This window comes from Longimicrobium sp., assembly GCF_036388275.1.
GTDB lineage: Bacteria > Gemmatimonadota > Gemmatimonadetes > Longimicrobiales > Longimicrobiaceae > Longimicrobium.
Window position 1 is genome coordinate 168,382 of sequence record NZ_DASVSF010000100.1, and the last position, 55,657, is coordinate 224,038.

The 55,657-nt window shown below is 68.8% G+C and carries 56 protein-coding genes (2 of these 56 running past the window's edge); 25 read left to right on the forward strand and 31 right to left on the reverse strand.

The features are described 5' to 3' along the window. The 4 genes in view from VF632_RS21830 to VF632_RS21845 are tightly spaced (at most 59 nt apart) and all read left to right on the forward strand, a layout consistent with a single transcriptional unit that may run on beyond the window. A protein-coding gene (locus tag VF632_RS21830) for a hypothetical protein (RefSeq protein WP_331025043.1) crosses the window boundary here: on the forward strand, window positions 1–68 show its 3' end. The gene continues 772 nt to the left of window position 1, outside the view; the window shows 68 of its 840 coding nt (coding positions 773–840); its start codon lies beyond the left edge, outside the window; its stop codon occupies window positions 66–68. Then, window positions 68–3,685, forward strand: coding sequence for a hypothetical protein (locus VF632_RS21835; RefSeq protein WP_331025044.1), 3,618 nt, complete (start codon window positions 68–70; stop codon window positions 3,683–3,685). The genes VF632_RS21830 and VF632_RS21835 overlap by 1 nt, the downstream gene beginning before the upstream one ends. Window positions 3,686–3,744: 59 nt before the next feature. Further along, window positions 3,745–3,930, forward strand: coding sequence for a hypothetical protein (locus VF632_RS21840; RefSeq protein ID WP_331025045.1), 186 nt, complete (start codon window positions 3,745–3,747; stop codon window positions 3,928–3,930). Between the two features lie 4 nt (window positions 3,931–3,934). Next, a complete protein-coding gene (locus tag VF632_RS21845) occupies window positions 3,935–7,105 on the forward strand; it encodes a hypothetical protein (protein ID WP_331025046.1) in 3,171 nt (1,056 codons plus the stop codon). Here the strand turns inward: VF632_RS21845 and VF632_RS21850 are convergent. From VF632_RS21850 to mdh, 6 genes are all read right to left on the reverse strand, one after another. Further along, window positions 7,029–8,105, reverse strand: coding sequence for a hypothetical protein (locus VF632_RS21850; protein ID WP_331025047.1), 1,077 nt, complete (start codon window positions 8,103–8,105; stop codon window positions 7,029–7,031). The genes VF632_RS21845 and VF632_RS21850 overlap by 77 nt on opposite strands. Window positions 8,106–8,692: 587 nt before the next feature. After that, complete coding sequence (locus VF632_RS21855; RefSeq protein WP_331025048.1) at window positions 8,693–9,505, reverse strand: succinate dehydrogenase iron-sulfur subunit; 813 nt, start codon at window positions 9,503–9,505, stop codon at window positions 8,693–8,695. Beyond that, window positions 9,505–11,247 carry a succinate dehydrogenase flavoprotein subunit gene (sdhA, locus tag VF632_RS21860; protein WP_331025049.1) on the reverse strand — a complete coding sequence of 581 codons (1,743 nt, stop codon included), beginning with the start codon at window positions 11,245–11,247 and terminating at the stop codon, window positions 9,505–9,507. The genes VF632_RS21855 and sdhA overlap by 1 nt, the downstream gene beginning before the upstream one ends. Beyond that, complete coding sequence (locus tag VF632_RS21865; protein WP_331025050.1) at window positions 11,244–11,693, reverse strand: hypothetical protein; 450 nt, start codon at window positions 11,691–11,693, stop codon at window positions 11,244–11,246. Before VF632_RS21865 ends, sdhA begins: the two co-directional genes overlap by 4 nt. Beyond that, complete coding sequence (gene sdhC, locus VF632_RS21870; RefSeq protein WP_331025051.1) at window positions 11,690–12,202, reverse strand: succinate dehydrogenase, cytochrome b556 subunit; 513 nt, start codon at window positions 12,200–12,202, stop codon at window positions 11,690–11,692. Before sdhC ends, VF632_RS21865 begins: the two co-directional genes overlap by 4 nt. Before the next feature lie 80 nt (window positions 12,203–12,282). Beyond that, window positions 12,283–13,218 (reverse strand): malate dehydrogenase, encoded by a 936-nt coding sequence (gene mdh / locus VF632_RS21875; protein ID WP_331025052.1) that lies wholly within the window; start codon window positions 13,216–13,218, stop codon window positions 12,283–12,285. A gap of 371 nt (window positions 13,219–13,589) precedes the next feature. Here mdh and VF632_RS21880 point away from each other — a divergent pair, with 371 nt between their 5' ends. From VF632_RS21880 to VF632_RS21890, 3 genes are all read left to right on the forward strand, one after another. Beyond that, a complete protein-coding gene (locus VF632_RS21880) occupies window positions 13,590–15,518 on the forward strand; it encodes an ATP-dependent metallopeptidase FtsH/Yme1/Tma family protein (RefSeq protein WP_331025053.1) in 1,929 nt (642 codons plus the stop codon). Window positions 15,519–15,676: 158 nt separating this feature from the next. Continuing rightward, window positions 15,677–16,093 carry a surface-adhesin E family protein gene (locus tag VF632_RS21885; RefSeq protein ID WP_331025054.1) on the forward strand — a complete coding sequence of 139 codons (417 nt, stop codon included), beginning with the start codon at window positions 15,677–15,679 and terminating at the stop codon, window positions 16,091–16,093. A 173-nt stretch (window positions 16,094–16,266) separates the two neighbouring features. Then, window positions 16,267–17,025 carry a hypothetical protein gene (locus tag VF632_RS21890; RefSeq protein WP_331025055.1) on the forward strand — a complete coding sequence of 253 codons (759 nt, stop codon included), beginning with the start codon at window positions 16,267–16,269 and terminating at the stop codon, window positions 17,023–17,025. 24 nt (window positions 17,026–17,049) lie between these two features. Here the strand turns inward: VF632_RS21890 and VF632_RS21895 are convergent, their stop codons facing one another. Together VF632_RS21895 and VF632_RS21900 are read right to left on the reverse strand one after the other, a co-directional pair. After that, entirely contained in the window at window positions 17,050–17,445 is a 396-nt protein-coding gene (locus VF632_RS21895; RefSeq protein ID WP_331025056.1) for a hypothetical protein, read from the reverse strand. A 158-nt stretch (window positions 17,446–17,603) separates the two neighbouring features. Then, window positions 17,604–18,098 (reverse strand): LURP-one-related/scramblase family protein, encoded by a 495-nt coding sequence (locus VF632_RS21900; protein ID WP_331025057.1) that lies wholly within the window; start codon window positions 18,096–18,098, stop codon window positions 17,604–17,606. 127 nt (window positions 18,099–18,225) lie between these two features. Between VF632_RS21900 and VF632_RS21905 the strand changes: the two genes are divergently transcribed. The 9 genes from VF632_RS21905 (at window position 18,226) to VF632_RS21945 (ending at window position 24,964) form a co-directional block, all read left to right on the forward strand. Further along, entirely contained in the window at window positions 18,226–18,405 is a 180-nt protein-coding gene (locus VF632_RS21905; RefSeq protein WP_331025058.1) for a type II toxin-antitoxin system HicB family antitoxin, read from the forward strand. Window positions 18,406–18,831: 426 nt separating this feature from the next. Beyond that, window positions 18,832–20,043 (forward strand): YbjQ family protein, encoded by a 1,212-nt coding sequence (locus VF632_RS21910; protein WP_331025059.1) that lies wholly within the window; start codon window positions 18,832–18,834, stop codon window positions 20,041–20,043. 81 nt (window positions 20,044–20,124) lie between these two features. Continuing rightward, window positions 20,125–21,216 carry a quinone-dependent dihydroorotate dehydrogenase gene (locus tag VF632_RS21915; RefSeq protein WP_349264030.1) on the forward strand — a complete coding sequence of 364 codons (1,092 nt, stop codon included), beginning with the start codon at window positions 20,125–20,127 and terminating at the stop codon, window positions 21,214–21,216. Beyond that, window positions 21,213–22,313, forward strand: coding sequence for a hypothetical protein (locus VF632_RS21920; protein WP_331025061.1), 1,101 nt, complete (start codon window positions 21,213–21,215; stop codon window positions 22,311–22,313). The genes VF632_RS21915 and VF632_RS21920 overlap by 4 nt, the downstream gene beginning before the upstream one ends. Before the next feature lie 178 nt (window positions 22,314–22,491). Next, window positions 22,492–23,064, forward strand: a complete 573-nt coding sequence (locus tag VF632_RS21925) for a putative glycolipid-binding domain-containing protein (RefSeq protein ID WP_331025062.1) — start codon at window positions 22,492–22,494, stop codon at window positions 23,062–23,064. Beyond that, window positions 23,061–23,234 carry a hypothetical protein gene (locus tag VF632_RS21930; protein ID WP_331025063.1) on the forward strand — a complete coding sequence of 58 codons (174 nt, stop codon included), beginning with the start codon at window positions 23,061–23,063 and terminating at the stop codon, window positions 23,232–23,234. The genes VF632_RS21925 and VF632_RS21930 overlap by 4 nt, the downstream gene beginning before the upstream one ends. Before the next feature lie 63 nt (window positions 23,235–23,297). Beyond that, window positions 23,298–23,516 (forward strand): ribbon-helix-helix domain-containing protein, encoded by a 219-nt coding sequence (locus tag VF632_RS21935; RefSeq protein WP_331025064.1) that lies wholly within the window; start codon window positions 23,298–23,300, stop codon window positions 23,514–23,516. Beyond that, window positions 23,513–23,920: a putative toxin-antitoxin system toxin component, PIN family gene (locus VF632_RS21940; RefSeq protein ID WP_331025065.1), complete on the forward strand. Its 408-nt coding sequence runs from the start codon at window positions 23,513–23,515 to the stop codon at window positions 23,918–23,920. The genes VF632_RS21935 and VF632_RS21940 overlap by 4 nt, the downstream gene beginning before the upstream one ends. 117 nt (window positions 23,921–24,037) lie before the next feature. Next, window positions 24,038–24,964 (forward strand): aldo/keto reductase, encoded by a 927-nt coding sequence (locus tag VF632_RS21945; protein WP_331025066.1) that lies wholly within the window; start codon window positions 24,038–24,040, stop codon window positions 24,962–24,964. 113 nt (window positions 24,965–25,077) lie between these two features. On the opposite strand, the gene VF632_RS21950 is transcribed toward VF632_RS21945, so the two are convergent. The 4 genes from VF632_RS21950 to hisZ all read right to left on the reverse strand — a co-directional run bounded on the left by VF632_RS21950 (window position 25,078) and on the right by hisZ (window position 28,599). Beyond that, a complete protein-coding gene (locus VF632_RS21950; RefSeq protein WP_331025067.1) occupies window positions 25,078–25,482 on the reverse strand; it encodes a DUF6941 family protein in 405 nt (134 codons plus the stop codon). A gap of 114 nt (window positions 25,483–25,596) precedes the next feature. Further along, complete coding sequence (hisD, locus tag VF632_RS21955; protein WP_414682911.1) at window positions 25,597–26,844, reverse strand: histidinol dehydrogenase; 1,248 nt, start codon at window positions 26,842–26,844, stop codon at window positions 25,597–25,599. A gap of 133 nt (window positions 26,845–26,977) precedes the next feature. Then, on the reverse strand, window positions 26,978–27,625 hold the full coding sequence (gene hisG / locus VF632_RS21960; protein WP_331025069.1) for an ATP phosphoribosyltransferase: 648 nt from the start codon (window positions 27,623–27,625) through the stop codon (window positions 26,978–26,980). After that, window positions 27,622–28,599, reverse strand: coding sequence for an ATP phosphoribosyltransferase regulatory subunit (gene hisZ / locus VF632_RS21965; RefSeq protein ID WP_331025070.1), 978 nt, complete (start codon window positions 28,597–28,599; stop codon window positions 27,622–27,624). The genes hisG and hisZ overlap by 4 nt, the downstream gene beginning before the upstream one ends. A 159-nt stretch (window positions 28,600–28,758) precedes the next feature. Between hisZ and VF632_RS21970 the strand changes: the two genes are divergently transcribed. Next, entirely contained in the window at window positions 28,759–28,917 is a 159-nt protein-coding gene (locus VF632_RS21970) for a hypothetical protein (RefSeq protein WP_331025071.1), read from the forward strand. A 416-nt stretch (window positions 28,918–29,333) separates the two neighbouring features. On the opposite strand, the gene VF632_RS21975 is transcribed toward VF632_RS21970, so the two are convergent. The 13 genes from VF632_RS21975 to VF632_RS22035 all read right to left on the reverse strand — a co-directional run bounded on the left by VF632_RS21975 (window position 29,334) and on the right by VF632_RS22035 (window position 42,406). Continuing rightward, complete coding sequence (locus VF632_RS21975; RefSeq protein WP_331025072.1) at window positions 29,334–29,825, reverse strand: hypothetical protein; 492 nt, start codon at window positions 29,823–29,825, stop codon at window positions 29,334–29,336. Between the two features lie 31 nt (window positions 29,826–29,856). Beyond that, window positions 29,857–30,645: a type III pantothenate kinase gene (locus VF632_RS21980; RefSeq protein ID WP_331025073.1), complete on the reverse strand. Its 789-nt coding sequence runs from the start codon at window positions 30,643–30,645 to the stop codon at window positions 29,857–29,859. A 57-nt stretch (window positions 30,646–30,702) separates the two neighbouring features. Beyond that, the gene (locus VF632_RS21985; protein WP_331025074.1) at window positions 30,703–31,518 is read right to left on the reverse strand and encodes a biotin--[acetyl-CoA-carboxylase] ligase; all 816 of its coding nucleotides are present in this window, start codon (window positions 31,516–31,518) and stop codon (window positions 30,703–30,705) included. Then, window positions 31,515–32,363, reverse strand: coding sequence for a carboxylating nicotinate-nucleotide diphosphorylase (gene nadC / locus VF632_RS21990; RefSeq protein WP_331025075.1), 849 nt, complete (start codon window positions 32,361–32,363; stop codon window positions 31,515–31,517). The genes VF632_RS21985 and nadC overlap by 4 nt, the downstream gene beginning before the upstream one ends. Then, window positions 32,364–33,533 carry an N-acetyl-alpha-D-glucosaminyl L-malate synthase BshA gene (gene bshA / locus VF632_RS21995; RefSeq protein WP_331025076.1) on the reverse strand — a complete coding sequence of 390 codons (1,170 nt, stop codon included), beginning with the start codon at window positions 33,531–33,533 and terminating at the stop codon, window positions 32,364–32,366. Window positions 33,534–33,630: 97 nt separating this feature from the next. After that, window positions 33,631–34,569 (reverse strand): tRNA (adenosine(37)-N6)-dimethylallyltransferase MiaA, encoded by a 939-nt coding sequence (miaA, locus tag VF632_RS22000; RefSeq protein WP_331025077.1) that lies wholly within the window; start codon window positions 34,567–34,569, stop codon window positions 33,631–33,633. 1,474 nt (window positions 34,570–36,043) lie between these two features. Next, entirely contained in the window at window positions 36,044–37,885 is a 1,842-nt protein-coding gene (gene mutL / locus VF632_RS22005) for a DNA mismatch repair endonuclease MutL (protein WP_331025078.1), read from the reverse strand. A gap of 468 nt (window positions 37,886–38,353) precedes the next feature. Then, entirely contained in the window at window positions 38,354–39,118 is a 765-nt protein-coding gene (locus tag VF632_RS22010) for a TatD family hydrolase (RefSeq protein ID WP_331025079.1), read from the reverse strand. Window positions 39,119–39,641: 523 nt separating this feature from the next. Next, complete coding sequence (locus tag VF632_RS22015; RefSeq protein WP_331025080.1) at window positions 39,642–40,262, reverse strand: nucleoside triphosphate pyrophosphatase; 621 nt, start codon at window positions 40,260–40,262, stop codon at window positions 39,642–39,644. 12 nt (window positions 40,263–40,274) lie between these two features. Further along, the gene (locus VF632_RS22020; protein ID WP_331025081.1) at window positions 40,275–40,583 is read right to left on the reverse strand and encodes a hypothetical protein; all 309 of its coding nucleotides are present in this window, start codon (window positions 40,581–40,583) and stop codon (window positions 40,275–40,277) included. A gap of 2 nt (window positions 40,584–40,585) precedes the next feature. Beyond that, window positions 40,586–41,023, reverse strand: a complete 438-nt coding sequence (dtd, locus tag VF632_RS22025) for a D-aminoacyl-tRNA deacylase (RefSeq protein WP_331025082.1) — start codon at window positions 41,021–41,023, stop codon at window positions 40,586–40,588. Between the two features lies 1 nt (window position 41,024). Beyond that, window positions 41,025–41,840 (reverse strand): methyltransferase domain-containing protein, encoded by an 816-nt coding sequence (locus VF632_RS22030; protein ID WP_331025083.1) that lies wholly within the window; start codon window positions 41,838–41,840, stop codon window positions 41,025–41,027. Window positions 41,841–41,974: 134 nt separating this feature from the next. Further along, entirely contained in the window at window positions 41,975–42,406 is a 432-nt protein-coding gene (locus VF632_RS22035) for a DUF4186 domain-containing protein (RefSeq protein ID WP_331025084.1), read from the reverse strand. 128 nt (window positions 42,407–42,534) lie between these two features. Between VF632_RS22035 and VF632_RS22040 the strand changes: the two genes are divergently transcribed. After that, complete coding sequence (locus VF632_RS22040; RefSeq protein WP_331025085.1) at window positions 42,535–42,714, forward strand: hypothetical protein; 180 nt, start codon at window positions 42,535–42,537, stop codon at window positions 42,712–42,714. Window positions 42,715–42,776: 62 nt separating this feature from the next. Here the strand turns inward: VF632_RS22040 and VF632_RS22045 are convergent, their stop codons facing one another. Beyond that, the gene (locus tag VF632_RS22045) at window positions 42,777–43,727 is read right to left on the reverse strand and encodes an SMP-30/gluconolactonase/LRE family protein (RefSeq protein WP_331025086.1); all 951 of its coding nucleotides are present in this window, start codon (window positions 43,725–43,727) and stop codon (window positions 42,777–42,779) included. Window positions 43,728–43,921: 194 nt separating this feature from the next. On the opposite strand from VF632_RS22045, the gene VF632_RS22050 reads away from it, so the two are divergent. The 3 genes from VF632_RS22050 to VF632_RS22060 are packed head-to-tail and all read left to right on the forward strand — an operon-like array spanning window position 43,922 to window position 47,190. After that, a complete protein-coding gene (locus VF632_RS22050) occupies window positions 43,922–45,283 on the forward strand; it encodes a dipeptidase (protein ID WP_331025087.1) in 1,362 nt (453 codons plus the stop codon). Continuing rightward, complete coding sequence (locus VF632_RS22055) at window positions 45,280–46,887, forward strand: M2 family metallopeptidase (RefSeq protein WP_331025088.1); 1,608 nt, start codon at window positions 45,280–45,282, stop codon at window positions 46,885–46,887. Before VF632_RS22050 ends, VF632_RS22055 begins: the two co-directional genes overlap by 4 nt. 18 nt (window positions 46,888–46,905) lie before the next feature. Beyond that, window positions 46,906–47,190 (forward strand): hypothetical protein, encoded by a 285-nt coding sequence (locus tag VF632_RS22060; RefSeq protein ID WP_331025089.1) that lies wholly within the window; start codon window positions 46,906–46,908, stop codon window positions 47,188–47,190. A 41-nt stretch (window positions 47,191–47,231) separates the two neighbouring features. Here the strand turns inward: VF632_RS22060 and VF632_RS22065 are convergent, their stop codons facing one another. Continuing rightward, window positions 47,232–47,585, reverse strand: coding sequence for a DUF86 domain-containing protein (locus VF632_RS22065; protein ID WP_331025090.1), 354 nt, complete (start codon window positions 47,583–47,585; stop codon window positions 47,232–47,234). A gap of 188 nt (window positions 47,586–47,773) precedes the next feature. After that, window positions 47,774–48,727: an archaetidylserine decarboxylase gene (gene asd / locus VF632_RS22070; RefSeq protein ID WP_331025091.1), complete on the reverse strand. Its 954-nt coding sequence runs from the start codon at window positions 48,725–48,727 to the stop codon at window positions 47,774–47,776. A gap of 84 nt (window positions 48,728–48,811) precedes the next feature. Between asd and VF632_RS22075 the strand changes: the two genes are divergently transcribed. Next, window positions 48,812–50,128, forward strand: coding sequence for a pitrilysin family protein (locus VF632_RS22075; RefSeq protein WP_331025092.1), 1,317 nt, complete (start codon window positions 48,812–48,814; stop codon window positions 50,126–50,128). After that, on the forward strand, window positions 50,118–51,449 hold the full coding sequence (locus tag VF632_RS22080; RefSeq protein ID WP_331025093.1) for a pitrilysin family protein: 1,332 nt from the start codon (window positions 50,118–50,120) through the stop codon (window positions 51,447–51,449). The genes VF632_RS22075 and VF632_RS22080 overlap by 11 nt, the downstream gene beginning before the upstream one ends. 70 nt (window positions 51,450–51,519) lie before the next feature. Here the strand turns inward: VF632_RS22080 and VF632_RS22085 are convergent, their stop codons facing one another. Next, entirely contained in the window at window positions 51,520–51,834 is a 315-nt protein-coding gene (locus VF632_RS22085; RefSeq protein WP_331025094.1) for a hypothetical protein, read from the reverse strand. A 189-nt stretch (window positions 51,835–52,023) separates the two neighbouring features. Between VF632_RS22085 and VF632_RS22090 the strand changes: the two genes are divergently transcribed. Both VF632_RS22090 and VF632_RS22095 read left to right on the forward strand, forming a co-directional pair. Beyond that, entirely contained in the window at window positions 52,024–53,022 is a 999-nt protein-coding gene (locus VF632_RS22090) for an L-threonylcarbamoyladenylate synthase (protein ID WP_331025095.1), read from the forward strand. 234 nt (window positions 53,023–53,256) lie between these two features. Further along, window positions 53,257–54,234: a hypothetical protein gene (locus VF632_RS22095; RefSeq protein WP_331025096.1), complete on the forward strand. Its 978-nt coding sequence runs from the start codon at window positions 53,257–53,259 to the stop codon at window positions 54,232–54,234. 758 nt (window positions 54,235–54,992) lie between these two features. Here VF632_RS22095 and VF632_RS22100 read toward each other — a convergent pair. Both VF632_RS22100 and VF632_RS22105 read right to left on the reverse strand, forming a co-directional pair. Then, on the reverse strand, window positions 54,993–55,289 hold the full coding sequence (locus VF632_RS22100) for a hypothetical protein (RefSeq protein WP_331025097.1): 297 nt from the start codon (window positions 55,287–55,289) through the stop codon (window positions 54,993–54,995). A 149-nt stretch (window positions 55,290–55,438) separates the two neighbouring features. Beyond that, window positions 55,439–55,657, reverse strand: partial view of a GGDEF domain-containing protein gene (locus VF632_RS22105; protein ID WP_331025098.1) — the final stretch only. It continues 765 nt past the right edge of the window; 219 of the gene's 984 nt are visible here — the last part of the coding sequence; its start codon lies off the right edge, out of view; the stop codon is at window positions 55,439–55,441.

Here is a 55,657-nt window from a genome sequence, read left to right on the forward strand (position 1 = left end):
AACAGGAGGGCTGGTCAGAGCGCCAGGCCATCCTGTCGTGGATCGAGCATGAGCCTCAGGTGAGCTGATGCGCAGAGGCTGGAACACCGAACTCGAGCGCCTCCTCCGGCGGGCGGACCCGCTCGCGCGCATCATCCCTGAAATCGCAGGCGTTGCGGCTGAGGACGTCCGCGATCGTCCCGACGAATGGCTGTCTGCCGACTCTCTCGTCGGTCTGGCCACGCTTCCTGAGGGCGGAGTCCAGCTCGCCGCCGAAACGAGTACCGTCGTCGAGGCAACGAGCTCAGGGAGCGGATGGCTCTCACGGCTCGGAGAACTGCCGCGAGATGCGGCGATCATCGAGTGGCCGCCAAATCAACGTGATTTCGTCCTGCGAGCCTTGACGCTCCACCTGGTGGCCCAGCGCGACCCGGCGCAGCCGCGGGAGGTGGATCGGTGGGCGGTGCAGGTCCTGTGGCTCACCGAGCACAACCTGCTCACGAGCCGCACCCCGATCGCGGCGTACACGGCCGTCCCTCTGCACGAGACCGTGTACGTCCCTGCAGCCGGCGGTTCAAATGGAGGCGATGTCGAGGTGCCGTTCGCGGCGCTGGGCCTTCGCGTCGTGGTCCCGATGATCTCCCCTCGATTCATCGGCACCGAGGCCCAGAAGGCCGCGCAGCCTTTGCCCCCTACGACCTTCGTCGTGGTGAGGGGCCTTAAGGCTGATGGTAAGCCGGCTGGGAATGTCGGCTGGGGCTACGGGCCGGTCGAGGCGAACGTCCATGGAGTGCGGCTCAGAAGCTTTTTGATGCAGGCGATACCTGGCGCCGCCCGTGCCCGAGGCATTCAAGGAGACTTTGGCGGGGTCAAGGCAGCCGGGGCGCCTCGCATGGCCATGTACAGCGGAACGTTCGTAGCCGCGACTGCTGGCTTCACGACCGCGCTGAATCAACTCGATCTCGGAGCGCAACCGCAGTTGGACGTCGAACTCGTCGGCCAGGGTGAGCAGGCCGCGGACAGCCGCGTCATCTACGAGATCGCCGCGGACGATGGCACGTGGCGCCCGTTTGCCGACGGCGACCTGGTGGGGATCGACAACTCCTCCAGCGGGGGCACCGACCTCTCACCCACCGCGCCCCACCCGATCTCCATCCGGCAGACGTACCGCATGCGCGCGCGCCTGGAGCCATCCTCGCTCGGTCTCGACACGCCGATCGTCCGGGCGCTGGGGTGCCGCGTGGTGGAGCGCACGCTGATCGACGGTGGTGAGGCCACGTTTAACCCCTCTGGCGCCTGGGCGATCGACCCGGTCACTCTGAAGGGCGAGGTTATGGAAGGCGAGCTGCTGATCGCGCGCACCGGCGAGCGCGACTTCCGGGATCTCGGCTCCGAGCTGCTCACCCGGTACCCCCTCGCCGGTCTCTCGGTGCGCCTGTGGCTGGGCCACTCCTCATTGCCACGACGCGACTGGATGCTGGTCGATGAGCTGCTGGTGGAGGATTACGTCTCCACGCCGGCGGCGATTCGGATCACGTGCATCTCGCCCCTCGCTCTGACGCGGGTCCGCGTGCCCCGGCCGATCAGCGTGTCGAACGCCGTGACCGTGAGAGAGCCGATTCACTTTCAGAACCGCACGCTGGCCGAGGCATACGCCGATCTGCTTGATGCCGTCGTCGCTCTTCCCGAGCGATATCGCGGTCCAATGATCCCGTCGGCTCACACCAGCACGGTCAGCAAGCTGATCAGCGACGGTGACGGCAAGGACGAGCTCGACGCGGTGGCCAGGATGGCGGGAGGGGCGGTGCTTTGCTCTCAGGGCCGGGTCCGGTGGGTGGACGTGCTCGGCGAGAAGGCGCTGGTAGCGACGTTCCCGGAGGAGGAGATCCGCGTGAACCACGTCGGGCCCGGGTACCGGCACCGAGTGCCGGAGTTCTTCGTCCCGTTCCTCTGGGTGGAGTCGGAGAGCCGGTACGCCGAGGAGATCCGCTCGTTTCATGCGGACGCTCTCGAGCAGCTCGGAACGGTGACGCTGGATGCTCCGCAGGTGCTGGACGACGTCGTGGCCCGCTGGATCGACACGGTGGGCTTGGCCGAGCGCGTCGCGCGAGGCGTCACTGAGTCGATCGGCCCCGGGCTTCTGCTCTGGAGCTTTGAGGCGGCGTATCCTCACCCGGAATTGGAGCCCGGAGACCTTATCGCGGTGCAGGTGAGCGCCTTCGTCGCCAGGGATCCCGTCGGCGGCCGCGAGCTCCGCGGCCGCCTATGGGCAACAGGAGTCGTCCAGTCCGTCGGCGACCCACTCGGTCACGAGATCTCGGTCTGGGTCCGGCGCTGGACGGACATCCACGCCGCGGTGGAACCGATCGAACGGCGTACCACGAACCTCGCAGGGTTGTTCGTCAGCTTGACCGACGCCGGCAGCACCGAAGCCACCAGGAGCTTCCACTACGCCGCCGGGCCAAGCGTCGCGCACTTGTGGCTTCGGACGCTCCTGCTCGAGCAGCCTCACGATGTCGACGTCGCCGCCGCTCTCGCGGCAAAGGGCCCGGACCAGGTGCTCTCCGGGTCAGGGCTCATCACTGCAGCCGTGCCCCCCAGAAACCACCTACTCTATGGCGCGGTTACTCCGTTTTCGACTGCGTTCGGCTACGAGGGCCGGACGGAATACTTCCAGGTTGATCCGGTGGATTCCGAGCCGCCTGTGTGGGAGGTAGTGAAAACGGTCGAGCGCGTGGTGGCCGGCCAAGCCATCGGCATCGCACGCTGGCGCGGGCGGCTCCGCGGTATTGAGGTCACCTCAATGCTGGTTATTACCCGGGTGGGGAAGGAGCCGTGGTCGGCGCCCCGGGCCCCCGTGCGCGGTCCAGGCGCCAACTCCATCACCATTCCCGGCGACGTACTCGGGCCCAACGAGTACGAGGACGACGTGTTGCTGGTCGACGACAACCTCTCCGAGATCCGCCCCACTGCAAGCCTTGCCACGGGTGAGCCCCAGACCATCGCGGTGCCTCAGTTCGACAAGAACAGCCTTCCGAGGATCGTCAGCATCGATATCGACGGGAAAAAGGCCCGGTGCACCGGCGACTCCGACGTAAAGAGCTGGACTGCTGCCGCGGGTGGGGCCTGGACGCAAGAGAGGGATGGGAGCACCGTCACCTTCCTCAACATTCCCGTGCCCGCCGCGGGGCAGTGGGAGGTGCTTTTCACCGCCCGCAACGTGCCGCTGGTGTCGAAGAGCGAACCCGGTGTCGTGGAGGTGTCGGCTACGCGCATCGTGCGCAGTGCCGACGCGGCCGACGATCCGAACCGGCCCGTGTGGGCGGAGGAGCCGATCGTCGAGGCGCCGGAACCGGGGGGCGCGGGCGTAGCCACTATCAGCCTCCTCGCACGCCCGCAGCCGGTCGGCGCTGCGCCTCTGTGGGGCTTCGGGGTGCGTCTGATGGAGTGCCACACGACCGGCGGCGGGTGGACGAACTGGGAGGACATCACCGCCGCCGTTGAACCCGTCCCCGATCATCCGCGGGAAGAGGGATCTTTCCACACCTTTCAGACGGGCCAGAACTACCTGGCTGAGGGCGCGGTGCTGTACACGATGAAGGTACGCGCGGAACTGCTGGATGGCGCCGCGGTGATCGATGCGCGGGAGGGGACGGGGTCGTGGAACGTGGCGGACCATTCGGGCGTGGGGCTGGTGCCGCTATGAGCCTCGGGAAGGTAGCCAAGGTGAGGCGGGGCACCGGGCCGATGCCGGAGAGGTCAAGCGTGACGCTCAGCTACCTCCAGGAGGTGTCGCCGGGAAGGTACCGGCCGGTCGCGACGCGTTCCGGCGCGACGCACCGGCACGTGCGCACGGCGCGGGGCATCCAGGTCGCCCCTCTGTCGACGGATGCGGGTGGCATCATAGAGGTGGTGATGGGCGACAAATTGCGAATCCTGGGAGAGTTGTGAACTAATGCCGATTGAGCTGATCTACGACTCCATCACCCCCGACACCGCCGGCGGCGTGAGTCTCCCGGCCCTGAACAGGGGCGGTGCCGGCATGTACGACGTCGCCGCCTTCAGGGCCGACCTCGGCTTCGTGCTGGACGGCACGGCAGACGACGGTCCGCGGCTCGCGCTGCTGGCCGCGCGTGTCGCGGACGAGGGCGGGCGGATTCGGCTTGCCGACCCGCTCCGCATCAACGCCAGCATGACCCTGGGCGTGGGACTGGAGGTGCGCCCCGGTGCGCTGGTCAGGCCTGCCGCCGGTGTGACCCTCACGCTCGCGGGCCCGGTCGACGCGGGGCACGTCCACTGGATTGACGAGTCGCTGGGGGGGAAGGTGCGCTTCGCTCCCGGCAGCATCGAGGCGCTGAACCCCGTTCACTGGGGGGCACCGGTGAACGGGGTTGACAACGACGGTCCGGCGGTCCGCGCCGCCGGGCTGAACGCCATGGCCACGGGCATCCGCGTTCAGCTGATCTCCGGATACTGGGTGATCGGCTCTCCAAACACGAGCGAGCTCGTCTGGATGGACGGGGCCACGCACAGCGTCACCATCCAGGGTGCCGGGGTGGGGATCACCAACATCAAGCGACCCGATAACTCCATCCCCGATCCGGGGCTGGACGAGAACGGAGTCCAGCGCAGGAGCCTCGCGCTTCGGCTGTTCTACGTGCGAAACGCCGCGGGGCACAAAATCACCGTGAACATTTCGGGGCTGACGATCGACGACAACCACCGCGGTAATCCATTCTTCGCAGCCGATCCGGAAGGGCTGAAGCGGCAGCAAACACACTGTATCGAGATGGTGGCGAACGGCGACGAAGGTATCGCGGAACTGCGCGTGAGGGACGTCGCCGTACACGACTGCAACACGGATGGGTTGAAGCTGGGCACCATGGCGAACTCCGCGTTCGGCGACATCTTCGTCGACGGATTTCGCGAGACCGGCCGCGCGCGCAAGCTTCGCTCGGGCCTGTGCGCCACGGGTGGGTTCAAGTCGTGGCACATCAGCAACACATCCGTGGATAATCTGGAGTTCGAGTTTAACCAGACGAACCTTGCCCCCAGCCGCGTATTCCTGAGCAACGTCCTGTGCCGCTACAAGTTCGACGCGAACGTCAAGAAAACGATCGACACCGGCGTGATTCCCGAGTTGTACGCTAGCAATCTGCGCGTGACCGGTAAGATGAATACGGGTCAGATGCGCGGGAAGTTCAAAAATTGCCGCTTTGTCTTGAACGAGCCGTGGCGCGTACAGGAGTACGAGTGGCGGTTCGAGGGGAACTGCGAAGTGGTGGTCCGTCACGACTTCACCATCCCGGCCGGTACGAGCACGGGCGGGGTGCTGTACGCGCTCGGCAACGCCGGGCCTGACGTCCTCGACCTGGGAGGCGTCGAGTTCAGCCACGACAAGTACAGGGAGGCGGATCTTACGATCCGGGCGCAGATCGTAAACCCGCTGCCGCTGCTGCCGGACCTGCCGGTCGGTACGGTGTCACTGCCAGTCCCCGCACTTGCCGCGGCGATTCCCGCGGAAACGGACCTTTTCGCGGTCTCCGCCAACACCTGGGTGCGCACCCGCGGTCACACGCCCGCTGGCGCCACCAGAGTCCTTGTCTACCGCACCACGGCGCCGATACTGCCCGGCGACGCGATCCAGCAGGACGGATTGGCCGTTGCGACAATCTCGAACCCGCTCCCGGCTCCTGCCTCTGTGGCGATCGGGGCTACGGCTTTGCCCGTCGCGCCTCTCCTGGCCGAGATCCCGGCTGGCAAGATCCTGAAGTGGGGCACCGGCGTCTACGCAGAAACTACGGGCACCGCCCCCGTGAACGCCACGTCGATCCCGGTGGGGCCGGTCACCCAGCCGATCTTCCCGTCGGATACCGCCATTGAGGTGACGCTGTTCGACCCGGCCGCCGCAGGCGTCACGTGCTATGTCGAAACATCCGTCAGTAGCAACAGCCCGCGTCGTGAGGTGAAGGTCGAGGGCTGCCGCTTCCGCGGGAATGTGCAGGCGCTCCGCTGGCGGGGGGGTGTTCTGTCGCTGGATGACAACGACTTCGAGTCGGTGAGCAACCCGGCGGTCTACGTCCTCGGCGGACTGCCGGCGGACTTCGCCAATAGGGTGCACATCACCAACAACCGCATGCACGCCAGCCAGGACATGGTGCTGTTCCCGGTCAACCTCACGGACGTGGCCGACATATGGATGAAGGGCAACGTCAACACCGTTGCGCCGCTGCGCCTCGCGAACCTGCGTGAGACGAACGTGCTCGTTCGGGGCACCAGCGCCGCCGGAGGGCTCACGTTCCACGAGCTGGATGTGATCGTGTTCGGGGCGAGGCCGACGACGGGTCGCTGGCTGATTGGGCAGATCATCTTGTACCCCGCACCGACCGGAAGCCACGCGCTGGGTGAGGTGTGCATCACGCCCGGGCCGTCGTCCAACAACACCGCGAAATGGGACGTGATCGGGAGCCCTGCGCTCTCCACGTCCACGGTCACGCGGCGGATGGCGACGGCAGGGACAACCGCGGAGCAGTACCTGTTGGCCGGCGCGACGCAGCCAACGTTCCAACGTAGGCAGGACGGGCAGCAGAAGTTCGGTGCGGGCGGCTCCACTGCTCCCGACGTTACGATCGACCGGATGGGACCAGGCACAATCCGCCAGACAGGTGCGTCGAAGGGCAGCGCCGCATACGAGCTCCGGGCGGAAAACGATGCCGGTGACCCTGTTGCAGGGGACATTGAGTTCAGGGGCACCGACCGAGGCTCGATCGTGTTCCGCCTGCTGGCGGCCGTTGCAGGGGCAATCCGCTTCGTCGCGCTACGAATGGGTACGGACCGGGACGGGAACCGTCTGGGATTCGGGATCGAAGTGACTTCCTCCGTGACGGGAGCCAACACGCGCGTTCTGTCGCTCCCTGCGGGTTATGAGACGGGTTCGGTTATCCCGCAGGAGTTGGCGCTGGCGACAGACGCCACGGCGGGGTTCCAGTACGTTCGCACCTGTGCTGGCGCGCCAACTGGGGTCCCTGTGGCACACATGGGATGCGTGCCTATGTTGGTCGACTCTGCGAGCAGCCGCGTCTACTTCTACGTGAACGGCGCTTGGCGGTACACGCAACTGGCGTGATTTTGCGAATCGAGCAGCTTATCGCAGAATGGAGGGGGCGAGTTATCGCACGCGGCAACATGATCAGGCCCGGTTTGTCGATCGCATCCGCACGTACTACCTTGAGTTGGAACTGCTCCATCGCCGGCTCTACCAGTGACCCGAGGAGCAAGTCAGAGTGCTTTCGCAGTTCGCTGCTCTCTTCGCCAATCGGCGCGACATAGAAGCACGTGGTTTCGTACTGAGCTTGCGTCGCAGTGATCAGCGCGGCCGAAGTCGACCGAGGCTGGGCCACATGACTCGACGGGCTCGTCGCGGGAGTCGAGGGCAGCGTGTCGAGGAGATGGTCAATCGTGACGATCCGTTCCGCTCCCGATAACGTTTGTAGTAGCCCGAGGAATCGCAGGTTCACGATGAACGTATCCACCGCCTCCTCAGCCTGACCTTCAGGCACACCGAACTCTTGGATCGCGTCCACCATTGCGTTTCGGGCAGGTAACTTGTTACCGACGAAGCGCTCGTACAGCTGCCTAAACGGATCGATATTCTCGATCGCGAGCTGCACCCGGACGCGCACCCGCTCTCTGGCAGGTACATCCTCGCTCACTGCCCTAATCCCGTCGGCGGTGAGCTCGAGCTGGTCGGCTTGGTACCCGCCTTTGATTAAGCCGTATTTGTTCGCGTTGGTGACCCATTGCCGACTCGGGCCGGACTCGGGCGACTTTCCGAGATGATCAAATAGGCTCAAGCGCCTGACGGGTTTGCCGCTCCCGTATTCGAAAGCGGCTTCTGCGAGCCCGAGTGCCTCCTCGAAAGAACTTGCTGGGAAAGCACGGGCTGCTCGCTTGGCTGCCGTGGACGGGGAATCAGCGGCTCGCTGGATGCGCAGTGATTCCGCCACATTCGGCTGTGCCTTCGCTGGTTGCTTCAAGGCGCGCTTTGCCTCGCTACGTTTGCGCACACCCTTGGAAACGTCGGCCGATTCGGCCACGCGTTCTTCATTAGAAGTTTCGTCAGCCATACCGTCTCGGGTTGAGAGATGATGTGCCGCTTAATTTGTTGTTCGGCAGACGGAATTCCAGCCAACAGCACCGTTTGAGTACATCGGCCGATCCCGCTCCGATCCAGATAATACTCGCAGCTGCGAACGTCAAGCGCCTGTAAATTGCTTGGGCGCATCCTCATGCGTGGCGCGCTCGCCTTGGCTTGAGGGGACATGTTACCTGGGGGAGTGGCGACATCGCGCTCTTGTCGCGGTGGTTATCGCAGATCAGCGTGCACGCCCATGTGCGTCCACCATCTTTCTCGCGAGGAGATTCCGAGTGCGCGCGCCGGAGCTCTTGGGTCAGCGCCCGGCGGCCAGCCCGGCTGAAGCCCTTCTACCTGCGCACGCAGCGCGCTTACGCAGTGGGAGTACCAATTCGTAGTGCATTACGGCAAGCGGCACCCGCGCGAGGTGGGCCCCGTGACAATTAGGCCTTTGTCCCTTGGCTCATCAAAGAGCGGAACGTAGTCGCGACCACGCCGAACCAAGCCCCGGTACGCCAACCGGCCCCGCGGCAGCATCGCCACGGGACCGGTCGTGTTCTGTCGGGGCAAACGCCCGCCTCAGCCGTGCGACGTCGCGGGCTGGCGGATGGGGATGTCGCGGCTGCCCTTGAGGATCGCCTTCTTCACCTCGCCGATCGCCTTGGTGATGCGGATCTCTCGGGGGCAGGCCTCGGTGCAGTTGAAGATGGTGCGGCAGCGCCACACCCCTTCGCGGTCGTTCAGAATGTCCAGCCGCTCGTTCGCGTTCGTGTCGCGCGAGTCGAAGATGAAGCGGTGCGCGTTCACGATGGCCGCCGGGCCCACGAAGTTCTCGTCGGCCCAGAAGCTGGGGCAGCTGGTGGTGCAGGCCGCGCACAGGATGCACTTGGTGGTGTCGTCGAACTTTTCGCGGTCGTGCACCGATTGCAGCCGCTCGCGCCCGTTGTCCGGCACGGGCGAGTCGTTGATCAGGAACGGCAGCACGGAGCGGTACTGGGCGAAGAACGGCTCCATGTCCACCACCAAGTCCTTGATCACGCGAAAGCCCATCAGCGGCTCGATGGTCACGTGCTCGCCCACGTCGCGGATCAGCACCTTGCAGGCAAGGCGGTTCACGCCGTTGATGCGCATGGCGTCGGACCCGCAGATGCCGTGGGCGCAGCTGCGCCGGTAGGTCAGCGAGCCGTCCTCGTACCACTTCACCTGGTTCAGCGCGTCGAGCACGCGGTCCGTGGGGTCGGCCGTCACCGTGTACTCGCGGTACACCGGCTTTTCGTCGACATCGGGGTTGAAGCGGTACAGGCGCAGCGTGATCCGCTTGCCCGTGGCCAGCTTCGCCGCCGCCTTGCCGCCCCCGCCGGCACTCGGCTTGATCGTCTTCGGCGCCGCCATCAGTACACCCTCTCCTTGGGCTGGAACTGGGTGATGGTCACCGGCTTGTAGGTGATGTCCATCTGCCCGTCGCGCTGCGTGACGAACGTGTGCTTCAGCCAGTTGGCGTCGTCGCGCGACTGGAAGTCCTCGCGCATGTGCGCGCCGCGGCTCTCGGTGCGGTTCACGGCGCTCAGCGCCGTCACCTCGGCCAGGTCCAGCAGGTTGGCCAGCTCCCACGCCTCGAGCAGGTCGGTGTTGAAGCGCGTACCCTTGTCGCTCACCGACACGCCCTTGAAGCGCTCCTTGAGCTCGCGGACCTTGGCCAGCGCGTTCGCCATCCCCTCGCCGGTGCGGTAGATGCCCACGTCGTCCTGCATCACGTCCTGCATCTCGTCGCGGATGCGGGCCGCCGGCTCGCCCCCGCCCTTGACGCCCAGCAGCCGGTCCAGCTGCTCGCGCGCGAACGCCTCGGGGTTCTTCGGCAGCGGCGGCAGATCGGCCGTCGTGCAGAACTCGGCCATGGCCAGCCCCCCGCGGCGCCCGAACACCACCAAGTCCAGCAGCGAGTTGGTGCCCAGCCGGTTGGCGCCGTGCACCGACACGCACGCCGTCTCCCCCGCCGCGTACATCCCGGGGAGCACGGTGTTGTTCACGTCGCGCACCACCCGGCAGTTGGCATCCGTGGGAATGCCGCCCATGGCGTAGTGCGCCGTGGGCTGAATGGGCATGGGCTCCTTCACCGGGTCGATGCCCAGGTAGGTGCGGCAGAAGTCGGCGATGTCGGGAAGCTTGTTCTCGATCACGTCGGCGCCCAGGTGCGTGGCGTCGAGGTATACCATCTTCTTGCCGTTGATTCCCCGCCCTTCGCGGATTTCCATGCTGATGGCGCGCGACACCACGTCGCGCGACGCCAGGTCCTTCATGGTGGGCGCGTAGCGCTCCATGAAGCGCTCGCCGTGGTCGTTGCGCAGGATGCCCCCCTCGCCGCGCACGCCCTCGGTGATCAGGATTCCCAGGCGGTAGATGCCCGTGGGGTGGAACTGGTAGAACTCCATGTCCTCCAGCGGAATCCCCCGCCGGAGGGCGATGGCCACGCCGTCACCCGTATTGGCGTGCGCGTTGGAGGTGATGGACCACACCCGCCCGAATCCGCCCGTGGCGAACTCCACGGCCTTGGCGTGAAAAATGTGCAGGTCGCCCGTCGCCACCTCGTACGCGACGCACCCGCAGCAGCGCCCGTCGTCGGCCAGGATCACGTCCATCACCTGGAACTCGTCGAAGAACTCTACGCCGCCCTTGATGCAGTTCTGGTAGAGCGTCTGCAGGATCATGTGCCCCGTGCGGTCGGCCGCGTAGCAGCTGCGGCGCACCGGGCCCTGTCCGAAGTGGTGCGTGTGCCCGCCAAAGGGGCGCTGGGCGATCTTGCCGTCCGGCGTGCGGCTGAACGGGAGCCCCATGTGCTCCAGCTCGATGATTACCGGGATGGCCTCCTCGCACATCGCGGCGATGGCGTCCTGGTCGCCCAGGTAGTCGGAGCCCTTCACGGTATCGAAGGCGTGCCACTCCGGGTGGTCTTCTTCCAGGTTGGCAAGCGCGGCGCACACCCCGCCCTGCGCGGCGCCCGTGTGGGACCTCGTCGGATACAGCTTGCTGATGACGGCCGTGCGCAGCCCGGGGGTGCGCGACAGGTAGATGGCCGACATCATTCCCGCGCCGCCGCCTCCCACCACCAGCGCGTCGTACGTATGAGTGTGGATCATCGGCGCGCCGCGGCGGAAAAGTCGTAGGTCATCAGGGCGAAGATCCCCCAGGCCAGGGACAGCAGGACCACGCCGTACACCACCGCCTTCACGATCTTGCGTGCCTGCGGCTTGCGGACGTAGTCCTCGATGGAGTAGCGCGCTCCGTTCAGCCCGTGCAGCAGGGCGAAGGCGGCCAGCGCCACGTTGTATAGGCGCCAGAGCGGCTGGTTCCAGCGCTCCAGCACCAAGTCGGCGCTCAGGTGCTCCACCCCCACGACGATGTTCCACCAGTACAGGTGGTACAGCGCCATGAAGAGCAGGAGAATCCCCGAAATGCGCATGAACACCCAGCTGTACAGCTCGAACTTGCCCTTCTTCTGCATCAGCGGCTGGTCGTAGCCGCCGCCCGGCCGCGGCGCACCGCGCCCGCCCTCCGCCGGCACCTCGTCGATCACCGTGCTCATCGCGGCGCCTCCATGCTCACCGGCGCCACGGCGGGGGCCGGCGCGGCCTGCGCCTCGTGTCCCCCGCCCTGCTGCATCTGCCGCTGCCGGTGCCGCTCGGCGCCCGGCTCCTCACGAAGGCCAAAGAGCGGAGCCAGCATGATGTAGGCGACCGGGATGATGAACAGCGCCGTCAGCCCCAGCGCGCCAAAGGCCAGGCGCCGCTGGTGAAGCATGGCGATGGGCCAGAAGTCCTGGATGATGATCCGCGTGCCGTTCAGCGCGTGGTACAGGACGGAGAAGAAGATGATGAGCTCCGCCACCCGGAAGAGCGGGCTGCGGTAGATGGTCAGGGTGTGGTCGTAGAAGTCCGGCCAGTACACCACCGCCGCCGTGTCGGCGACGTGCACGATCAGGAACGCCAGGATGCCCAGCCCCGTCACGCGGTGCAGGAGCCAGGTCCACATCCCGGTGCTCCCCTTGTAGCGGAGCCCCTGGGCCAGGGAGCGGTTCCGGAAGTCGGTTGCCATGTCCAGGTACTCCGTATCGGGTTCCCAACGGCCGCCGCGCCGCGCCCCTGGAGGAGCGCGGCGCGGCGGCGCGCGGTGGATCAGACCTTGGCGCCCAGAACGCGCATGGGCTCGCGGACGGCCTCGGCGCTCTTTTCCAGCGCGGCGCGCTCGTCGTCGGTCAGCGTCACCTCCAGCACCTGCTCCAGCCCGGTGCGCCCCAGCTTGCAGGGCACGCCCAGGAACAGGCCGTTCATCCCGTACTCGCCCTGCAGGAAGGCCGCGCAGGGAAGGATGCGCTTCTTGTCCTTGACGATGGCCTCGGCCATCTGCACCGCGCCGCTGGACGGGGCGTAGTAGGCGCTCCCCGTCTTCAGGTACTTCACGATCTCGGCGCCGCCGTTGCGCGCGCGGTCCACGATGGCGTCGAGCTTGTCGCGGTCGATCAGCTGCGTGATGGGAATGCCGCTCACGGTCGTATAGCTGATCAGGGGCACCATGGTGTCGCCGTGGCCACCCAGCACCATCGCCTGGATGTCCTCGACGCTGACGTCGATCGCCTCCGCCAGGAACGAGCGGTAGCGCGCCGTGTCGAGCACCCCCGCCATGCCGATGATGCGCTCGCGCGGAAAGCCGGACGCTTCCATCGCGACGTAGCACATCACGTCCAGCGGGTTGCTGACCATGATGATGATGGCGTCGGGCGACACGCGGGCGATGTTCTCGCAGACCGAGCGGACGATGCCGGCGTTGGTGTTCAGCAGGTCGTCGCGGCTCATCCCCGGCTTGCGGGCGATGCCGGCGGTGACGATGTAGATGCCCGATCCGGCCGACTCCTCGTAGCCGTTGCTGCCGGTCACGCGGGTGTCGAAGAGCTCGATCGGTGCCGACTCCCACTGGTCGAGCCCCTTGCCCTGCGGAATGCCTTCGGCGATGTCGATGAGCACCACGTGGCGCGCGAGCTCCTTTTCGGCGACGCGCTGGGCGGCGGTGGCGCCCACGTTGCCGGCGCCGACGACGGTGATCTTGTCTATCATGTCCAGGCCAGAGTACGAGTTTTTGGGGCCGCCCCGCGACGGATCGTCCATGCCGGGCCGGCTGTGGCGGCAACATAGATAGTGCCCGTGGGCGTGTCAACGGAGCAACTTCGCCGCCTTGCGGGTTCCCTTCGGGGCTCCCGCGCAAACAGCGCGCGGTGCGGGGAGCAGGCCGGCCGCTGGGCGCGACTCTGCGGCGGGCGACCCCGTCCACTCCCACTCCGGTTGGAGATTCATTATCTTTCAACCCGCTGCCAGGGAACGACTTGCGACCCGTGGAACCTCCTGGCGGCAGGCGGGTCACATCCCATGCGACACACGCCGGCGGGAACGTCCCGGTCGGCGTTTTCTCTCTTCAGCAGTTTCGCTGCATGTCTTCCCTCGGCGAAAATCACACTCCCAAGCAGCCGTCTGGTCCCTCTGCCGGCACCGCTACGGGCAAGCCGGCCCCGGGCGACGTCTCTCCCCGCGTTCCCGCCTGGCTGGTGCGCGGCGGCATCGGCATGGCCGTGCTGGTCGTCGCCGTGTGGGCGTGGTGGGCCGCGCGCACGCCGGAGCTGCCGCGCATCGCCTACACCGAGCTGCTCAGCGCCGTCTCGCAGAAGAAGGTGTCGGCCCTCACCGTGCGCCCCGGCGACGTGATCCTGGGCGAGTGGGCCGGCGCGGCGGGCGCGGCCAACGGCACCGATCCGGACTTCGCCGTGGCCTTCCCCGTGGAGGAGATCGACGGGCTGGCAGCGCGCGCCGAGGCCGCGGGGGTCAAGCTTACCCTGGCCTCGCCTCCCACCCGCGCCACGCCCGAGAGCGTGCTGCGCGGGCTGCTGACGGTGGCGCTCCTGGTCGGCGCGGGATGGTTCCTGTTCCGCCAAATCCACCAGGGCGCTGGCGAGGAGCTGGGCGGCACCGGCGCGTCCGACGTGACGTTCGACGACGTGGCAGGCACGCAGGGCGCGGCCGACGAGCTGCGCGAAATGGTGGACTTCCTTCGCGCCCCCGAGCGCTTCGCCCGGCTGGGCGCCCGCATCCCCAAGGGCGCGCTCCTGGTCGGGCCGCCAGGGACGGGGAAGACGCTGCTGGCGCGGGCGGTAGCGGGCGAGGCAGGCGTGCCCTTCTTTTCCATCTCCGGCTCCGAAGTCACCGGCTTCCTGGTGGGCATGGGCGCGCACCGCATCAAGACGCTGTTCAAGCGGGCGCGCAAGAAGGGCGGGGTCATCTTCATCGACGAGATCGACGCGCTGGGCGGCAAGCGCGGGCGCAACCGCAGCCACAACGAAGACGACCGCACGCTCAACCAGCTGCTGGTGGAGATGGACGGCTTCGATCCGCTGGCGGGCGTGGTTGTCATCGCCGCCACGAATCGTCCGGACGACCTGGACGAGGCGCTGAAGCGTCCCGGCCGCTTCGACCGCATGATCACCGTCAGCCCGCCCACCTCCGGCGGGCGCGAAGAGATCCTGAAGCTTCACGTCGCCCGGCGCGGCATTCCCCTCCATGCCGAAGTGGACCTGGGGCGGCTGGCGCGGCTGACCCCCGGGTCCACCGGCGCCGAGCTGGCCAACCTGCTGAACGAAGCGGCCATCGCCGCCGCGCGCGAGCAGGAGCCCTCCGTCCGCTGGGCGCACGTGGACGCCGCGCGCGACCGGCTGCTGCTGGGCAAGGAGCGCAAGGGCTTCCGGGCGATGGACCAGGAGCGCTGCACGGTGGCGTACCACGAGGCCGGCCACGCGCTGGTGGGCGTGCTGTGCGCGCCCGAGGACGGGCTTCACAAGGTGACCATCCAGCCACGCGGCCAGGCCATGGGCGTCGCCTATTTCTCGCCCTCCGACGACCGCTTCCTGTACCGGCGCAGCTACCTGGAGGCGCTGATCATGAAGGGGCTGGCGGGGCGCGCGGCCGAGGAGCTGGTGTTCGGCCCGCTGGCCATCACCAGCGGCGCGCAGAACGACCTTCAGCAGGTGAACGGCATCGCCCGCAAGATGGTGTACCAGCTGGGGATGGGCGACGACACCGGCCTGCTGATCCACGACGGCGAGGCGGGAAGCCTGAGCGCCGAGGCCCACGCGCGGATGGACCGCGAGGTGAAGGCCATCCTGGAGCGTCTCTACGCCAGCACCCGCGAAGTCGTCCAGGCCAACCGCGAGCCCCTGGCCGCGCTGGCCGTGGCCCTGCTTGAGCGCGAGACCATCGAGGGCGACGAGGCGGTGGAGATCATGGAAGAGGCCGGCACCACGCGCCCCGCCTGGCTCGCCGACGCCCTCACGGCACCTCTTGCTGCTTCGAGGAACGCGACGGCGGCCTGATGCGCGGCGTGACCCGACGAAATTGCGAGGCCCCGGACACGCCGTCCGGGGCCTCGCGTGCTCCGGGGCGGGGAGCGGGGATTGTGCAGCCACGCGTTCGCGTTTATCGTAAACATCCGAATCTCCCGCCCTCACCCGCCCTCCCGAGTCCCTGGCCCATGAATCGTTCGCTGCTCCTGGCCGTCGTACTCTGCTTCTGCGGTTTTGCACCGGCTCACGCCCAGTCCAGCTCCCGGTGGAGAGTCTTCTATCGGAGTGACGCGTCGACGATTGCGTACGACACCACCACGTTCACGGAAGACGACGAGGGAGTGCTGTCCGTCTGGATTCAGCACACGTACCCGCTGCAGCGCTCGAGCACCTCGGGCAAGCCGTTCGACCGCAAACGCACCTGGTTCGAGCTGGATTGCGACAACGGCAAAGTCAACGTCCTGCGGATCATCTGGATGCTGGGAACCGAGGTGACGGAGTCCTCCGACTACGAGGCGCTGGGAATGATCGAGTGGGTGCGCCCGAGTCCGGAAACCGAGCTCGAGTTCTTTCTGAAGACCTTTTGCCGCGGCTCGGACGGCTAGCCGGCGAAGGCCCGGCGCAATGCGCGTCGGCTTGACGCGTGGCGCGAACGACCGAACGAGGCCCCGGACACGACGTCCGGGGCCTCGCGTGCGTCCACCGGCGGCGGCGCGGCGCGATCCCTGCGCTCCGGCGTGGATCGCGCGTGACCATGCCCCGCAACCCTGTTCCGTCCATGAGCTTTTCCCTCCTGCGCTTCGGCCTGACCGAGATGCTCTCGTGCGGCGCGGACCTTCGCCGGGCGGCGCTGGGTGCCACGTCCATCGAAGAGGTGGCCGATTCCGTCGTGCGCTACTTCTACGCACAGGCGCTGGGCGAGGATGGGAAGCGCGAGTGCGTGATGGCGCGCTTCTACATGACGGTGCCGTTCGCGTCGCTGCCGCCGGAGTCGCAGCAGTTCGCCGCGCGGTTCCTGGGCGATCAGCCCGCCGGGCCGGAGCTGCAGTGCCTGACGCTGCTGGGAACGGTGGGCGACGAGCCCGGGTGGAACTCGCGGTGGACGTCGCACGGGCACCACGCCATTCCGCTCCCCACGGTGGAGTTCGTGAAGAGCGCCCCGATGATCGCCGAGCTGGTGCGGGCGGTGGGGCTCGATGCCACCGATGTGGTGTCGCCCAGGCCGGAGGTGCTGCGGGGGCTGCAGGGAAAGACCTACAACGTGTTCTACGTCCGCGACGCCGCCGGAAGCCAGTACATCCCGGCGCAGGACTTCGTCGACCAGTACGGCGTGTGTTCCGTGCTGGGCTTCGGCGGCGTGCTTCTGACGGGCGAGTTCTACGCGGTGATCCTGTTCACGCGCATCGCCATTCCGCCCGAAACGGCGGACCGCTTCCGCAACATCGCGCTGGACCTGAAGCTGGGCGTCTCGGCTGCGCCCATCCAGGGCACCTTCATTCAGGACGAGCCCCCGCGCCCCATCGAGATCGACGCCTGATCCCGAACGGGTCGAGCGCCACCTCTACCGATCTGCGATCCGAACCGACCGCACGATGCTCAGCAGGGCGGGCACGCCGGCCGAATCGGCGCTGGGGGCGACGAGAGTGAGCAACGAACTGCCATCCGGTTCTCGCCACGCAGCCGCGACCACGTACTTCGGCCCGTCCAGGCCCCACGACTCTTCCGTGGCGTAGCCGCTGACCGCCTTGACCCGCCGGCCTCCAATCCGGGCCATGCACTCCCGGCCTCCGTCCATTCTCTCCGCCGCATCGTTCAGCGAATTCGAGTACATGCCGAAGTCCGCCTGGACCGAGCGCCTGCCGGACGCCACCCACCGGCGGACGACCGAGTCGATCCCCCGCATTTCCTCGCGCTGGTATTCCGCCGGAAGCGACAGCTGAAACGGACCCGCGTCCACCCCTCGCCATCCGGACGTGTCCGCGCCCGGAGCGGTGCACGGGCTCGGCGCCGCGCCGGAAGTGCAGGCGGTCGCGGCCAGGGCAGACGTGGTCAGGGCTAGATGGCGCCACGCGCGTACGCCGACGGCGGCCCGGAGCTGCCTGTCCCGCCCCGGAGTCACTTCGCTTCGTCGGGGTCGTGCACCATCTCGTCGATGGCGACGACGACGCCCAGGATCAGCCCGTCGTCCTGGCCCGACTGGATGTCGATGCCGTAGGTGTCGCGAATGGTGAACCACTTCTTGGATACATTGGCCACCGTTTTTCCGCCGCGCTCCACCTCGTATTCGTGGTCCAGGATGTCGCCCTTCACCACCAGGTCGTCGCCGCCCTCCACGTCCACGATCCACTTGTCGCGGAAGGGCGAGATCAGCGCCTTCTTGACCGTCGCGATCGTTTCGCCGCCCCGCAGGAGCTTCATGCTGTCGCGGATGGCGATCTTCTTTTCGCGGACGGTGACCACTTCCCTGCCCTGCATGTCGGTGATCTCGAACGTTTCGCGGATGGTCATCACCTTGCCGTCCACCTTGTAGACCGGCTGGCCGCGCTCGTCTTCGATCGTGTAGTCCTCGCCGATCGAGATCAGCCGCTGCTTCATCCTGTATCGAGCCATCCCACCCTCCCATTCGGTTGATCCGGAACGCGAGCCGCTCGGTGGGGCAAGCTCTGCGCCCCCGGGCCGTTGCGTCCTTTGCCCCACCCGCCCACGTTGTCTACTTTCACAGACTCGGGAGGAGCAGATGGACGCGACGTACACGTTCCGGGTTCGCCAGGGCGAGGGATGGTGGATCGGCTGGGTGGATGAACGGCCGGGCGTAAACTCGCAGGGAGCCACCCGTGCCGAATTGATCGAGAACCTGGCCTCCGCGCTCACGGAAGCCTTGGCGATGGATGACGAGCCCCGGCGCTGGCTCTCCTAATCTCCAGCGTTCCTGCTCGATCCCGTGATGCCCCGTGCGACTCGCACGAGGAGTGCTACCAGCACGCCCAGAACGATCAGAGTAAAGAGAAGCTCACCAAAGCCGAGGCCAAAGAGCATAAGGGCTCGCTTTCTGACTGCGGTGTGCTGAGGGAGTAAGGCCAATCCATCGATGGCTACCGAAACAGGTACATATCGCGACGTTCCTCCGCAAATGCGTTCACCTGGATCACTTGGCGGGGCCACGCCTGCGGAGCTGGGTCGATTATCCCTCTGAAGTCGCCTCCGACGAGCAGTGTCCCTCTTGAGCGGTTGAGGCCGACCCTCCATCTTTGCTTCCAATCCACCTTTCGTTCCCGCCCATGCCGTTCGTGGCGACGGCTACTCAGCCATCAAGGGAGCCATCCATTGCGAATCGCGAAGCCTCATGAGGAATAGAGCCTTTCGGAAGTCCGCACTCGTCACCACGACGTCGCACCTGGAAGGTTGGGAGATCGTGGAGCACCTCGGCCTGGTGTCTGTGCATCGAGTCGCCGGGGCGGGAATCGTGAGCGACATCTTTGCTGGATTCTCGGATTTCTTCGGCGGCCGCTCCCATAGCTACGGAAAACAGCTTTCCGACTTGTATACCGAGGCCACCGAACTGCTCCAGGACCGGGCCGCGATGCTGGGCGGAAATGCGGTCATCGGCCTGCACATGGACTTCGGTGAAGTTTCAGGCCAGGGAAAGTCGATGTTCATGCTCAACGCCGTGGGAACGGCGGTATTTGCCCGGTGCCAGCAAGCACCCCGTATCCGTGACGAGGAACGAGACAACCGCCGCATCTCGGCGGGGGACATGGCTGTTCTCCTCCGGAAGAATCAACTCCTGGCTGCGATCGACGGAAAAGCGCTTCGGCTGGACCAGGAGACCTGGAACTTCGCGACGGAGCATGCCATCACCGAGTTCGGCCCGTACGCACTCGGGGCGCTCCGCGACCTCAACGGATCTACGCTGGATGGTCCAGCCCGCGAGACCATCAAGAAACGCGTATTCGCCTATTTTGCCGCGTTGAGCCCGGATGACGCCAAGCACCTGCTTTACGCACACGTCGCCGTTTCGGAAGGCGAAAAAGCCGGAGCGTTGCGAAAGGCCGCCGAGGAACTCATCACGGGACTGGATCTGGTCGATTACGACGAGCTCTCCCGACGGCTGCCCGAGGCAAGCAGGCCAGCCCAGAAATCGATGCTCAATCTCCTGAAGGCACACCCCTCTTCCTACTCGGCGGACGACATCCCTCGCTTGGAGGCGCTGAAAGCACAGGTCGAAGCACTCTTTCCCCGGCTCTGGACACGGACTTCCACCAAGGGGTTGTTTGGCGGAGAGAAGGAGGAGTGGGCCTGCGGCTGTGGAAAAACCGTTCGGCTGGACGCGACTGAATGCAGCACCTGCGGCCTCAATGCGTGGGGCTTCGCTTCCGGCGAGTATCACCGCAACACCGCCGTCGCGGACCTCGACGGGCGGCTACGTAGCCTGCAAGACTACTTCGCTCCGAGCGCGTCATCCGATACGACGCCGCAGGCGCAACGCGGGAACGACGAGACCGCTCAGGTTGCCAGCCCGGAGAGCGGGATTCCTGGTCACTTGCCGGGCGTCTGAGCACGCCCTAGCTTCGCTGGAATCCCGAGCCCGGACGTGCCGCGCGCGTCCGGGCTTTCCGCGAGATGCCCGCCGATGCCGCTGTACGACGCCGTTCGTCCCCTGCTCTTTGGGCTGGCTCCCGAGCCCGCGCACTTCGCCGGCACCGCCGCGCTGAACGCCGCGCTGCTGACGGGGCCGTCGCGCGCGCTCGCGCGGTCCATGTTCCAGGTGCGCCACTCGGCTCTGGAGACGGAGCGGTTCGGCATCCGCTTTCCCAACCCCGTCGGACTGGCGGCGGGGTTCGACAAGTCCGGAGAGTCGTTCAACGCGCTGGGCGCGCTGGGGTTCGGACACGTGGAGATCGGCACCGTGACCGCGTTGCCCCAACCGGGAAACCCGCGCCCGCGCCTCTTTCGCCTTCCCGCCGACCGCGCGCTGCTCAACCGCATGGGCTTCAACAACCCGGGCGCGGACGCCGTGACGGCGCGGCTGCGGCGCACGCGCATCGAGCCGGTGCTGGGCATCAACATCGGCAAGAGCAAGGCGACCGCGCTGGAAGATGCCACCTCCGACTACCTGCGCAGCCTGGAGCTGCTCGAAGCCTTCGCCGCGTACGTCGTGGTCAACGTGAGCTCGCCCAACACGCCGGGGCTGCGGCAGCTGCAGGACGCGGCGCCCCTGCGCGAGCTCCTGCGCGCCCTTCGCATTCGCGCGGCGGAGCTCGCGAAGATCCGCGGCGGCGGCGCCCGGCCCATCCTGCTGAAGATTGCCCCCGACCTGACCGACCCGCAGGTGGAGGAGGCCGTCGGCATCGCGGCGGAGGAAGGGATGGCGGGCGTGATCGCCACGAACACCACCATCTCGCGCGATGGACTGCGCACGCGCGGGGTGGACGGGATGGGCGCGGGCGGGATCAGCGGCGCCCCGGTGCACCGGCGCGCGGTGCAGGTGGTGTCGCTGATCTGGCGGACGACGGGCGGGCGGATGCCCATCGTGGGCGTGGGCGGCGTGTTCGGCGCGGCGGACGCGTGGGAGATGATCCGCGCCGGGGCCAGCCTGGTGCAGGTGTGGACCGGGTTCATCTACCAGGGCCCCACCATCGCCAGAGACATCAACCGCGGCCTGCTGGACCGGCTTCGCAACGAGGGGCTGGATCGCATCTCACAGGCGGTGGGGATGGCGCACCCATGATTCCCACCCTGCGCACCGCGCGTTTCCTTCGCACCTACCTGCGCGACGGTGCCGGCGCGTTCCGCGAAGAAGAGATGTTCGTGGAGGTGGCCGGCGAGCGCCGCGAGGCCACGCTGTACCTGCCGGACCGCCCGCGCCCGGCCCCCGGCTGGGTGGTGCTGCACGGGCTGACGGTGCCCGGCCGCCGCCACAAGGCCATGACGCGCTTCGTCCGCTCGCTGGCGGGTTCGGGCGCGGCCGTGCTGGTGCCCGATGTGCCCGCGTGGCGCGAGCTGAGGCTGGACCTGGAGGCCGCGCGACAGACCATCGCCGCGGGGGCGCACGTGCTTGCGCACCGGCCGGAGGTGAGGCCGGGGGGCGTGGGGGCCATCGGATTCTCGTTCGGCGCCACGCAGGCCATGATGGCGTTCGCCGATCCCGACATCCGCCGCGACCTGAAGGCGGTCGTTTCCTTCGGCGGCTACGCGGACGTGCGGCGAATGGTGAATTCGCTATTTACCGGTGAGCACGAATGGGACGGGCGCACGGAGCACGTAGACCCCGACCCGTACGGCCGCTGGATCATGGCGGGCAACTACCTGACGCGCATTCCGGAGTTCGCGGGGATGCAGGCGGTGCAGCGGGGGGCGCATGCGCTGGCGATGGAAGCGGGCCGGCGCGGCGACTGGTCGTGGGACCCGGTGTACGACCCCATGAAAGCCGACATCCGGCGCACCCTCTCGCCGGCCGAGCAGAGGGTGTGGGACGTGCTGGCGCCCGCGACGGATGCCGCGCCGACGGACCCCGCCCTGGTCCGCCACATCGCGGATGCGTTCGTGACGGCGCTCCTGGAGACCGATCCGGGGCTGGACCCGCGCCCCCGCCTCGCCGACCTGCGGGGCCGCGTCGTCCTGTCGCACGGCCGCGCCGACCGGCTGATTCCGTACACCGAGACGCTGCGCCTGCAATCGCTGATGCCGCCCGCCGTCGACACGTCCGTCGCCATCACCGGGCTCTTCGCGCACTCGTCGCACGCCGGGTGGATGCACCCGATGGACCGGGTTCGGGAGGCGGGCTTGTTCATCCGCCTGCTGAACCAGGCGCTCGCGGCGGTTTAGGCCGACCGGCGGACCCAGTAACTTCGTGCCGGATGCGGCTGAGCCCGGTGCATGCCGCGGGCGCCCCCCATCCCCAACCCTTCCCCCGCAAACTGCGCGGGGGAAGGGAGCCAGCCCGGCGCGCTTCGGTGGCTGCGGTGCACAACCTACCCTGATAGCAATCCTTCCTCCACACACGATGAACATCAAGGATGATGAGTCTTCGCGCCTGATCCTCTGGCGGCGAGTGGACCAGCCCGGCCATGAGTCGGCGCGGGTGGATCGCGTGGGCGAGGGATGGTGGCTGGCGGGAACCGCAGTGTTCGCGGATGATGCCGGGCCGTGCTGCCTCAGCTATCGCGTTGCATGCGATGCCGGGTGGCGCACCCTGCGGACGCGGGTCAGCGGATGGATCGGCCAGCGGACCGTCGATGTCGAGATCGCCGTCGCGGATGGCGTGTGGCGGATGAACGGCGTGGAGGTGCCGCAGGTGGCGGGATGTGTGGACGTGGACCTGAACTTCAGCCCGTCGACCAACCTGCTGCCCATCCGCCGGCTGAACCTCGCGGTTGGCGAGCGGGCCGAGGTGCGCGCCGCATGGCTGCGCTTTCCAAGCCTCGCGCTGGAGCCGCTGCAGCAGACGTACATCCGCACCGGCGAGCACGCCTATCGCTACGAGAGCGCGGGCGGCGCGTTCGTGCGCGACCTGCAGGTGGACGAGGCCGGGTTCCCCACCCGGTACCCGGACTTCTGGGAGCGGGAGGGAGGTTGACGGACAGCCGTCGAAACCAGCTGCGCTTCGTCCTCGTCTTCGTGGCGCTCTACGGGCTGATCCTCTTCCTCATCCGCCCGGACCCCACCCGCGCTCAAACGATTTTCCGGCTCACGCTCGTCGGAGTCGGCGTGCTTGGACCGGTGTGGGTCCACACGCGGGACTGCTAGAACTTGGCGCGTGGGCTCCTTCGTTCTAGATTGTATGGCGTTGTACTACAACAAGGAGCTAGCATGGCTACGATGTTGACGGTTCGGCTGGACGACGAGCTAGAGCGCGAACTCGAGACCCTGTGCGGAAAGTCTGGGCAGTCCCGAAGCGATTTCGTCCGCGAGGCGTTGCGTCGCCAGATTCGACAGGCGGAGTTCGCGGCTCTCAGGAGTGAACTCATGCCGTACGCGGAGGCTCAGGGCTGGGTGACTGATGAGGACGTGTTCCGCGACGTCTCGTGAGGATCTTTCCGGACACGAACGTTCTCATCAGCGCGTTTAGCACGCGCGGCCTTTGTGCGGAACTCTACGAAGAGATCCTCGCGAGGCACGAACTCGTGTGCGGAGAAGTGGTGCTCGATGAACTCCGGAGGATCCTCTCTACGAAGCTCAAGGTGCCGAATGCCCAGGTAGACGAGGTCCTTCGTGCCTTGCGACGGAATCCTGTCTATCCCAAACCGACAGAGACGTCCTCCTACCAGATCCGCGATCCAGACGATGGCTGGGTCCTCGCCACCGCAATCAGCAGCAGAGCGGACATCCTGGTTACCGGCGATCGGGACCTACTCGCCGTTCGGGAAGACGTCCATGAACTACGCATCCTGCCGCCACGCGAACTCTGGGAAACTCTACGCGCGCGAAGCTGAATAACGCGTTCGTAGAGCCAGTGCACGGCGAGGCCATTCTCGCCGCTCCGGTTCCGGAAGGCGCAAACGATGCAGGCGCTGGACGCAGGCAATCAACCTCAAACGCGGGGAGCGTGGATGCAGACTCGAAAGATTGGATCGCTGGATGTTTCGGCGGTGGGGCTGGGGTGCAACAACTTCGGGATGCGCATCGACGCGGTGCAGACCGAGCGCGTGGTCGGGGCCGCGCTGGACTCGGGGATCAACTTCTTCGACACCGCGGAGGTGTACGCCAGGGGGCAGAGCGAGGAATTCCTGGGCCGGGCGCTGGGGCTGCGGCGGTCAGAGGCGATCGTCGCCACCAAGTTCGGCCACCCGGGATCAGGACCCGAGAGCGGCGGTCGGCCGGCATCCGTGCGGAAGGCGCTGGAGGGCAGCTTGCGGCGCCTGGGGACGGACTACATCGACCTGTACCAGATGCACAGGCCCGATCCCAACGTGCCCATCGCCGAAACCCTGGGCGTGCTCGACGAGCTGGTGAAGGCGGGGAAGGTGCGCGAGATCGGCAGCTCCAACTTCTCCGCCGACCAGATCCAAAAGGCGGCGGAGGTTCTTCCGGAGGGAGCCGCGCGCTTCGTGAGCGTGCAGAACGAGTACAGCCTCCTCAAGCGCCAACCCGAGTCGGGCGTGCTGGCCGAGTGCGAGCGCCGAGGCGTGGCGTTCATCCCGTACTTCCCTCTCGCGAACGGGCTGCTGACGGGCAAGTACCGCAAGGGCCAGCCGGTGCCACAGGGCACGCGGCTCGCCAGCATGCCGCCGCACAACCCCCTGCTCACGAGCGAGAACCTGGACCTCGTCGAGCGCCTGATCGCGTTCTCCGAGTCCCGCGGCCACACGCTGCTGGAGCTGGCGTTCTCATGGCTCCTGTCGCGTCCGACCGTGGCATCCGTCATCGCCGGCGCCACCCGCCCCGAGCAGGTGCACGCCAACGCCGCGGCCGCGAACTGGACCCTCAGCGACGCCGACCTGCGCGAACTCGATACGATTCTTCCCCGTCCCCTGTAACTGCATTTCACGCAGAGGTCGCAGAGGGAAAAAGCGAGGACGCAGAGGGCAGCCACGGCCCCTCTGCGTCCTCTCTGTCATCTCTGCGTCCTCTGCGTGAAACTCTTCTTTCTTCAGTGCGCGTGCGCGTCCTGGACCAGGTACAGCTGCAGCAGCCCCTGCTTCACCTCGCCGACCGTCAGCTCGAACTCGTACGTGCCGGGGCCCGGGAAGACGAGGTTGTCGATAGGGATGGCCATCTGCGTGCGCGCCGGGCGGTGGATGGCGTACTCGTCCGCCACCTCGGTCTGCGCGTTGATGGTGAGCACGGGGCTGCGCGCCGGGTCCAGCAGGTTGACGCTGAAGTCGATGGCGCCGCGCTCGTCGGGGTTCCACTCGATGGTGGTCACCAGCGTCAGCCGGTCCTGCTGCGCGGGAAAGCCCGGCGCGTACAGCTCGTGGAAAATGCCGTGCACGTCCATGCGCCCGTCGTGGCGGAGCGTGGCGTTCTCGGCGATTACGGAGTAGAGGACTTTCACGTGATCTATGGTCAGTGTTGAAGGTGCGTTAGTGCGTCAGTGCGTTAGTGCGGGAGTAAACGGCACGCGGCGAGGCGCACGGTTCCAGGCGCGGCGCCGAAGCCACTTCCGCACTCACGCACTTCCGCACTCACGCACTCTCACGGCTTCCGCGTGCCCGAACAGCCCCTCGCTCTCAGCCAGGCGGATGACGTGCGGAGCGTCGCGGCGCAGGCGCGCGGCGGAAAGGCCGATCAGGCTGGTGCGCTTCACGAAGTCGTACACGCCCAGCGGGCTGGCGAAGCGCGCCGAGCCGCCCGTCGGCAGAACGTGGTTGGGGCCCGCGAAGTAGTCGCCCATCGGTTCGGGGCTGTGGGCGCCCAGGAAGATGGCGCCCGCGTTCCGGATGCGCCCCGCCAGCACCATCGGCTCGGCCACCAGCAGCTCCAGGTGCTCCGGCGCGCGCAGGTCGGCCACGGCGGCGGCGTCCTCCAGCGTGTCCACGATGACGATGGCGCCGTTGGCTTCCAGCGCGGCGCGGGCCACGTCGCGGCGCGGGTTGCGCTCCAGCAGCCGCCCCAGCTCCGCCGGCACGCGCTCCGCCAGCGCCGCGGAGGTCGTCACCAGCCAGGCGATGGCGTCGGGATCGTGCTCCGCCTGGCCGATCAGGTCCGCCGCCACGTGCACCGCATCGGCCGTATCGTCGGCGATCACCAGGATCTCGGAGGGGCCCGCCACCATGTCGATGTTCACCACGCCGAACACCTGGCGCTTGGCCTCGGCCACCCACTTGTTCCCCGGCCCCACAATCTTGTCCACGCGGCCGATGGAATCCGTTCCGAACGCCAGCGCGCCCACCGCCTGCGCCCCGCCGATCCGCAGCACCTCGGTGACCCCCGCCACGTGCGCCGCGGCCAGCACCACGGGGGTGATCTCGCCGCCGGGCGTGGGCGACGCCATCGCGATCTCGTCCACCCCCGCGACGGCGGCGGGAATGGCGTTCATCAGCACGGAGGATGGATACGCCGCGCGCCCGCCGGGAACGTAGATTCCCACGCGCCGCAGCGGGGCCACGCGCTGGCCCAGGATGCTGCCGTCGGGCTCGATCTCCAGGAACCCGTGCTCGCGCTGCTTCTCGTGGAAGCGGCGGATGTTCTCGGCGGCGGCGCGCAGCGAGTTCAGCAGGTCGGGGTCGATGGAGCGCGCGGCCTCCTCCAGCTGGTCTACGCCGATACGGAGCCCCGGCGCGTCCGGCGCCTGGAAGCCGTCGAAGCGCGCCGTGTACTCCAGCAGCGCCTCGTCGCCGCGCGCCCGAACGTCGCGCAGGATGCCGGCGACCGCATCGCGCAGCCCGGGATCGTCCGTAGACGCGGCGGCCGCCATCTGCCGAAGCTCGGCGAACGGCGGCGCGACGCGGAGAGTGCGAATCTTCAACAAGGTGCGTGAGTGCGTGAGTGCGTTAGTGCGGAAGTGAAACGGCGGGCGCGAGCACTGAGGCACTCACGCACTTCCGCACTCACGCACTCTCCAAGGCGCCCGCCAGCCCGGCGATCAGGCGCTGGTGATCTTCCAGCCGAAGCTTGTGGCTGGCGCGGTTCACGATCAGCCGCGCCGTGGAGCGGGCGATCGGCTCCACCACCACGAGCCCGTTCTCCTGCAGGGTGCGGCCGGTCTGCACCAGGTCCACGATCCAGTGCGCCAGCCCCAGCAGCGGCGCCAGCTCCACGGAGCCGGAGATGCGGATCAGCTCCACCTGCATCCCCTTGGTGGCGAAGAACCTGCGCGCGCTCTCCACGTACTTGGTGGCCACGCGCGGCATCGTCTCGCCCGGCAGGTACGGATACGGCGCGCCCTCCGGCGCCGCGACGGCCAGCATGCATCCGCCGAACCCCAGGTCCAGCGGCCGCAGCACGTCGGGCTCGCCCTCGTCCAGCACGTCCTGCCCCACGATTCCCGCGTCGGCCACACCCGTCTCCACGTAGACCGGGACGTCGCCGCTCTTCACGGGAAGGAACTCGAAGCGTCCATCCGCCGAGGGCAGGATCAGCCGGCGCGAGTCGCGGGCAGCCGGGTCGATGATGGCGCCGATGCGCTCGAAGACCAGGAGCGCCTCGTCCATCATCCGCCCCTTCGGCAGGGCGATGCGCAACGGGCGCGCGCTCACGGGGCCTCCGGAAGCAGCTCGGCCAGCGCGTCGGTCTCCATCGCGAAGCCCACCGCAGGCCGGTCGGAGCCGTAGCGCGCCAGCAGGTCGTCGTACCGCCCGCCGAAGGCCAGCGCGCGCCCGGCGCCCGCCACGAACACCTCGAACTGCATCCCCGTGTAGTATCCCAGCCCGCGGATCTCGCCCAAGTCGTACACCACGTGCGCCCGTTCGTCCTCCGTCAGCATGCCGTCGATGGCCCGCAGCCGCTCGATGGCCGTCTCTGCTTCGGGGCCGGAGGCCAGCGACCGCGCCCGCAGCAGCACGTCTCCGCGACCGATCAATTCCGGCAGCTCCACCAATGCCCGGGCGACCGCGGCGGGTGCGCCGTAGCGGCGGGCGCCGTCGGCCAGGGCCGCGCGGTCCTTGCGGTCGATGGCCGTGCGCAGCGACTCGGCCTCGTCCGCGCTCAGTCCCGCCATCAGCGGCGTGACGAAGCGGATGTCGCCCAGGTTGATCTGGAACTCGCTCACCCCCAGCTGGCGCAGCTGCCCGATCACCAGCCGCAGCACCTCGACGTCCGCATCCGGCCCCGCGCTGCCGATCAGCTCGGCGCCCAGTTGAAAGGTCTCGCGCGCGTGCCCCCCGCCCTCCGGCCGCTGGCGATACACCTTGCCGGCGTACGACAGCCGCAGCGGCGTTTCCGCATCGCGAAGCCGCGTGGAGGCCATCCGCGCCAGCGCCGAGGTGAAGTCGGCGCGGAGGGCGACGAGCCGCCCGTCGCGGTCCACGAAGCGGATGAGTTCGCTGGCCAGCTTGGTGCCGGCCGCGGTGAACACCTCCTCGTACTCGAAGGTCGGCGGGATCACCTCGTGGTACCCCGCCGCCTCGGCGAGCTCAAACCACACGCGCTGGACGTGCCTCCGGCGGCGCACGTCGGCGGCCAGGAGGTCCTGCGATCCGGGGGGAACCTGGGCTAGTCGGGTATTGGGCATAGCCGGGAAAGATAGCCCCGCGCTCGCGGACCGTGCAATCCCGCCCTGCTCAAACCCTGTACGCGGCAAACACATCCCGGCCTGGCACGGTAGCTGCTACTGGCTGTGGCAGTTTAGCGCAGTACCGGTTGGTCCACATCCGACATACCCGAGGAAACGATGGACATTCTGCTGATCGTCGGTATCGTGCTGCTGCTGGTTGCGCTGTTGGGAGTGGGCGGCGTCATCGGCGCCCTGGGCAACATCGCCTACATCCTGCTGATCCTGGCCATCATCATCATCGCCTGGCGCGTCATCACCGGCCGTCGCCCGGTCTGACCCAGGGAGGGCAGGAAAAGCGAAGCGGCGGGCCTCACACGAGGCCCGCCGCTTCGCTATTTGGGCCCAGCACACAGCCTGTCATCCTGAGGCCCAGGCGCACCGGACCAGCCCGTATGCCATCCCACGCGGGCCGAAGGATCTAACCTGGGGCACGTAACAACTTGGGCGCGGCAGCGGTCACGGACCCGTGGGGTGCCCCTCCCCCGCCCCTCCCCGCACAAACTGCGTGCGGAGAGGGGAGAACTTCGGTCGGGGTTCGACTGGACTCGGTGCATGCCGCGGGGCCCCCCATCCCCAACCCTTCCCCCGCAAACTGCGCGGGGGAAGGGCGCTAGTATCGTGCGTGTCCGCCGGTGCCTCACTGCCGTCAATCCGCTCCGCCGCCGCCGGCTCAGCGTGGCGTCGTGCGCTCGTTAGAGATCGAAGTCCGTGCGGCGCTGCCAGAAATACGCGACCCAGTAGATCCTTATGCACAGCCACACGGCGTTCCCCGCGAAGTCGTCGAACCCACGCTGGACATCCAGCACGTCCTCTACGGTGGTGAGAGCGAACAGGAACATGGCTCCGTACCAGGCCCATTTCCGAAAGTGCTTTACCCCTTTAGCCAGCAGCCACTGCGAAACAGCCAGCACCGTCAATGTGACCACCGCGCCGGCGCCGAGCGCTGGCGTCAGATCGCTGCCGACCATCACTGAGGGAACCCACGGCACGGCGACCGCAAGACAGCCGACCACAACGGCCAGGATCTGCTGCATCCGGACGTACAGGCGTCCCCGCAAGCCATGCTCGCGAACGGGACGTGCCGTTTCGCCGAGCTGAAAGTTGAGCGGCGGCCCCAAGGCCAATGTCCGGCGTTCATCCACCGGACGTTTTGCTTCGGCTTCCGCTGTGCTGGTCGTGATCATGAACGGCGCTCTCGATGGAAATCGCGGTTGCCTATCGTCCGCCGACGTCCGCCCCCGCCAGGTGCTCGCGGGCGAACTCCAGCCCGTAGAGCGTCAGGTACGGCTCGATCTTCTGCACCGTACGGCAGTGCGGCCCGATCAGTTCCGCCAGGCCGCCCGTCGCGACGACGAGTAGCTCGTCGCTTCCCCATTCCTCGCGGATGCGGTGCACGGTTCCGTCGATGGCGTCGACGGCGCCGTAGAACACGCCGCTCTGGATGCACGTCTCCGTGCGCCGGCCGATCACCCGCTGCGGGGGAACGAGGTCCACGCGCGGCAGCTTGGCGGTGCGCTCCGTCAGGCTCGCGGACGAGGTCTTTACGCCGGGCGAGATCACCCCGCCGATGAACACGCCGTCGCGGGTGATGCAGTCGAACGTGGTCGCCGTGCCCAGGTCCACGACCACGGTATCGGTCGCGTACATCCGCAGCGCTGCAAGCGTGTTGACAATGCGGTCGGCGCCCACCGTCATCGGCTCATCGACGTCCAGCGTGATGGGCAGCGGGGTGCGCGCATCCACGGCTACGGCGGCAACGTTCAGGTAGCGCTCGCACGCGCCCCGCAGAACGACGGTCATCGCGGGGACCACGGAGCCGATCGTCGCCGCGCGCACGGAGTTGTGTCCCACGCCGCACGCGGTGAGCAACTGGACGAGGATCATCCCGTACTCGTCGGCGGTGCGGCGGCTGTCGGTGCTTACGCGCCAGTGGCCGCGCAACTCCGTGTCCTGGAACCAGCCGATGACGGTTTCCGTGTTGCCGACGTCGAATACGAGATCCATTGGGGGGAAGTGCGAGAGTGCGAAAGTGCGAAAGTGCGAGAGTCGGCCTGGCGCGGCTCACGGGGTGGCGTCGGCCGGGGCCAGGCGGACCGTGCCGGAGGTGATGGTGCGCAGCACGCCGTCCGTGTCGCGCACCAGCAGGGCGCCGCTCGGGGAGATGCCCAGCGCGATTCCCGACATCGGTTGCGCGCCGGTCACGCGGACGTGGCGGCCCTGCAGCGCGTCGCGGCGGCCCAAGGCGTCGAGCAGCCCGCCCCGTAGCTGCGCCGGCGGGCGGGCCAGGGCGCGCATCACCGCGAACGCTACGGCACCCGCCACCTCCGGGCGCGATGGCTGCCATCCCGCGGCGATGCGCAGTGACGTGGCGGTCTCGCGTACCTCTGCGGGAAAGTCGTCGGGCGCGTGCGACACGTTCAGCCCCATGCCAACGATCACCGCGCCCGGGCCGTCGCCTTCCCACGCGCCCTCGCAGAGGATGCCGGCGAACTTGCGGCCGGCGAGCTGAAGGTCGTTGGGCCACTTGATCTGCGCTGTCGCGGGCTGCACGTACGCGTCGACCGCCTTCGCGGCCGCCAGACCCACCAGGATGGGGAGCAGGCCGGGCGCCGGCAGCTCCGCGGGACGCGCCACCATCGACATCCAGATCCCCAGTCCCGGCGGCGACAACCACGCGCGGCCGCTTCTGCCCCGCCCCGCCGTCTGCTCTTCCGCGAGCACCAGCGTCCCATGCGGCGCGCCAGAATCCGCCAGCGCGCGAGCGGCGTCGTTCGTGGACGTAATGCTCTCGAACAGGTGGACCGCAGGGAGCGACCAGCGGGCGGCCAGCTCCGCGGCCGACCGTCCCTCCCAGCGCTCGGCCGGGCGGTCGGTCACAACGCGGTGAGCCGCAGCGACAGGTCCAGCGACGGCGCGGAGTGCGTCAGCGCGCCGATGGAAATGTAGTCCACCCCCGTTTCGGCGTAGGCGCGGATGGTTTCCAGCGTGATGCCGCCGGACGCCTCCGTCTCCGGCCCGCCCTCGCCGTGGGCGCGGACGATCTCCACTGCCTCGCGCATCATCTCCGGCGTCATGTTGTCGAACATGATGCGGTCCGCGCCCGCCGCCAGCGCCTCGCGCACCTCGTCCAGCGTGCCCGTCTCCACCTCCACCGCCAGCCCCAGGTCGTTCTGGCTGCGGACCGCCTCCACCGCCGCGGTGATGCCGCCCGCCGCCGCGATGTGGTTGTCCTTGATCATCACCATGTCGTGCAGGCCGAAACGGTGGTTGGTGCCGCCGCCCGCGGCCACCGCCGCCTTTTCCAGCCAGCGCATCCCCGGAGTGGTCTTGCGCGTGTCGATCACCCGCGCGCCCGTGCCCTCCACCGCGCGCACGTACTGGCGGGTGACGGTGGCGATGCCCGAGAGGCGCTGGAGGAAGTTGAGCGCCGTCCGCTCGGCCGTGAGGATGGACCGGGCGGAGCCGCGGATGGTCATCGTCACGTCGCCGGGCTCGATCGCCGTGCCCTCGGCGAAGGCGGCCTCGATCTCCAGGTGCGGGTCCACGCGCCGGAAGGTTTCCGTGGCCGCGTAGCATCCGCCGAACACGCCCGACGCCTTGGCGACGACGACGGCCTCGGCCTGGCGGTCTTCGGGAACGGTCCACAGGGTGGTGAAGTCGCCCGGGCCCACGTCCTCGGCCAGGGCGGCGTCGATCAGCAGAAGGGCGTCGCGTCGAAGCATTCAGTCGTCTCCCGTGGCGGCTAGTTCCGGCTCGGCGGCCGGCGATCCGGCGATCACACGCTCGTAATATCTCTCATATTGGGGCACGATCACGTCCGCCGCGAATCGCTCGGCAGCGATGCGCTTGGCGGCGATGCTGGTGCGCACCCACGTGGCATGGTCCGAGAGCAGGCCCACGGCCGCGTCGGCCATCCCCTCCACGTCCCCGATCTCGCCCAGGCACCCGGTCACCTGGTCTTCCACCACTTCGGGAACGCCGCCGGCCCGGCTGGCGACCACGGGCACGCCGCTGGCCATCGCCTCCAGCGCCACCAGGCCGAACGACTCCGATTCCGACGGCAGCAGCAGCAGGTCGGCGCAGGCCATTAGCTCGGCCACGGAGTCCTGCTTGCCCAGGAAGCGGACGCGGTTCTTGATGCCGAGCGCCTCGGCCTCGTCCATGGCCATCGGGCGGTCCGGCCCGTCGCCGACGAGCACGAGGCGCGACGGCACCTTCCGGTTCAGCCGCTCGAAGATCCGTACCACGTCGCGCACCCGCTTCACCGGGCGGAAGTTGGAGACGTGAAGCACCAGCATCTCCCCCGGCCGGGCGAGCGTGTCCTTGTGGCAGGGGTGCGACGCGCGGTCGTACAGCTTGGGATCGATGAAGTTGTAGATGACCTCGATGTCGTCTCCCGGCACGGCGAAGTGCTTGACCGTCTCGTCCTTGAGATAGTTGGAAACGGCGGTGATGCCGTCGGACTTCTGGATGGAGAAGCGAGTGATGTCGAACCAGGAGCGCTCCTGCCCCACCAGCGTGATGTCGGTGCCGTGCAGCGTGGTGACGATCTTCAGCGGATGGTCGTGCCCCAGCATCTCCTTGGCGATCCACGCCGAGGTGGCGTGCGGGATGGCGTAGTGCACGTGAAGCAGGTCCAGGTCGTTGCGCACGACGGTGTCGTGCATGGCCGCGGCCAGGGCGAGCGAATAGTTGTGGTGCTCGAATAGCGGGTAGCGCGCCGTCTCTACCTCGTGAAAGTAGACGCGCTCCACGAAGTGCGGCAGGCGAAACGGCTGCGCGTACGAGATGAAGTGGATCTCGTGGCCGCGCTGCGCCAGCTCGATCCCCAGTTCCGTCGCGACGGCGCCGGAGCCGCCGTACGTGGGATAGCAGGTGATGCCGATCTTCATGACTCGCTTCGCGAGAGGAACTCAAGAGTACCAGGTACCAAGTGCCGAGTACCAAGGACGAGGACCAGGTCAGGGCGTCCCCACCTGGCACTTGGTACTAGGTACTGCCGCGCGCGTTCCACACCGCGAGTATCTCCTCGACCAGCTCCGCGCGCGGCTGCGTGGCGTCCAGCCAGACGGCGCCCTCGGGGAGCTTGGTGCGGAACCAGGTCATCTGGCGCTTGGTGTACGCCTTGGTGTTCGCGCCCACCAGGGCCAGCGCCTCGTCCAGCGTGCGCTCGCCACGGAAATACGGGACCAGCTCGGCGTAGCCGTGGGCGTTCAGCCCCGGCGCGTTCTCGCCGTAGCGCTCGATCAGCGCGCGCACCTCGTCCAGCAGCCCCGCCTCCACCATCTGGCCGATGCGCCGGTCGATCCCCGCATGAAGCCGTTCGCGCGGCACCTGCAGCACGAACGGCAGCACGGGAACGGGCGCCTCGTCCGGCGGCGAGTGCTCGTGCCACCACGACAGCGATCGTCCCGTGAGCAGCGGCACCTCCAGCGCGCGCATCAGCCGCTGGCGCCCGCCCCAGTGCCGCAGGCGCTCGGCGGACGCGGGATCGTGCGGCTCCAGCCAGCGCAGCAGCTCGGCGTCGCTCATCCGCTCCATCAGCGTGGTGATACGGGCGCGGGCGGCCGGGTCCAGCGCCGGCTCCTGAAAGATGGGATGCGTGAGGGCGCGCAGAAAGAACCCGGTGCCGCCCACGAGCATGGGCACGCGCCCGCGGCCGCGGATCTCCTGGATTTTCTCGCGCGCATACGCGGCCCACTTGGCCGCGCTGAACCGCTCCGCCGGGCTGGCGATGTCGATGCCCCAGTGCGGAATGCCGCCCCGCTCCTCCACTGTGGGCTTCGCCGTGCCGATATCCATCCCCTGGAACACGGCCCGCGAGTCCATGGAAATGATCTCCGCATCCAGCCGCCGCGCGACGTCGATGGAGAGCGCGGTCTTCCCGGACGACGTCGGGCCGACGATGGCAAGGGCATCGGCGCTCATCCGGGGATGCCCCTCCCCCGGCCACTCCCCGCACAAACTACGTGCGGAGAGGGGAGCACACCGGCGCGTGGAGACCACTCGTTGTCATTCAGAGGCCCGAGCGCACCGCACCGGCCCGCAGGGTTCACACGGGCGCGGAGGGCACCCGGGACGTTGTCATCCAGAGGCCCGAGCGCACCGAACCGGCCCGCAGTGCAGACCATGCGGGCCGCGGGATCTAGCTGAGGGCGCTTCTCAACCCGGGCGCGGCAGCGGCACGGAAGCCGAGGCCTCGTCCTCTGCTGAGGAGTGAGCCTCAATCTGTGCTGGGGAGTGGGCCGCGGCCCGTGGTGGGGGGTGTTCCTCAGGCCTGCTGGGGCGAATGAATTCGCGGCAACAACGGCCCGAAGTCCGCCTTCGCGGACTGAGTCGCACCGGCCGCGCTGATACGCGTCCCAATCCAGTCGAATGTGCCGGGCCAGCCGAGCGCACTCGAATTCTCCCCTCTCCCGCTTGCGGGAGAGGGGCCGGGGGAGAGGGCAGCCGGGGACTGCGCCGGCCTCTCCGAACCGCACCACACCTCGCCAAGGCCACCCGCCCGAGCGCCGGGCTGTCGTGACGCGCCGGACTGGCTCCCTTCCCCCGCGCAGTTTGCGGGGGAAGGGCCGGGGATGGGGGGCACCGCGGGATGCGCCCGGGCCAGGGTTCGCGCGCTCGACGGTTCCCGGTGCTGCATTGGCCCAGAGGAACGAGCGGGTGTGGAGGACCCGCCGGAGGTTGTCATCCAGAGGCCCGAGCGCACCGAATCGGCCCGCAGTACATACCACGCGGGCCGTGGGATCTAGCCGAGGGTGCCTCTCAACCTGGGCGCGGCAGCGGCACGGAAGCCGAGGCCTCGGACCGTGCTGGGGGGTGTGCCGAGGCCCGTGGTAAAGGGTGTGCCGCTGCCCCGCTGGGGCGAATGAATTCGCGGCAACAACGGCCCGAAGTCCGCCTTCGCGGACTGAGTCGCACCGGCCGCGCGGATACGCGTCCCCCTCCAGTCGAGTGCGCCGGTCCGGCCGAGAGCACTCGAATTCTCCCCTCTCCCGCTTGCGGGAGAGGGGCCGGGGGAGAGGGCAGCCGGGGACTGCGCCGGCCTCTCCGAACCACACCACACCTCGCCAGGGCAACCCGCCCGAGCGCCGAGCTATCGTGACGCGCCGGACTAGCTCCCTTCCCCCGCGCAGTTTGCGGGGGAAGGGCTGGGGATGGGGGGCGCCGAGGATCGCACCGGGGCCAGGGCTCGCGCCCCGACGAGCCGAGGCCCACGCATCCGTGGCGCTGTCGCGTCCAGGCTTGGAAGTGTCGCAGGCTAGATCCTTCGGCCCGCGTAGCTCGTCGGACGGGAGAGTGCGGCGCGCCTGGGCCTCAGAATGACAACTCGTGCGTGTCGGCGTGTGCCCTTCACTCCCGCACTCACGCACTGACGCACTCACGCACTTCCCGCCCGCGTTCATCCGCTGCGCCCGAACCGCCGGTGCAGCTCGGCCAGGGAGAGCTGGATCACCGTGGGCCGGCCGTGGATGTCGTGGTAGGGCAGCTCGGTCGCGAACAGGCGGTCGAAGAGCTCCGTCATCTCCTGCGCACTCAGCTTCTGCCCCGCCTTGATCGCCCCCTTGCACGCCATCGACAGCGCGATCCGCTGGTGCTGCGTCCGCGCGCTGTCCACCAGGGGCGACCCATCCGAAAGCTCCGCGATCATCTCGCGCAGGCACCGCTCAGCATCGAAGTACGGATGCGGGTTGGGCACCGCGTGCACGATGATCGACCGCCCGCCGAACGGCTCCACCTCGAACCCCGCGCGCTCCAGCACACCGTGGATCTGCTCCACCAGCGCGTACTCGGCGGGAGACAGGCGCAGGGTGATCGGAAACAGCAGGCGCTGGCTCTCCGCCCCCCCGTTATCGAACTGCCCCACGATCTGCTCGTACAGCACCCGCTCGTGCGCCGAGTGCTGGTCCACCATCACGATGCCGCTACGCGTCTCCGCCAGGATGTACGTGTTGTGGATCTGCCACATGGCCGGCGCCGCGCCCGCGAACAGGTCCGCGGGCAGAGCGCGCTCCGGGCCGGCGTCCTTCGAGGCGGGATCCGAGCCGCCGCCGGTGACGAACAGCGTCATCTGCGGCTCGGCACGGGGCTCGGCGGGCGCCGCGGCCTCGGGGAGCGAGGGGGCCGCGGGAACGTGCGGGGACGGCTCGGAACCGTAGCCGTGCGACGGCACCTCGCGCGCCGTCATCACGCCGTAGCCGGCGGGAACGATAGGGTACGCCGCTGGCTGCCGCAGGCCGATGCTGGGCGTGCTTTCCAGGCCGGCGAGGGCCGCGCGGACGCCGTCCTCGATCAGCCGCTCGATGCCGATCTTGTCGCGGAAACGCACCTCGGCCTTGGCGGGGTGCACGTTGACGTCTACCTCACCGTCCGGCACCTCCAGGAACAGGAACAGGTGGGGATGCACGCCGGGCGAGATCGTCGTTTTGTACGCCCGGTCGGCCGCGCGCACCAGGTTGCGGTCGCCGAACGGGCGCCCGTTGACGAACAGGTACGTCCGCCGCCCTCCGGACCGCGCCGCGTTGGGACGCTGGATCATCCCCGAAAGGGCGCCCGCGCTCAGCCGGTGGGTGATGGGAAGAAGCTCGGCCGCCGCCTCGTTCCCCCACAGCGCCGCGATCCGCTCGCCGACGCCGGTGGCGATGGGGAGCGTCAGCAGGTCCTTGGGGCCGGAATCGAAGGTGAAGCCGATGCCCGGCGTCGCCAGCGCGGCCGTGGTGACGACCTCGCCTATGGCGCGGTTTTCGGCGGCCGTGGAGCGCAGGAACTTGGCGCGCGCGGGGACGTTGAAGAACAGGCTGCGCACCGACACCGTCGTTCCCACGCGCCGCGCGCAGTCTTCCACGGCGGCCATCTGCCCGCCCGTGACGACGACCCGCGTGCCGTGCCCCTCGCGCTCCGCCGTTTCCAGCACCATGCGGCTGACGGAGGCGATGGAGGGAAGCGCCTCGCCGCGGAAGCCCAAGGTGCGAATGGCCGCCAGGTCGTGCTCCGAGCGGATCTTGCTCGTGGCGTGGCGGTCCATGGCCAGCAACGCGTCCTCGCGGCCCATCCCGTGCCCGTCGTCAGCCACGCGGATTTCGGTCTTGCCGCCGTTGCGCACGGTGACGTCCACCCGCGATGCACCCGCATCCAGGGCGTTCTCCAGGAGCTCCTTGACCACCGATGCCGGTCGCTCGACGACTTCGCCGGCCGCGATCTGGTTGGCGAGCTTTTCGGGAAGAACCTGGATCCTGCGGGGCATGCTGGGTCGTGTTGGCGCGGGCGTGCTTTCGGCTGAACTTCGGGTGGTAGTCTACCGCGCCAGACGGGCCGGAGTCAACCGTTGACACACGTGCGGGAAGCGGTCAGGACGGTGGGGGCGGATCAGGAAGAATCGGGTCGCGTTTGGCAGGTGCGCGGCCCCGGATGTCATCCCGACGGAGCGGCCACACCGCCCCAGCCCCCACGACGCAGCCCGCAGCGACCGAGGGATCCGCCACACACTCCGGTGGGGCGCGACGACGGCGGACTGAGGCGCTCCGCTGTTCCAAGCGCGCGGCGCGCGAACGACAGCCAGCCATGATGCGCCTGCAACTCCGGAGCGGGGTCGCCGGCTGTGTGGCGGATCCCTCAGTCGCTACCGTCCGTGGTGTGCGGGCAAGTTCTGCGTGGCCGCTTCTTCGGGATGACAGGTTGGTTTCGGCAGGTGCGGCGCGCGTGCGGGTGGGGCCTATTGCAGGCCGTAAAACCGGCGCGCGTTCTCCACCGTTCGAGCGGCGAACTCGGCGGGGTCTTCGCCGCGGAGTTCGGCGCAGCGGGCCGCCGTGTGGGGAACGAACGCGGGCTGGTTCTGCTTTCCCCGATGCGGGACGGGCGCCAGGTACGGCGTATCCGTCTCCACGAGGATGCGATCCGAGGGCACCATGCGGACGAAGTCGGCGCCTTCGTACTTCTTGAAGGTTACCATCCCCGAAAACGACGCGTACCAGCCCATCGCCAAGGCCTCCTCCAGCAGTGCGCGTCCGCTGGAAAAGGAGTGGAGCACGCCCACGGTCCCCTGCCCCGCCTCACGCAGCAAGGCGCGCATGTCGTCGTCCGCCTCGCGCGAGTGCACGATGGTCGGCTTTCCCGTTTCGCGCGACAGCTCCAGGTGCCGCGTGAACGAGGCCCGCTGCACGTCGCGCGGCGAAAAGTCGTAGTGGTAGTCCAGCCCCGTCTCGCCGACCGCCACCACGCGAGCGTCGTCCAGCAGCAGCCGGATGTGCCGGATCACTTCCTCGTCGTACTCCGCGGCCCGGTGCGGATGGATGCCGGCCGTGGCGTACACCCCCGGGAACCGCGCCGCCAGCTGGATGCACGTCCGCGCATCGTCGGCCCCCGTCGCGACGCTCACGATCGTAGTCACCCCCGCCTCACGTGCCCGGGCGACGACGCCCTCGACATCGGGAAAGACCTTGTCGTCTGCGAGGTGCGCGTGTGAATCCGTGAACTGCATCGGGGAGTGCGTGAGTACGAATATCGAAGTGGGAAAATCAGGGCGCGCCACACACTCCAGCTTACACGAATCAAGCCAGTCCACGAAGGTGGACTTCGTGTGTTTGTTGCAGCGACTTCAGTCGCCCGACCGCGGCCGAGGCCTCGGTCTCCGTGACCGCTGCCGCGCCCAAGCTTGTACATGTCCGCCGCTAGATCCTTCGGCCCGCGAGGTTCGGCGTGCGGGCGAGTACGGCACGCTTGGGTCAGGATGACAACTGCGGTGGTGCGCGAACGAGTTGGATGCGCCACCAAGCCCTGAAGTGTCCCCCCTCTCTCACGCTGTTTGTGGGAGAGGGGGGACGAGCCTAAGCGAGGACGGGTGAGGGCCCCACGGCAGCCGAGGCCTCGGTCTCCTTGACCGCTGCCGCGCCCAGGCTTGTACCCGTCCGCGGCTAGATCCTTCGGCCCGCGACGCAGGTGCTGCGGGCCGGCACGGTGCGCCTGGGCCTCAGGATGACAGGCTGTCGTGACGTGCCTCCGGATCAGCTCTTGACCAAGGTGCCGAACGCGTAGCGCCACCCGAAGCGCTCGATCAGCTCGAGCATCAGCACCACCGGCAGGCCCATGACCGCGAAGTAGTCGCCATCGATCGACTCCACGACCGCCGAGCCGAATCCCTGAATGCCGTACGCGCCGGCCTTGTCCATCGGCTCGCCCGTGACCACGTACTCCATCCACGTGCGCTCGTCCAGGTCGCGGAAGCGCACCCTTACACGCGCCAGCCCCGTTTCCACGCGGGTGCCGTGCGCGATGGCTACGCCGGTGCACACCTCGTGCTCCCGGCCGGAAAGGCGCGTCAACATCTCCACCGCGTGCTCCTGGTCGCGCGGCTTGCCCAGCACCTCGCCGTCGATCACCACGATGGTATCGGAGCCGATCACGATGGCCTCCGGACGCTGCGCCGCGATCTTCTGCGCCTTTTCGCGCGAAAGCCGCTCCGCGTGCTGCGGCGGCGTTTCGCCCGACAGGTAGCTCTCGTCGATGTCGGCCGGGAGCGTTTCGAAGGGCAGCGCCAGGCGACCCAGCAGCTCGGCGCGGCGGGGCGACTGCGAGGCCAGCACCAGCGGCGGCGGCGTGGGCGAATCGATCGGTTCGATGTACATCAGGGCTCTCGTTCAGGTCAGGACGCGGACGAGCACGCACTGCGAATCGCCGTCGTCCAGCAGCATCTTGCCATCCGGGGTCAGGGTGATGGGCGAGCGCACCCCCGGCTGCCCTTCCAGCCACAGCCGCCCGCCGTCTTCCACGATCTGCGCGTGAAGCTCCAGCGTGGCGCCGGGATCCAGGATCATGTACAGCACCTCGCCATCGACGTCGATGATCATCGTCACGTCCCCGAACTCCGTGCGAAGAATCGGGTCGGCCGGATCGACCACCCACACGCCCACTACGTTCTGCAGCGTAACGGGGCCGAAACAGACCATCCTCAGCGCTCCAAGATCAGGGTGACGGGACCATCGTTCACCAGCTCCACCTGCATCATCGCCCCGAACTCGCCGGTCTGCACCGGGAGCCCCGTGGCCCGCAGCATCTCCAGGAACCGCTCGTACAGCGGAATGGCGATCTCCGGCCGCGCGGCCTCGACGAAGCTGGGCCGGCGCCCCTTGCGCGTGTCGCCGTACAGCGTGAACTGCGATACCACCAGCAGCCCCCCGCCCGCGTCCTGCACCGAGCGGTTCATCTTTCCCTCGTCGTCCGCGAAGATGCGCAGCCCGGCCACCTTTTCCGCCATCCACGCCAGCGCCTCGTCGCCGTCACCATCGGTGAAGCCCACGAGCAGCAGCAGGCCGGGGCCGATCTCACCCGTCACGCGCTCGCCGACGGTGACGCGCGCGCGGGCTACTCGCTGCAGGACGATGCGCATGTCAGTGGCGAATGGCGAGCACTTCCAGCATGGGCGGCGTGGCGAAGAACCCGCCGGGATGCGCCTCGGCGGCCCGCCACGCGGCGTCGAACGCCAGCCGCTCGTCCTCCGTCATCGCTCCGGAGGCGACCAGCGCCGGCAGGTAGTTGTCGAAGAACGTCCGCGGCCAGCGCCACAGGACATCGCCCGGCCGGGCCACGCGGTGCACGGGGGTGATGGAAAGCACCTCCAGCCCCGCATCGGCCATCATGGCCGGCAGCCGTGCGCCTACGGCCGGATCTCCCCCGCTTTCCCGCCACTGCGCAATCACGATGTCGATGCCGCGGCGGAATGCGGGATGCTCGGGAACGAGCTGCAGCCCCTCGTAGTGCGAGTAGTCGTGGATCACCATCCGCCCGCCCGGCTTCAGCGCACGAGCCGCGCCACGAATGGCCTCTTCAGGGCGCCTAAGGTAGGTGAGTACCCAGCGCGAGTAGACGCCGTCGAACTCCCCCGCCGCAAGCTCCAGCGATTCCGCGTCCTGCACGTGGGCCACCACGTTCCCCAGCCCGCGCGCAGCGGCCTGCGCCCGCGTGTGCGCCACGAAGCGCGGCGAGACGTCCACCCCCGTCACGCTCCCGCCCTGGCCGACGAGCAGGGCCAGGTCGCAGGTGGTGTAGCCGGGCCCGCAGCCCAGGTCCAGCACGTGGCTTCCGGCGCCGAACCCGGCTCGATGCCACGCCGCCGCCGCCTCGCGGATCCACACCTGGTGCTGAAAACCCAGCCGACGCAGCTCGTCATCGTGGGTGCCGAACAGGTATTCGTTTTCTTCAGGCATCTGCATCGGGGGTGCGTGGGCGCCAACATAAGCGGCGGGCGGCCTGTCTGCGAGGGGAACATTTGACGCCCGACGTTCACCCCAGAGATGCGGAAATCGCAGACACACGACCCGCCACGATTCTCATAAAAAAATTAGGACAGGTCCATGCCGAGCTGCGCATCCGCGTGCGGCGCGGCGTCGGGCGAGGCGGGGGCGGCGGCGTCCTGCTCCCGGATCCACCGCTCGATGACGGCGACGACGTGCGCTCGCTCGGAATCCGCCAGCTCCCGCCCTTTTGGAATGCGGTGCCACTTGGCCAGGCAGCCGCGGCAGCAGGTGGCGGTGGCATGCTGGGCGACGAACACCGGGTGCCCGCGCATGGGCGTCTGCTTGCCGTCGTTCAGCGGCTCGGCGGGGGCCAGGCGGGCCGCGATCATCTCGTCTGCGTGGCGCAGCACGGTGTCCATCCCCTTGCCCCGCAGGTACGCCAGGTCCGCTCCGCGCAGCCGGAAGCGGCGGCGGAAGGCGGAGCGGCCGAGCGCCTGGAAGAGCGCGTCCAGCGGATCGGGGGAAGGGTGGGCCATGTGCAACGGTAGACGGGCGGCGAAACGATGGTGGAAAGGTGGATCACGCCCTCGCGTGACGGCGCGCGGCGGTGTATCGTCCTGTCTTGCGACACGCCACCAACGACACTCGCCCCAGACACAGCCGAATGGCCTCCGCGAACGACGCCGGGCAGCAGCCCGCGAGAAGCAACAACCTGTCCAAGGCAGCCGCGGTGCTGGGCGCCGCCGGCCTCCTCCTGTACATCATGGGAGTCAAGCGCCGCCACCGGCTGGACAACGAGCGCGAGCCCGCTGGGGGCCGCCGGTCGGAGCGCCGCGACGGCTGATCGAGCTTCGGCGGGGAAGAAACAGGTGCCCGGCCGCCGCGTGCGCCCGGGCACCTCGTTGTTCATCCGCCAGACCCCTGCCCGGCCAGGTCGATGGCCCACAGGCTCTCCTCGCCGGTGATGAACAGCCGCAATCCATCCACCCCGCCGAACGTGCAGTTGGAGCACAAGTGAGGCGTGGGGATCAGCCCCAGCGCCTCCCCCGCCGCCGAGAACACCTGCACGCCCGCGCCGGACGAGGTCCACACCCGTCCCCGCGCATCCACGGCGAACCCGTCCGGCACCCCGTCTTGGATCACGGCGAACGCGCGGCGATTGGAAAGCGTGTAGTCTTCCGCCACGTCGAAGGCGATGATCTCGTGCCGGTCCAGGTCGGAATCCGCCACGTACAGCGTCCTCCCGTCGGGCGCGAACCCGAGCCCGTTCGGCTGCTCCAGGTCCGCCATCCGCGTCAGCGCGCCCGTCCCGGGTTCGAACCGGTAGACGCTGCGATGGTCCAGCTCCGGCTCGCCCGGGCAGCCCTGCCGGGGGTTCTGCAATCCGTACGTGGGATCGGTGAACCAGATGGCGCCATCCGCGGCCACGACCGCGTCGTTGGGCGAGTTCAGCCGGCGTCCCTGGTACTCGCTCACCAGGATCCTGGGCTCGCCGCTCCCGTCGGACGTGCTGACGCAGCGCCGCCCGTGCTCGCAGTGGATCAGCCGGTTGCCATCCAAGGCATTCCCGTTGATGAACGCGGTCGCATCGATCAGCACGTCCACCGCCCCGTCCGGCCTCCATCCGAACAGCCGCCGCCCTTCGACGTCGCTCCACACCAGCATGTCGCGCGCGGCCCACCACACCGGCCCCTCGGCCCACAGCGCCTCGCGATAAAGCGACATCAGGCGCGCGCCAGGCGCCAGCACCGGCTCGAAACGAGGATCGTACGCGATGGGTGCGTCGACATCCTCCACGGGCGCGGGCGGTCCGGGCTGGCGCACGCGGCAGACAGACTGGGGCTGGACGGACGGCATCGGCTGCTGGCTCTGAAGATCGTGATGGGCGCGTCCGGGCGGATGCAACTTCCGCCCCGGCTCCCCATCAGCCGTGAGATCATCGATACTCTCGGACGGAGTGCAGCGCGAGCCCCGGCGGGTCTGGCCCCTACGAGTACGCGATGTATCTTCCCCCCGGATGCCTTTTCCCGGACCGCCAACGGATTGAGCCGATGCCCGCGACCGATTTTCTGCAGCGTAACCGCGAACAGCACCTGGACGAGCTGAAGGACTGGCTCCGCATTCCCAGCGTCAGCGCCAAGAGCGAGCACAAGGCCGACACCGCGCAGGCCGCGGACTGGCTGGCGGACCGCATGCGCGAGGCGGGGCTGCAGACGGTGGAGGTGATTCCCACCGCGGGGCACCCCGTCGTCCTGGGCGAGTGGCGCGGCGCACCGGAAGGCGCGCCCACGCTGCTGATCTACGGGCACTACGACGTGCAGCCGCCCGAGCCGCTGGACGAGTGGACCACCGCCCCGTTCGAGCCCGAGGTGCGCGACGGCAACCTGTACGCGCGCGGCTCCGTGGACGACAAGGGCCAGGTGTACCTTCACGTGAAGGCCGTGCACGCCATGCTCGCCGACGGCGGCACCCTGCCCGTGAACGTGGTGTTCTGCGTGGAGGGCGAGGAAGAGATCGGCTCGCCCAACCTGGCCGGCTTCCTCAAGGCCAACGTGCAGCGGCTGGCCTGCGACGCGGTGGTGATTTCCGACACCACGATGTTCGCGCCGGGCCTCCCCAGCATCACCACGGGGCTGCGCGGGCTGGCGTACATGGAGATCCGCGTGCAGGGCCCGTCTACGGACCTGCACTCCGGCGCGTACGGCGGCGCGGTGGTGAACCCCGCCAACGTGCTGGCGCGCATCATCTCGCAGCTTCACGACGAGCGCGGCCGGGTGAACATCCCCGGCTTCTACGACCGTGTCCGCGAGCTGACGGCCGAGCAGCGCGAGGCCATCGCCGCCCTGCCCTTCGAGGAAGAGAACCTGCGCAAGGAAGTGGGCGCCCCCAAGCTGGGCGGCGAGGCCGGCTTCGGGCCGCTGGAGCGCATCTGGGCGCGGCCCACATTGGACGTCAACGGCATGCTTTCCGGCTACACCGGCGAGGGCGCCAAGACGGTGCTCCCCGCACGCGCCATGGCCAAGGTGTCCATGCGCCTGGTGCCCGACCAGGACTTCCACGAGGTGGAGCGCCTGTTCATCGACCACGTCAATTCCCTGGCGCCCGAGGGCGTGACGGTGGAAGTGGTGGCGCTGCACGGCGGCCAGCCCTGGCTGGCCGAGGGCGGCGGGCCGGTGTTCGACGCGGCCGCGCGCGCGCTGGAGCAGGCGTGGGGGCGCAAGCCGGTCTTCATCCGCGAGGGCGGCTCCATCCCCATCGTGCAGGCATTCCAGGAGACGCTGGGCGCGCCGGTGCTGATGATCGGTTTCGGGCTGCCGGGCGAGAACGCGCACGCGCCCAACGAGTGGATGTCCGTCGAGAACTTCCAGAAGGGCGCCGAGGCCGTCGCGCTGATGTACGAGGAATTGCGGTGAACGCTGCCGGCGAGGCGGAAGCGCGGGCATTCGTCGACGACCTGCAGGCGCGCGCCGCGCCCTTGCAGACCGAGGCGAACCTGGCTTGGTGGGAGGCGGCTACGGGCGGCGGCGACGCGGCGCTGGAGCGCTCGGCCCGCGCGCGGTCGGAGTACCGGGCGCTGTTTTCCGATCCCGCCGGCGCCGCGCGGGTGCGCGCGTGGCTCGCGTCGGGCGAGGTGCGCGAGCCGCTGCTTCGTCGGCAGCTGCAGCTGCTGGACTACGAGTTCACCCCCAACCAGCTGCCGCGCGACACCATCGACGACCTGGTGGCGCGCACGGCCGAGCTGGAGCGCACCTTTTACGGCTTTCGCGCGGAGATCGGCGGCGAGCGGGTGACCAACAACCACATCGTCGACATCCTGGAAAAGGAGAACGACTCCGCGGTGCGCCGCCAGGCGTGGAGCGCCAGCAAGCAGGTGGGCGCGCGCGTGGCCGATCCCCTGCGCGAGCTGGTGCGCCGCCGCAACGCCGCGGCGCGCTCGCTGGGGCTCGCCGACGCGTACGTGATGGACCTGCAGGTGCAGGAGATTTCCGAGACGCGGCTGTTCGCGCTGATGGACGAGTTCCGTGCGCTGACCGACGAGCCGTTCCGGGCGCTGCGCGCGGAACAGGACCGGGAGATGGCCGCGCGGTTCGGCGTTGAGGTAGACGAGCTGCGGCCGTGGCACTGGGAAGATCCGTTCGGGCAGGAGGCGCCGGCCGCGCGCGGGTTGAACCTGGATGCCTGGTTCTCGGGCCGCGACGCCGTGGAGGTCGCGGCGGGCTTCTTTTCCGGGATCGGGCTGCCGGTGGACGGGGTTCTCGCGCGCAGCGACCTGTACGAGCGCGAGGGCAAGGACCAGCACGCCTTCTGCCAGGACATCGACCGGCAGGGCGACGTGCGCATCCTGTGCAACCTGCGCGCGAACGAAAAGTGGATGGGCACGCTGCTGCACGAGCTGGGGCACGCCGTCTACGATTGCGGCGTCCCCCGCTCACTGCCGTACGTGCTGCGCCAGCCCGCGCACATCCTGTCTACCGAGAGCGTGGCGATGTACTTCGGCCGGCTGACGCGCGAGCCTGCGTGGCTGCACGAGGTGATGGGCGCCAACGTGTCCGCCGCCGAGGCCGCGGAAATCCGCCGCCAGCTGCGCGCGGGAATGCTGGTGGCGGCGCGATGGATGCTGGTGATGGTGTACTTCGAGCGCGAGCTGTACCGCGATCCCGACCGGCCGGACCTGAACGCGGTCTGGTGGGATCTGGTAGAACGCATCCAGGGCGTCAGACACCCCGAGGCGCGGCCGGACGGAACGGAGTGGGCAAGCAAGATCCACCTGTCGCTTTCGCCCGTGTACTATCACAACTACCTGCTGGGCGAGATGATGGCCTCGCAGGTGTCCGCCGCCATCCGGCGCGAGACGGGCCTTCCGCCGAACCGCAGCATCGCGGGCGAGCTGCGCGTGGGAGCCTTCTTCCGCGACCGCATCTTTGCCCCCGGAGCCACGGTGGATTGGAACGGGTTGCTCCTCCACGCCACGGGGGAGGAGCTTTCTCCGCGGCACTTCGTACAGCAGTTCGTCTGAATTCAGTGGGCGTGCCGCATGAGCATCGACGCGTTGCGCACCTTCCTCGCTTGGGCTTCGGTGTATGCGGCGTTCGCCGTCTTCTTCGGCTATTCCGGGTACGGCCTGTACCTGAATTTGAAGGTCGGAGAGTACGTGCGGGGTTGGGTGCCGCCGAAGTCGGAGCGGTGGAACCCGGAGCACTACGCGCCAGGCGTCGAACCGTGGCTCGCCCGCTTGCGACGGTGGGAACGGTGGAGAATCGCGGTCTGGCTGGGATGCCCCATCGGTGGCAATCTGCTGTACTGGCTGCTGACCTCATAAAGACAGTCGGGCGCATCCAAGCGGATGCGCCCGATCGTGCTTCAGGAAAATTCTTCGGGACTCTCGGCCAGAATCATCCCGATCTGCCGTCTCAGGTCGGGGACAGCACTCGTTACGAGATCCCACACCACGTCGTAGTCCACAGCAAAGTAGTGCACGATCAGGCGGTCCGCCGTCTCTGCCCATCGCTGCCATCGAACTTCGGGATGAGACATCCGGAAAGGCTCGGGTACTTCCTTGCACATGGCGCCGATGACCTCCAGGCTCCATGCGAAGGCGCGCGTCCGGGTGGCGTCACCGACGAATTGCTCGCGCGGCAAGCCGCGGCCCTGATGCACGAGGAAATCGGCCTCATCCAGAATGTGCCGCAGGTACACGTGCGGGGAGAATCCCATCTGCTTCCGAGTCGTCGCAGGTTTACCATCAACCGTGCCAATGTAATTGGACGCGCGTTACACCGCAAAGGGTTTTGAGGCCGCCGGAGCGGGAGCTCTCGTGCAGAGGTAGATGTCGTCCGCAGCGGGCGCCAGGCCCATGGGGACTGCGTCCTCCGGTGAGACCAGGTCCCGCGACAGGAGGCGCGTCATCGCGCGGTGCCGATCGACATCCCCAGGCGCACGGGCTGGTCCACCACCAGCGAGGGGAGCAGTTCCACGCGGCCGGGCTCGAAGACCAGGACCACGGTGGAGCCCAGGTGAAAGGTCATCACCTCGTCGCCGCGGTTCACGCGGACGGGCGGGTCGTAGGTTCGCGCGGCGGATCGGAGGCCCCGGCGGTTGGTCACCCAGGCGTTCTCGCCCGGTGGCGCGTTCCAGGCGCGGTCGAACGCCGCGCTGATGCGGCCCACGTTGTAGGCGCCCACCGCCACGACGGCAACGCGCCCCATCGGCCCGTCCACGTGGCACATCAGCCGCTCGTTGCGCGCGAACAGGTCCTGCGTGTGCGCCACCGACGGCGCGTTCACCGGCAGCAGCCACCCGGGAACGTGCCGCGCCTCGCGGATCTCCCCGCCGACCGGCGCGTGGATGCGGTGGTAGTCCTTGGGGGAGAGATAGAGAGTAATGAACGAACCGCCCTCGTACCGCGCCGCGGCGGCCTCATCCTCCAGCAGCTGCGCCACCTCATACAGCCGCCCCTTGGCCTGGATCAGCCGCCCCTCGCGCACGGTGCCCAGCTGCCCCACGGCTCCGTCGACCGGGCTGGCGACCACGGACGGGTCCGACGGCCAGGTGCGCGCGCCCGCCGCCAGCCTGCGCGTGAAGAAGCGGTTGAGCGTGGGATACGCCTCCAGCGGCAGCTCCGCCTCGGCCACGTCGGCACCGACGGCCCGCGCGAAGGCGCCGAGGACGGCGGGACGCATGCGCGCGGGAATGGGCGCGTCCGCCAGCCGGCCGAAGCCGCGGCTGAGCGCCCCCTGCGGCAGGCGCTTCAGCAGCGACAGCGCGGCGCGCCAGCGAAGGGTGGGAAGCTCGGGCGATTCGTGGGATCGATGCATTCCGGCGGCGGTGCCGGCCTGCGCCCCGGTGACGGAGCGCATCGGCCGCTGTGGTGTTAGATTGGGCGCGTCCCGGCGCTCGGGACCACGTGGACGAAAACGCGCATCATCAAGAACGGCAACGGCTTGAGTACCCTCATCTCATCCACCATCCGAATCCCCAGCACCACCCGCGTGCTGGCGAACGGCCTGCGCGTGGTGGCGCACGAAGACCCGTCGGCGCCCATCGTTACGGTGCACCTTATGTTCCGGGCCGGCTCGCGCGACGAGCGGCCGGGGCGCACCGGGCTGGCGCACCTGCTGGAGCACCTGATGTTCGAGGGCTCGCAGCACGCGCCCAAGGGGCACTTCGACGACGCCCTGGAGCGCGTGGGCGGCAGCAACAACGGCAGCACCTGGCTGGACCGCACCAACTACTACGAGACGGTGCCCACGCACGCCGTGGAGCTGCCGCTGTGGCTGGAGCGCGACCGCATGGCGTTCTTCCTCCCCATGCTCACCGGCGAGGTGCTGGAGCTGCAGCGCGGCGTGGTGATGAACGAGCGGCGCCAGGTGATCGAGAACCGCCCGTACGGAATGGCCGACGAGCAGCTACATGAGCTGCTCTTTCCCGCGGACCACCCGTACTCGTGGCCCACCATCGGCTACATGCGCGACCTGGAGCAGATTACGCTCGAGGACGCCCGGGCATTCTACCAGACCTACTACACCCCCGGCAACGCGGTGCTCGTCTTCGCCGGCGACATCGAGGCGGGGCGCGCCTTCGAGCTCGCCGAGCGCTACTTCGGCGACCTTCCCGCCGGCCCCGCGCTCCCGCCGCCGCCCGTGCCCGTGATGCCGCCCCCGCCCAACGGGGCGCGTCGGGTGATGGAGGACGACGTCTCCTTTCCGCGCATCATGCAGGCCTTCGCCGTGCCAGCGTACGGCACGCCCGACTGGATTGCGCTCGACGTGCTGGCCTACCTGCTGGCGGATGGAGACAGCAGCCGCCTGCAGCGGGCGCTGGTGCGCGACGGGCGCCTGGCGCAGGACGTGGATTCGTACCTGTATCCCACCGCGCTCTGCGGGGTGTTCGGGTTCGTCAGCACGGCGCGGTCGGAGGTGGAACCCGAGGCGCTGGAGCACGCCATCCGCCAGGTGGTGGACGAGGTGATCGCGAACGGGGTGACGGACGAGGAATTGACCGGCGCCGTCCGCCGCGTGCGCCGCGACCAGGTGTCGGAGCTGGCGACGGTGGAGGAACGCGCCGACGCCCTGGCCTACGCCGCGACGGTGCTGGGCGACGCGGACGCTGTTCACACGGTGCTGGACGGCTATGCCGAGGTCACGACGGACGACCTGCGCCGCGTGGCCGCCGAGTACCTGGTGCCGGAACGCGGTGCGACACTGGTGGTGGTCCCCCGCCCCGGCCAGGAGGATGACGAGGAGGACGATGATGAGTGAGACGCGCACGATCGCCGTCCTTCCGCCGCCGGTCCCCGGCGCGCCACCCCGCACCCGCGCCCCGCGCCCGGAGCGCTGGACGATGGACAACGGGCTGCAGGTGATCGCCCTGCCGCGATCCACCGTGCCGCAGGTGGTGCTGCGCATGGCGTTCGCCGCCGGCTCCGCCGCCGATCCCGCCGAGTTCCCCGGCACCGCCTCGCTGACGGGCGGCCTGCTGACGGAGGGGACGGAGACGATGACGGCCGACGAGCTGAACGCGCGGCTCGACGGCCTGGGCGCGTCCGTCCACGCCAGCGTCGGCCACGACTTCGCCGAGGTGGAGGCCGTCTTCCTGTCGGAGACGCTGGCGGAAGGCATCGCGCTGATGGCCGAGGTCGCCATCCGCCCGACGTTCCCCGAGCGCGAGGTGGAGCGCATCCGCGCCGAGTCGCTCGACGCCATCCTGTCGCGCCTGGACGAGCCCGCCAACGTAGCCGAAGACCGCTCGGCCCTGGAGGTGTTCGGCCCGGCGCACCCGTACGGCCACCCGCCGTTCGGCACGGCGGAGGGCATCCGCACCGTCCCGCGCGACGCGCTGGTGGCCTTTCACGCCGCGCACTACCGCCCCCGCGGCGCGTTCCTGGTCGCCTCGGGCGACTTCGACACCGCCGAGCTGCGCGCGCTGCTCGACGAGGCGTTCGCGGGATGGACGGGCGAGCCGCCCTCGATCGGATACGGGGCGGACGCCGACGCGGCCGTAGCGGCCGGCCGTCTGGTGGTGGTGCCGTGGGAAGACGCCGCACAGTCCGAAATCCGCATCGCGGGGCTGGGGCTGGACCGCCTGTCGCCGGACTGGTTCGCGGGGTCCGTGGCCAACTACGTCCTGGGCGGGTCCACCATTACGGGCCGGCTGGGGTCCAACCTGCGCGAAGACAAGGGATGGACGTACGGCGCGCGTTCGTACTTCCTTCCCGGGCTGGCGCTGGGCGGCTGGGTGGCGGAGACGGCGGTGGACGTGGAGGTGACGGCCGCCGCGGTGCAGGAGATGTTGAGCGAGATGCGGCGGCTGGCGGACGAGCGCGTCCCCGACGACGAGCTGCGCCGGGCCAAGGACGCCATGATCCTGTCGCTTCCGCGCTACTTCGAAACGCCCAGCGGCGTGGCCGGGCGCTTCGTCACCCTGGAAGCGTACAGCCTGCCCCATGATTACTGGGACACCTACGCCGACCGCGTGGAGGCGGTGACGGCGGAAGACGTGCAGCGCGTGGCCCGCCAGGTGTTCCACCCCGACCGGGTGGTGCGCGTGGTGGTCGGGGCGATGCCCGAAGCCGGGGCTTGAACGAAAACGTGCCCGGTCCCAGGCGGGCATCGCCTGGGACCGGGCACCGTCGGTAGGGCCGCGACCGGGTTTAGAACACCGTGTCGTTCCGCTCCGGCCGCCACACCGCGTCGTCGTCGGCCTCGTCGCGGTGCTCGGCGACGGCGGTGGCCAGCACGGGAACGGGCACGTTCCGCGAGTAGCGCATCATTCCTTCCCAGCCGCACGACGTGCACCAGCGGCGGCCCATGAAGCGCCGGATGGGCGTCAACATGCGATGCCGCAGCAGGATGGTTTCGCCACTACAGCGGGGGCATTCGCGGCCGGCGGGCAGCAGGGCCACCAGGAGCGCCAGCGGCGCCAGGAGCATCACCACCCACAGCGCCGTCATGAACATCCAGAACATCGGGTCCTCCTGGTTCCTGCATCGGAGCCCTTGGGGCTGCACCGGCCGCCACCGGTACGATCGCCTTTCTGCTCAGGCAACCCGCGTGCCGCCCGGTAGCCACGTGGACATCCGTTTCACTCGGGACGTTGTGTTGCGATTCGGCACCCACTCCCGCCCCTCAGGTGGGGCTGTTTTCCGACTCCACCGATGCTGCTGAGTGTCCATCCAGAGCACCCCGAACCCGCCACGCTCGCACATGCCGCACAGGTGCTGCGCAATGGCGGACTCGTGGCGTTCCCTACCGAAACCGTCTACGGGCTGGGGGCGCACGCGCTGGATCCGGATGCCGTCGCCCGCATCTTTGCCGCGAAGGGACGCCCGGGCTACAACCCGCTGATCGTCCACGTCGCCGATGCGGACGCGGCCCGCCGGCTCGCGTCGCAGTGGCCGGACGAGGCGCGGCGGCTGGCAGATGCATTCTGGCCCGGTCCCCTCACGCTCGTCCTTCCCAAGGACGGCGCGGTGCCCGATGCCGTCACCGCCGGGCTGCCCAGCGTCGCGCTCCGCGTGCCTGCGCATCCGGTAGCCCACGCGCTCCTGCGGGTCGCGGCCATCCCCGTCGCCGCGCCCAGCGCGAACCGCTCCACGCAGGTTTCGCCCACGACTGCCGCCCACGTGCTCGAGGGGCTGGGGGACCGTGTGGACGTAATCGTGGACGGCGGGCCCTGCCCCGTGGGCATCGAGTCCACCGTAATCAGCCTGGCGGGCCCTCGCCCCACGCTGCTTCGCCCGGGCACCGTCTCCATCGACGACCTGCGTGCGGTGATCGGCGACGTCGCGCTCCCCTCCGCCGATCCCCACGCCGAAGCCGCCCGCCCGTCTCCCGGGATGATGGACCGGCACTACGCCCCACGCGCCACCGTGCGCATCATCCCGCGTGAGGACCGGGACCGCGCGATCGAAGCGGCCGCGCGGGAGGTGGATGGAGGCAGGCGCATCGGCGGGCTGCTGCTCCATGACGCCGATCCGCGGATCGCGCCAGTGATCCGCATGCCCGCCGATCCCGCGGGATACGCCAGCCGCCTCTACGCCGCGCTGCACGAGCTGGACGCCGCGGGATGCGACGCCATCCTGGTCGACGCCGTTCCGGACGACCCCGCCTGGGCCGGCATCCGCGACCGCCTGCGCCGTGCGGCACACCGGTAGCCATCCGCGTTTGGGTCAACCGACCCATCCCGGAACGAAACGATGCCGCGATCTTTGTCGTAACCACTCGCGCCGCCACAAACATCGTACGCCGTGCCGTTGCGTATCACGTTTGTAGCAGTGGAGATGCGGCAAAAAAGTTCTGGCGTCGGAAAGGTGGGGCTGCTACAATTGTGTCGCGGCAAACCCACCCCTCCCCGCCGCGGCCAATCCCACCAGCAGGACTGAACGGACATGAACTCAACTCGCAGATTCGCCACAATCGCCGCGCTCGCGGTACTGATGGGAGCCACGTACGCCGAGTCGGCTTCGGCGCAGATCGGCGGGCGGCTTCGCGGCGCCGTCGGGCGCGTCACCGGCGGCAGGCTGAGCCTGGACCAGCTAGTCGGCGGCGACCATCCCATCACCACCAGCCTGGAGCACGCGCGCTGGGCGGTGGACTCGCTCGACAACTTCACTCCGCGCGAGAGCAAGCGCTCCATGCTGCAGCTTCAGCGCACGCCCAACGGCGGGTTCGTGCTGCAGCCCGGCTACTGGGAGATGCACACCCAGAGCTACTGCCTGAAGGCCGGCACGCACGGCCCCGGCGGCGGCGACGGCTACCTGTTCGCGCCCACGGCGGGCCCGGCGGAGGACGCGGTGACCACCATCCTGCGCAACTCGGTGAACCATCCCGAGATCGCCCAGAGCGACATCCAGACGCTGCTGTGGGCCATCATCGCGCGGGCGAAGTTCGAGGACCTGTCGCCGCAGCACAAGGCGACCGCCGCGCGCCTGCTGACGCCCGGCCAGCTCACGCGCCTGAACCGCAGCGCGCTGGACCTGGTTCCGGGCGACGAGATGGGTGCCCTGATGAACCGCGTTCCCGGCCCGCTGCGGCAGATCGTGGAAGCCGAGAACCAGCTTCGCCGCATGGTGACGGACCCGGGCGCCAGCTTCGCCGAAATGGAGCGCGTGGCCGTGCTCGCAGGCGCGGTGGGCATCGGCCCCGGCAGCCGTGCGGTCCCCAGCGGCCGCTGGTCGCTGCACCCGGACGGCTACTACGTGCGCTACATTCCGCAGGGCTACAGCTACACGGTTACGCAGCTCTGGGTGCCGCAGGGCAGCCCGGCGGTGGGCAAGGAGTACGATCCGGCCACGCACATCGCGGTGCCGGGAAACACCAGCCGCCAGCGCCTGGTACAGTCCGGCCGCGCGCACCAGGGCCACTGAGCCGCGGACGGTGATCGACTGGAAACGGGCCGGCGAGCAATCGCCGGCCCGCTTTGTCGTCGCGCCCAGCCATCTGTCATCCAGAGGCCCAAGCGCACCGAACCAGCCCGTACGCCGCTCCACGCGGGCCGAAGGATCTAGCCGCGGAAACGTACCAGCCCGGGCGCGGCAGCGGTCACGGAAACCCGAGACCTCGAATCCGCGGGGGCCCTCACCCGTCCGCGGCCTCGGCCCTGCTGGGGCGACTGAAGTCGCGGCAACAAGGGCCCAAAGTCCGCCTTCGCGGACTGCACGCGCAGTCGAGTGCACCAGGCCGGCCGAAGCGCAGTTCAGGTCTCCCCCTCCCCTGCGCGGCGGGGGACGGGGGCCGGGGCGGCCGGGGGGAGGGGGCTCCCGCAACATGCGACGCAGCCAGTCGAACCGCGATCGACGTTCTCCTCTCTCCCGCGCTGTTTGCGGGGGAGAGGCCGGGAGAGGGGGCGGCCGCGGCATGCGCAGGCACCGTAGCGAACCCCGATCAAAGGTCTGGTGCTGGACCGCGCGAGGGGGCCGGATCACGCGATCCAGCACCCTCGTCCGCTCCCCATACCACACACCCGGCACGCATGCTGCCCCTGCGGACGGGATCGATCACCCGTACGCCAGAGAGTGACCCATGCCGTTCCAGGTACGCAGCGCCGGATGCATGTTCAGCATCATCGCTTCCATCGTCCTCACCATCCTCCTCAACGTCGGCTTGCGCGCCTGCTCCGGCTGACTCAGTTCTGAACGTTCGGCCGGGGCCAGCGCCGTTCGGGGTTGCCCAGGGCGCGCAGGTCCTCCGAGGCGAGCGCCGCCGGAGCCGTCCGCCTGCACACCCCGGTCGAGAGCTTGCCGTCCGCGCCTGCGTGGGCGTACACGAGGTACCGAGCACCGCGGTCGAAATCCAGCCCGCAGTCCCCTCCGCCCATGCCGGTGAGCACGACCACCTTGGGAGCAGAGACGCCCTTCCAGACTCCGTCCACGCGAAAGCCGACCATCCGCGCCGGCCGCCAGCGGCCAGGTTCGGGGCTCACCGTCGTTTCCCGGATACTGACCACGGTGCCCGTGAACACGGCAGTCGCGGACTCCAGCGCGGACTGGGGCGTCGGCGGCGGTACCACGCACCTGCATGTGCTGCAGGGCCCGGCGAACGAGAGCGCCGCGGCGAAGAGGGCGGGCAGGATCATGTGCTCGAAAGGAGGTGAGTGGTGGAATGCGCCTCCGGCTGCGGGCCGGGGCTCTGGCGGTGCTTGGCCTCCATGAGCGCCCGGTCGGCCGCCAGGAGAAGGTCGTCCATACCAGCCATGGGCGGCGCGAACTCGGCCACGCCGGTGCTGATGGTGAGCGGAACGCGCGCGCCGGCCCAGCGCACGTTCGCCGCGGCGACGGTGCGCCGCAGCCG

What these genes read in the sequence shown, in the direction of transcription:
- VF632_RS21835 (WP_331025044.1), top strand. Translation starts at nt 68, where the DNA reads ATGCGCAGAGGCTGGAACACCGAACTCGAGCGCCTCCTCCGGCGGGCG.
- VF632_RS21845 (WP_331025046.1), top strand. Translation starts at nt 3,935, where the DNA reads ATGCCGATTGAGCTGATCTACGACTCCATCACCCCCGACACCGCCGGC.
- VF632_RS21850 (WP_331025047.1), bottom strand. Translation starts at nt 8,105, where the DNA reads ATGGCTGACGAAACTTCTAATGAAGAACGCGTGGCCGAATCGGCCGAC.
- VF632_RS21855 (WP_331025048.1), bottom strand. Translation starts at nt 9,505, where the DNA reads ATGGCGGCGCCGAAGACGATCAAGCCGAGTGCCGGCGGGGGCGGCAAG.
- sdhA (WP_331025049.1), bottom strand. Translation starts at nt 11,247, where the DNA reads ATGATCCACACTCATACGTACGACGCGCTGGTGGTGGGAGGCGGCGGC.
- VF632_RS21865 (WP_331025050.1), bottom strand. Translation starts at nt 11,693, where the DNA reads ATGAGCACGGTGATCGACGAGGTGCCGGCGGAGGGCGGGCGCGGTGCG.
- sdhC (WP_331025051.1), bottom strand. Translation starts at nt 12,202, where the DNA reads ATGGCAACCGACTTCCGGAACCGCTCCCTGGCCCAGGGGCTCCGCTAC.
- mdh (WP_331025052.1), bottom strand. Translation starts at nt 13,218, where the DNA reads ATGATAGACAAGATCACCGTCGTCGGCGCCGGCAACGTGGGCGCCACC.
- VF632_RS21880 (WP_331025053.1), top strand. Translation starts at nt 13,590, where the DNA reads ATGTCTTCCCTCGGCGAAAATCACACTCCCAAGCAGCCGTCTGGTCCC.
- VF632_RS21885 (WP_331025054.1), top strand. Translation starts at nt 15,677, where the DNA reads ATGAATCGTTCGCTGCTCCTGGCCGTCGTACTCTGCTTCTGCGGTTTT.
- VF632_RS21890 (WP_331025055.1), top strand. Translation starts at nt 16,267, where the DNA reads ATGAGCTTTTCCCTCCTGCGCTTCGGCCTGACCGAGATGCTCTCGTGC.
- VF632_RS21900 (WP_331025057.1), bottom strand. Translation starts at nt 18,098, where the DNA reads ATGGCTCGATACAGGATGAAGCAGCGGCTGATCTCGATCGGCGAGGAC.
- VF632_RS21905 (WP_331025058.1), top strand. Translation starts at nt 18,226, where the DNA reads ATGGACGCGACGTACACGTTCCGGGTTCGCCAGGGCGAGGGATGGTGG.
- VF632_RS21910 (WP_331025059.1), top strand. Translation starts at nt 18,832, where the DNA reads ATGAGGAATAGAGCCTTTCGGAAGTCCGCACTCGTCACCACGACGTCG.
- VF632_RS21920 (WP_331025061.1), top strand. Translation starts at nt 21,213, where the DNA reads ATGATTCCCACCCTGCGCACCGCGCGTTTCCTTCGCACCTACCTGCGC.
- VF632_RS21925 (WP_331025062.1), top strand. Translation starts at nt 22,492, where the DNA reads ATGAACATCAAGGATGATGAGTCTTCGCGCCTGATCCTCTGGCGGCGA.
- VF632_RS21935 (WP_331025064.1), top strand. Translation starts at nt 23,298, where the DNA reads ATGGCTACGATGTTGACGGTTCGGCTGGACGACGAGCTAGAGCGCGAA.
- VF632_RS21945 (WP_331025066.1), top strand. Translation starts at nt 24,038, where the DNA reads ATGCAGACTCGAAAGATTGGATCGCTGGATGTTTCGGCGGTGGGGCTG.
- hisD (WP_414682911.1), bottom strand. Translation starts at nt 26,844, where the DNA reads ATGGCGGCCGCCGCGTCTACGGACGATCCCGGGCTGCGCGATGCGGTC.
- hisZ (WP_331025070.1), bottom strand. Translation starts at nt 28,599, where the DNA reads ATGCCCAATACCCGACTAGCCCAGGTTCCCCCCGGATCGCAGGACCTC.
- VF632_RS21970 (WP_331025071.1), top strand. Translation starts at nt 28,759, where the DNA reads ATGGACATTCTGCTGATCGTCGGTATCGTGCTGCTGCTGGTTGCGCTG.
- VF632_RS21975 (WP_331025072.1), bottom strand. Translation starts at nt 29,825, where the DNA reads ATGATCACGACCAGCACAGCGGAAGCCGAAGCAAAACGTCCGGTGGAT.
- VF632_RS21980 (WP_331025073.1), bottom strand. Translation starts at nt 30,645, where the DNA reads ATGGATCTCGTATTCGACGTCGGCAACACGGAAACCGTCATCGGCTGG.
- nadC (WP_331025075.1), bottom strand. Translation starts at nt 32,363, where the DNA reads ATGCTTCGACGCGACGCCCTTCTGCTGATCGACGCCGCCCTGGCCGAG.
- bshA (WP_331025076.1), bottom strand. Translation starts at nt 33,533, where the DNA reads ATGAAGATCGGCATCACCTGCTATCCCACGTACGGCGGCTCCGGCGCC.
- miaA (WP_331025077.1), bottom strand. Translation starts at nt 34,569, where the DNA reads ATGAGCGCCGATGCCCTTGCCATCGTCGGCCCGACGTCGTCCGGGAAG.
- mutL (WP_331025078.1), bottom strand. Translation starts at nt 37,885, where the DNA reads ATGCCCCGCAGGATCCAGGTTCTTCCCGAAAAGCTCGCCAACCAGATC.
- VF632_RS22010 (WP_331025079.1), bottom strand. Translation starts at nt 39,118, where the DNA reads ATGCAGTTCACGGATTCACACGCGCACCTCGCAGACGACAAGGTCTTT.
- VF632_RS22015 (WP_331025080.1), bottom strand. Translation starts at nt 40,262, where the DNA reads ATGTACATCGAACCGATCGATTCGCCCACGCCGCCGCCGCTGGTGCTG.
- VF632_RS22020 (WP_331025081.1), bottom strand. Translation starts at nt 40,583, where the DNA reads ATGGTCTGTTTCGGCCCCGTTACGCTGCAGAACGTAGTGGGCGTGTGG.
- dtd (WP_331025082.1), bottom strand. Translation starts at nt 41,023, where the DNA reads ATGCGCATCGTCCTGCAGCGAGTAGCCCGCGCGCGCGTCACCGTCGGC.
- VF632_RS22030 (WP_331025083.1), bottom strand. Translation starts at nt 41,840, where the DNA reads ATGCCTGAAGAAAACGAATACCTGTTCGGCACCCACGATGACGAGCTG.
- VF632_RS22035 (WP_331025084.1), bottom strand. Translation starts at nt 42,406, where the DNA reads ATGGCCCACCCTTCCCCCGATCCGCTGGACGCGCTCTTCCAGGCGCTC.
- VF632_RS22040 (WP_331025085.1), top strand. Translation starts at nt 42,535, where the DNA reads ATGGCCTCCGCGAACGACGCCGGGCAGCAGCCCGCGAGAAGCAACAAC.
- VF632_RS22045 (WP_331025086.1), bottom strand. Translation starts at nt 43,727, where the DNA reads ATGCCGTCCGTCCAGCCCCAGTCTGTCTGCCGCGTGCGCCAGCCCGGA.
- VF632_RS22050 (WP_331025087.1), top strand. Translation starts at nt 43,922, where the DNA reads ATGCCCGCGACCGATTTTCTGCAGCGTAACCGCGAACAGCACCTGGAC.
- VF632_RS22060 (WP_331025089.1), top strand. Translation starts at nt 46,906, where the DNA reads ATGAGCATCGACGCGTTGCGCACCTTCCTCGCTTGGGCTTCGGTGTAT.
- VF632_RS22065 (WP_331025090.1), bottom strand. Translation starts at nt 47,585, where the DNA reads ATGGGATTCTCCCCGCACGTGTACCTGCGGCACATTCTGGATGAGGCC.
- asd (WP_331025091.1), bottom strand. Translation starts at nt 48,727, where the DNA reads ATGCGCTCCGTCACCGGGGCGCAGGCCGGCACCGCCGCCGGAATGCAT.
- VF632_RS22080 (WP_331025093.1), top strand. Translation starts at nt 50,118, where the DNA reads ATGATGAGTGAGACGCGCACGATCGCCGTCCTTCCGCCGCCGGTCCCC.
- VF632_RS22085 (WP_331025094.1), bottom strand. Translation starts at nt 51,834, where the DNA reads ATGTTCTGGATGTTCATGACGGCGCTGTGGGTGGTGATGCTCCTGGCG.
- VF632_RS22090 (WP_331025095.1), top strand. Translation starts at nt 52,024, where the DNA reads ATGCTGCTGAGTGTCCATCCAGAGCACCCCGAACCCGCCACGCTCGCA.
- VF632_RS22095 (WP_331025096.1), top strand. Translation starts at nt 53,257, where the DNA reads ATGAACTCAACTCGCAGATTCGCCACAATCGCCGCGCTCGCGGTACTG.